At 43.7% G+C, this 47908-nt stretch carries 40 protein-coding genes and 1 riboswitch; of the genes, 35 read left to right on the top strand and 5 right to left on the bottom strand.

All coding sequences use genetic code 11. The features are described 5' to 3' along the window. Positions 1–257: 257 nt before the first annotated feature. The 4 genes from ACQRCC_RS13165 (at position 258) to ACQRCC_RS13180 (ending at position 8572) form a co-directional block, all read left to right on the top strand. On the top strand, positions 258–4124 hold the full coding sequence (locus ACQRCC_RS13165; protein ID WP_427851220.1) for a DNA-directed RNA polymerase subunit beta: 3867 nt from the start codon (positions 258–260) through the stop codon (positions 4122–4124). A 14-nt stretch (positions 4125–4138) separates the two neighbouring features. Further along, positions 4139–7807: a DNA-directed RNA polymerase subunit beta' gene (gene rpoC / locus ACQRCC_RS13170; RefSeq protein ID WP_427851221.1), complete on the top strand. Its 3669-nt coding sequence runs from the start codon at positions 4139–4141 to the stop codon at positions 7805–7807. A 293-nt stretch (positions 7808–8100) separates the two neighbouring features. Next, positions 8101–8388, top strand: a complete 288-nt coding sequence (locus tag ACQRCC_RS13175) for a helix-turn-helix domain-containing protein (RefSeq protein WP_427851222.1) — start codon at positions 8101–8103, stop codon at positions 8386–8388. A gap of 7 nt (positions 8389–8395) precedes the next feature. Further along, the gene (locus tag ACQRCC_RS13180; RefSeq protein ID WP_427851223.1) at positions 8396–8572 is read left to right on the top strand and encodes a FeoB-associated Cys-rich membrane protein; all 177 of its coding nucleotides are present in this window, start codon (positions 8396–8398) and stop codon (positions 8570–8572) included. Positions 8573–8610: 38 nt separating this feature from the next. Here the strand turns inward: ACQRCC_RS13180 and ACQRCC_RS13185 are convergent, their stop codons facing one another. Then, the gene (locus ACQRCC_RS13185; RefSeq protein WP_427851224.1) at positions 8611–9366 is read right to left on the bottom strand and encodes a TSUP family transporter; all 756 of its coding nucleotides are present in this window, start codon (positions 9364–9366) and stop codon (positions 8611–8613) included. A gap of 171 nt (positions 9367–9537) precedes the next feature. Between ACQRCC_RS13185 and ACQRCC_RS13190 the strand changes: the two genes are divergently transcribed. From ACQRCC_RS13190 to ACQRCC_RS13225, 8 genes are all read left to right on the top strand, one after another. Then, positions 9538–10101 (top strand): HD domain-containing protein, encoded by a 564-nt coding sequence (locus ACQRCC_RS13190; protein WP_427851225.1) that lies wholly within the window; start codon positions 9538–9540, stop codon positions 10099–10101. Continuing rightward, on the top strand, positions 10085–10612 hold the full coding sequence (locus ACQRCC_RS13195; protein WP_427851226.1) for a VanZ family protein: 528 nt from the start codon (positions 10085–10087) through the stop codon (positions 10610–10612). The genes ACQRCC_RS13190 and ACQRCC_RS13195 overlap by 17 nt, the downstream gene beginning before the upstream one ends. 140 nt (positions 10613–10752) lie before the next feature. Further along, entirely contained in the window at positions 10753–11175 is a 423-nt protein-coding gene (gene rpsL, locus ACQRCC_RS13200; protein ID WP_427851227.1) for a 30S ribosomal protein S12, read from the top strand. A gap of 260 nt (positions 11176–11435) precedes the next feature. After that, on the top strand, positions 11436–11906 hold the full coding sequence (gene rpsG, locus ACQRCC_RS13205) for a 30S ribosomal protein S7 (protein ID WP_427851228.1): 471 nt from the start codon (positions 11436–11438) through the stop codon (positions 11904–11906). A 15-nt stretch (positions 11907–11921) separates the two neighbouring features. Further along, complete coding sequence (gene fusA / locus ACQRCC_RS13210; RefSeq protein WP_427851229.1) at positions 11922–14036, top strand: elongation factor G; 2115 nt, start codon at positions 11922–11924, stop codon at positions 14034–14036. Between the two features lie 143 nt (positions 14037–14179). Then, positions 14180–15373, top strand: a complete 1194-nt coding sequence (gene tuf / locus ACQRCC_RS13215) for an elongation factor Tu (RefSeq protein WP_427851230.1) — start codon at positions 14180–14182, stop codon at positions 15371–15373. A gap of 380 nt (positions 15374–15753) precedes the next feature. Further along, a complete protein-coding gene (locus tag ACQRCC_RS13220; protein ID WP_427851231.1) occupies positions 15754–16512 on the top strand; it encodes a hypothetical protein in 759 nt (252 codons plus the stop codon). Positions 16513–16552: 40 nt separating this feature from the next. Beyond that, entirely contained in the window at positions 16553–17068 is a 516-nt protein-coding gene (locus tag ACQRCC_RS13225) for a transcription repressor NadR (protein WP_427851259.1), read from the top strand. 32 nt (positions 17069–17100) lie between these two features. Here ACQRCC_RS13225 and ACQRCC_RS13230 read toward each other — a convergent pair whose 3' ends face one another. After that, positions 17101–18027, bottom strand: a complete 927-nt coding sequence (locus tag ACQRCC_RS13230; RefSeq protein ID WP_427851232.1) for a cation diffusion facilitator family transporter — start codon at positions 18025–18027, stop codon at positions 17101–17103. Positions 18028–18153: 126 nt separating this feature from the next. Next, a riboswitch (NiCo riboswitch) is annotated at positions 18154–18240 on the bottom strand. A 179-nt stretch (positions 18241–18419) separates the two neighbouring features. On the opposite strand from ACQRCC_RS13230, the gene ACQRCC_RS13235 reads away from it, so the two are divergent. The 12 genes from ACQRCC_RS13235 to araA all read left to right on the top strand — a co-directional run bounded on the left by ACQRCC_RS13235 (position 18420) and on the right by araA (position 33470). Next, entirely contained in the window at positions 18420–20897 is a 2478-nt protein-coding gene (locus tag ACQRCC_RS13235) for an alpha-L-arabinofuranosidase C-terminal domain-containing protein (protein ID WP_427851233.1), read from the top strand. Between the two features lie 177 nt (positions 20898–21074). Continuing rightward, the gene (locus tag ACQRCC_RS13240; RefSeq protein ID WP_427851234.1) at positions 21075–21599 is read left to right on the top strand and encodes a hypothetical protein; all 525 of its coding nucleotides are present in this window, start codon (positions 21075–21077) and stop codon (positions 21597–21599) included. Positions 21600–21653: 54 nt separating this feature from the next. Then, a complete protein-coding gene (locus ACQRCC_RS13245; protein WP_427851235.1) occupies positions 21654–23390 on the top strand; it encodes a carbon starvation CstA family protein in 1737 nt (578 codons plus the stop codon). Positions 23391–23673: 283 nt separating this feature from the next. Further along, complete coding sequence (locus tag ACQRCC_RS13250; RefSeq protein ID WP_427851236.1) at positions 23674–25050, top strand: ABC transporter substrate-binding protein; 1377 nt, start codon at positions 23674–23676, stop codon at positions 25048–25050. A 98-nt stretch (positions 25051–25148) separates the two neighbouring features. Next, positions 25149–26051: a carbohydrate ABC transporter permease gene (locus ACQRCC_RS13255; protein ID WP_427851237.1), complete on the top strand. Its 903-nt coding sequence runs from the start codon at positions 25149–25151 to the stop codon at positions 26049–26051. A gap of 2 nt (positions 26052–26053) precedes the next feature. Then, the gene (locus ACQRCC_RS13260; protein WP_427851238.1) at positions 26054–26890 is read left to right on the top strand and encodes a carbohydrate ABC transporter permease; all 837 of its coding nucleotides are present in this window, start codon (positions 26054–26056) and stop codon (positions 26888–26890) included. Between the two features lie 3 nt (positions 26891–26893). Next, positions 26894–27862 (top strand): glycoside hydrolase family 43 protein, encoded by a 969-nt coding sequence (locus ACQRCC_RS13265; protein WP_427851239.1) that lies wholly within the window; start codon positions 26894–26896, stop codon positions 27860–27862. Positions 27863–27913: 51 nt separating this feature from the next. Beyond that, a complete protein-coding gene (locus tag ACQRCC_RS13270) occupies positions 27914–28594 on the top strand; it encodes a YesL family protein (protein ID WP_427851240.1) in 681 nt (226 codons plus the stop codon). Then, on the top strand, positions 28573–30087 hold the full coding sequence (locus ACQRCC_RS13275; protein ID WP_427851241.1) for an alpha-N-arabinofuranosidase: 1515 nt from the start codon (positions 28573–28575) through the stop codon (positions 30085–30087). The genes ACQRCC_RS13270 and ACQRCC_RS13275 overlap by 22 nt, the downstream gene beginning before the upstream one ends. A gap of 49 nt (positions 30088–30136) precedes the next feature. Next, on the top strand, positions 30137–31261 hold the full coding sequence (locus tag ACQRCC_RS13280) for a GntR family transcriptional regulator (protein WP_427851242.1): 1125 nt from the start codon (positions 30137–30139) through the stop codon (positions 31259–31261). Beyond that, complete coding sequence (gene araD / locus ACQRCC_RS13285) at positions 31255–31944, top strand: L-ribulose-5-phosphate 4-epimerase (RefSeq protein WP_427851243.1); 690 nt, start codon at positions 31255–31257, stop codon at positions 31942–31944. The genes ACQRCC_RS13280 and araD overlap by 7 nt, the downstream gene beginning before the upstream one ends. 29 nt (positions 31945–31973) lie before the next feature. Beyond that, the gene (gene araA, locus ACQRCC_RS13290) at positions 31974–33470 is read left to right on the top strand and encodes an L-arabinose isomerase (RefSeq protein WP_427851244.1); all 1497 of its coding nucleotides are present in this window, start codon (positions 31974–31976) and stop codon (positions 33468–33470) included. 31 nt (positions 33471–33501) lie between these two features. Here the strand turns inward: araA and ACQRCC_RS13295 are convergent, their stop codons facing one another. Further along, complete coding sequence (locus ACQRCC_RS13295; RefSeq protein ID WP_427851245.1) at positions 33502–34290, bottom strand: HAD family hydrolase; 789 nt, start codon at positions 34288–34290, stop codon at positions 33502–33504. 112 nt (positions 34291–34402) lie between these two features. Between ACQRCC_RS13295 and rpiB the strand changes: the two genes are divergently transcribed. Further along, entirely contained in the window at positions 34403–34852 is a 450-nt protein-coding gene (rpiB, locus tag ACQRCC_RS13300) for a ribose 5-phosphate isomerase B (protein WP_427851246.1), read from the top strand. A gap of 16 nt (positions 34853–34868) precedes the next feature. Continuing rightward, positions 34869–35912 (top strand): trigger factor, encoded by a 1044-nt coding sequence (gene tig / locus ACQRCC_RS13305; protein ID WP_427851247.1) that lies wholly within the window; start codon positions 34869–34871, stop codon positions 35910–35912. A gap of 69 nt (positions 35913–35981) precedes the next feature. On the opposite strand, the gene ACQRCC_RS13310 is transcribed toward tig, so the two are convergent. Next, the gene (locus ACQRCC_RS13310; RefSeq protein ID WP_427851248.1) at positions 35982–36422 is read right to left on the bottom strand and encodes an RpiB/LacA/LacB family sugar-phosphate isomerase; all 441 of its coding nucleotides are present in this window, start codon (positions 36420–36422) and stop codon (positions 35982–35984) included. Positions 36423–36643: 221 nt separating this feature from the next. Here ACQRCC_RS13310 and ACQRCC_RS13315 point away from each other — a divergent pair, with 221 nt between their 5' ends. Genes ACQRCC_RS13315 through ACQRCC_RS13325 form a run of 3 tightly spaced genes read left to right on the top strand, consistent with a single transcriptional unit; the run spans position 36644 to position 40166 of the window. Then, complete coding sequence (locus ACQRCC_RS13315) at positions 36644–37495, top strand: L-ribulose-5-phosphate 3-epimerase (RefSeq protein ID WP_427851249.1); 852 nt, start codon at positions 36644–36646, stop codon at positions 37493–37495. Positions 37496–37540: 45 nt separating this feature from the next. Beyond that, a complete protein-coding gene (locus tag ACQRCC_RS13320; RefSeq protein WP_427851250.1) occupies positions 37541–39049 on the top strand; it encodes an FGGY-family carbohydrate kinase in 1509 nt (502 codons plus the stop codon). Positions 39050–39080: 31 nt separating this feature from the next. Continuing rightward, on the top strand, positions 39081–40166 hold the full coding sequence (locus tag ACQRCC_RS13325) for an alcohol dehydrogenase catalytic domain-containing protein (RefSeq protein WP_427851251.1): 1086 nt from the start codon (positions 39081–39083) through the stop codon (positions 40164–40166). Between the two features lie 72 nt (positions 40167–40238). Here the strand turns inward: ACQRCC_RS13325 and ACQRCC_RS13330 are convergent, their stop codons facing one another. Then, positions 40239–40853 carry a YesL family protein gene (locus ACQRCC_RS13330; protein WP_427851252.1) on the bottom strand — a complete coding sequence of 205 codons (615 nt, stop codon included), beginning with the start codon at positions 40851–40853 and terminating at the stop codon, positions 40239–40241. Positions 40854–41158: 305 nt separating this feature from the next. On the opposite strand from ACQRCC_RS13330, the gene ACQRCC_RS13335 reads away from it, so the two are divergent. The 6 genes from ACQRCC_RS13335 to ACQRCC_RS13360 form a co-directional block, all read left to right on the top strand. After that, positions 41159–42586 (top strand): ABC transporter substrate-binding protein, encoded by a 1428-nt coding sequence (locus ACQRCC_RS13335; protein WP_427851253.1) that lies wholly within the window; start codon positions 41159–41161, stop codon positions 42584–42586. 135 nt (positions 42587–42721) lie between these two features. Further along, positions 42722–43657, top strand: a complete 936-nt coding sequence (locus tag ACQRCC_RS13340; RefSeq protein WP_427851254.1) for a carbohydrate ABC transporter permease — start codon at positions 42722–42724, stop codon at positions 43655–43657. 50 nt (positions 43658–43707) lie between these two features. Then, the gene (locus tag ACQRCC_RS13345; RefSeq protein ID WP_427851255.1) at positions 43708–44532 is read left to right on the top strand and encodes a carbohydrate ABC transporter permease; all 825 of its coding nucleotides are present in this window, start codon (positions 43708–43710) and stop codon (positions 44530–44532) included. Positions 44533–44542: 10 nt separating this feature from the next. After that, complete coding sequence (locus ACQRCC_RS13350) at positions 44543–45700, top strand: ABC transporter ATP-binding protein (protein ID WP_427851256.1); 1158 nt, start codon at positions 44543–44545, stop codon at positions 45698–45700. Positions 45701–45704: 4 nt separating this feature from the next. Next, positions 45705–46829, top strand: coding sequence for an ABC transporter ATP-binding protein (locus tag ACQRCC_RS13355; protein WP_427851257.1), 1125 nt, complete (start codon positions 45705–45707; stop codon positions 46827–46829). Positions 46830–46915: 86 nt separating this feature from the next. After that, positions 46916–47908: alcohol dehydrogenase catalytic domain-containing protein (locus tag ACQRCC_RS13360; RefSeq protein ID WP_427851258.1), on the top strand; the 993-nt coding region annotated here is incomplete at its 3' end.

Raw genomic sequence — 47908 nt, forward strand, 5'->3', positions numbered from 1 at the left:
CTTAAAGAAATTGCCGTTTTCGCGAAGCAATGATTGAAGCTTCAGAATAAGGGTATACTCTGATTGGGGACGTAGTAGGAAAATTTTGCTATGTCCCTGATTTTTAAATTTATGATTGACAAATTTCTTGACTTTGTGCTATAGTAAATAGTGCGCTATTGTGGAATTGTATGCCATAAACTGTGCAGATAATCATAAAAATAACGAGGTTTATTCGGTAAAACCTCACGAAAAAATATACAAGGAGTGAAACGTCAATGGAGAAAAACAGAATTCGTCCTATCAAAAGCGGAAAAAGTTCACGCATGAGCTATTCCAGACAAAAAGAAGTGCTTCAGATGCCTAACTTAATCGAAGTCCAGAAGGATTCCTATCAGTGGTTTTTGGATGAAGGATTAAAAGAAGTATTTGATGACATTTCTCCAATCACCGACTACAGCGGACATTTGAGTCTGGAATTTGTTGATTTTACCTTGTGTGAGAAAGATGTGAAGTACACAATTGAAGAGTGTAAAGAACGTGATGCTACTTATGCTGCACCGCTTAAGGTCAGAGTAAGACTTCACAACAAAGAAACAGACGAAATCAATGAGCATGAGATCTTTATGGGTGACCTGCCGCTGATGACAGCTACCGGAACATTTGTAATTAACGGAGCAGAGCGTGTCATCGTAAGTCAGCTGGTTCGTTCCCCTGGTATTTATTATGCGATTGCGCATGATAAAGTTGGAAAAAGACTGTTTTCATCTACTGTAATTCCAAACCGTGGTGCATGGCTGGAATATGAAACAGACTCTAATGACGTTTTCTATGTTCGTGTTGATAGAACAAGAAAGGTGCCGATTACAGTGTTGATCCGTGCTCTGGGTATCGGTACCAATCCTGAGATTATAGAATTGTTTGGTGAAGAGCCGAAGATTCTTGCAAGTTTTGAGAAGGATGCAGCAAGCAACTATCAGGAAGGTCTTCTGGAACTCTATAAGAAGATCCGTCCGGGTGAGCCTCTTGCTGTAGATAGTGCTGAAAGTCTGATTACCAGCATGTTCTTCGATCCGAGACGTTATGACCTTGCAAAAGTAGGACGTTATAAATTTAATAAGAAGCTGTCCCTTAAAAACCGAATTACTGGACATATTCTTGCTGAGGACGTTGTGAGCCCGATTACTGGTGAAGTGGTTGCCGCGAAGGGAACCAAGGTTACCAGAGAGATTGCCGATGAGATTCAGAATGCAGCGGTACCATTTGTATGGATCGCAAGAGATGATGAGGACAGAAATATCAAGGTTCTCTCCAATATGATGGTGGATCTGCAGGCGATCGTAGACATTGACCCGAAGGAAGTAGGCGTTACCGAGCAGGTTTACTATCCGGTTCTTGCAGGTCTTCTTGAAGAGACAGCAGGAGATATTGACGAATTGAAGGACGCAATTCGCAGAGATATCCATGACTTGATTCCGAAGCATATTACAAAGGAAGATATTCTGGCTTCCATTAACTACAACATCCATCTGGAGTACGGCCTTGGAAATGATGATGATATCGACCACCTGGGCAACAGACGTATCCGTGCGGTAGGTGAGCTGCTTCAGAATCAGTACAGAATCGGTCTTTCCAGATTGGAGAGAGTGGTTCGTGAGCGAATGACAACACAGGACCTGGAGGGTATTTCTCCACAGTCTCTGATTAATATTAAACCGGTTACAGCAGCAGTGAAGGAATTCTTCGGTTCCTCCCAGCTGTCTCAGTTCATGGATCAGAATAACCCGCTGGGTGAGCTGACTCACAAGAGACGTCTGTCTGCACTTGGACCGGGCGGTCTGTCCAGAGACCGTGCGGGATTCGAGGTTCGAGATGTTCACTACTCCCATTACGGAAGAATGTGTCCGATTGAGACCCCTGAAGGTCCGAACATCGGTCTGATCAACTCACTGGCTTGTTATGCGAGAATCAACCAGTACGGATTTGTGGAAGCACCATATCGTAAGATTAATCACGATGATCCGAAGAATCCGGTGGTTACCGATGAAGTTGTATATATGACTGCAGATGAAGAAGATAATTACCATGTGGCACAGGCGAATGAGCCTCTGGATGAAGAAGGACATTTTATCCATAAGAATGTATCCGGTCGTTACCGCGAAGAGACGCAGGAGTACGAGCGTACTATGTTCGATTACATGGATGTGTCTCCTAAGATGGTGTTCTCTGTGGCTACAGCACTGATTCCTTTCCTGGAAAATGACGATGCGAACCGTGCGCTGATGGGATCCAACATGCAGCGTCAGGCAGTTCCGCTTATGCTGACAGAAGCACCGGTAGTCGGAACAGGTATGGAAGAAAAAGCAGCCGTTGACTCTGGTGTATGTATTGTGGCAGAGGCAGGCGGTGTGGTAGAGCGCTCTACTTCTACTGAGATTACAATCCGTCAGGATGATAATACATTAAAGAGATACAAATTGACGAAATTCCTCCGCAGTAACCAGAGTAACTGTTACAACCAGAGACCGATTGTCTTCAAGGGAGACAGAGTGGAGGCTGGTCAGGTGATTGCAGACGGACCGTCTACTTCAAATGGAGAGATGGCTCTTGGTAAGAACCCGCTGATCGGTTTCATGACCTGGGAAGGTTACAACTACGAGGATGCGGTTCTCTTGAGTGAGCGTCTGGTTCAGGATGACGTGTATACTTCTATTCATATTGAAGAATATGAGGCGGAAGCGCGTGATACCAAGCTGGGACCGGAGGAAATCACAAGAGATATTCCGGGCGTTGGAGATGATGCCCTGAAGAATCTGGATGAGAGAGGAATTATCCGTATCGGTGCGGAAGTACGTGCCGGAGATATTCTTGTTGGTAAGGTAACTCCGAAGGGAGAGACCGAGCTGACAGCAGAGGAGAGATTGCTCCGTGCTATTTTCGGTGAGAAGGCACGTGAGGTAAGGGATACTTCTCTGAAAGTACCGCACGGTGAGTACGGTATTGTTGTGGATGCGAAAGTATTTACAAGAGAAAACGGTGATGAGCTGTCACCGGGTGTAAATCAGTCTGTTCGTATTTACATTGCGCAGAAGAGAAAGATTTCCGTTGGTGATAAGATGGCCGGACGTCATGGTAACAAGGGCGTAGTTTCCCGTGTACTTCCTGTAGAGGATATGCCGTTCCTGCCGAATGGACGTCCGCTGGATATCGTTCTGAATCCGCTGGGTGTGCCTTCACGTATGAATATCGGACAGGTATTGGAGATTCACCTTTCTCTGGCTGCAAAAGCACTTGGATTTAACATTGCGACACCGGTATTTGACGGTGCAAATGAGAATGATATTATGGACACTCTGGATCTGGCAAATGACTATGTAAATCTGGAGTGGGAAGAGTTCGAGAAGCGTCATAAAGAAGAGCTTCTTCCGGAAGTAATGCAGTATCTGTATGACAACAGAGATCACAGAGCACTCTGGAAAGGTGTTCCGCTCTCCAGAGATGGTAAGGTGCGCTTAAGAGACGGACGTACCGGAGAGTTTTTTGACAGCCCGGTAACCATCGGTCACATGCATTATCTGAAGCTGCATCATCTGGTAGATGATAAGATCCATGCCCGTTCTACAGGTCCTTACTCACTGGTAACACAGCAGCCTCTGGGTGGTAAAGCTCAGTTCGGTGGACAGCGTTTCGGAGAGATGGAGGTATGGGCACTGGAGGCTTATGGTGCATCATACACACTGCAGGAGATCCTGACAGTAAAATCTGACGACGTTGTGGGACGTGTGAAGACTTATGAAGCGATCATCAAGGGTGAGAATGTTCCGGAACCGGGAATTCCGGAATCCTTCAAGGTTCTTTTGAAAGAGCTTCAGTCACTCGGTCTGGATGTACGTGTCCTGCGTGATGATAATACAGAAGTGGAGATTATGGAGACCGTAGATATGGGTGAAACAGATTTCCATTCACTGATCGAGGGTGACAGAAAGTATGGCCGCGAAGAAGATGGATTTGAGTCTCATGGTTATACTTCACAGGAATTCCAGGGAGAGGAACTCGTAGATATAGAGGAGCCGGAAGACGAAGATGATTTTGACTTTGACGACGACTTCGAGATTGACTTTGACGAATTGTCAGACGACGAATAGGAAGGGGTGCCAGTATGCCAAATACAAATGAACAAACATATCAGCCAATGACGTTTGATGCAATCAAAATCGGGTTGGCATCACCTGAAAAAGTGTTGGAGTGGTCCAGAGGTGAGGTAACCAAACCTGAGACCATTAACTATAGAACATTAAAGCCGGAGAAGGACGGATTATTCTGCGAGAGAATTTTCGGACCAAGCAAGGACTGGGAATGTCACTGTGGAAAATATAAGAAAATCCGTTATAAAGGTGTAGTCTGCGACCGATGCGGTGTAGAAGTAACCAAGGCAAGTGTAAGACGTGAGCGTATGGGGCATATTGCCCTTGCGGCTCCGGTATCACATATTTGGTACTTTAAGGGAATCCCAAGCCGTATGGGACTGATTCTTGACCTTTCTCCGAGAACACTGGAGAAGGTGCTGTATTTTGCGTCTTACATCGTGCTGGATAAGGGTGAGACAAACCTTCAGTACAAGCAGGTACTGTCCGAGCAGGAATATCAGGAAGCAAGAGAGGCATGGGGAAGCAGTTTCCGTGTAGGTATGGGAGCTGAGGCTATTCAGGAATTACTTAAAGCAATCGACCTCGACAAGGAATACGAGGAACTCCAGGCAGGACTGGAGGGCGCAACCGGCCAGAAACGTGCGAGAATCGTAAAACGTCTGGAAGTTGTAGAAGCTTTCCGTGAGTCCGGAAATAAGCCGGAGTGGATGATCTTAAATAATATCCCGGTTATCCCGCCGGATCTTCGACCGATGGTACAGCTGGATGGTGGACGTTTTGCTACATCTGACCTGAATGATCTGTACAGAAGAATTATCAATAGAAATAACCGTCTGAAACGTCTGCTTGAGCTGGGCGCACCGGACATTATTGTAAGAAATGAAAAGAGAATGCTTCAGGAAGCTGTAGATGCCCTGATTGATAACGGTCGTCGCGGACGTCCGGTTACAGGACCCGGTAACAGAGCTCTGAAGTCACTTTCCGATATGCTGAAAGGTAAATCCGGACGTTTTCGTCAGAACCTTCTTGGTAAGCGTGTTGACTATTCCGGACGTTCCGTTATTGTTGTAGGACCGGAACTTAAGATTTACCAGTGTGGTCTTCCGAAAGAGATGGCTCTTGAGCTGTTCAAGCCTTTTGTTATGAAAGAGCTGGTACAGAACGGAACTGCACACAATATTAAGAATGCAAAGAAGATGGTAGAGAGATGGCAGCCTGAGGTATGGGATGTACTCGAAGATGTTATTAAAGAGCATCCGGTTATGCTGAACCGTGCCCCTACACTTCACAGACTTGGTATTCAGGCATTTGAGCCTATCCTGGTAGAAGGTAAGGCCATTAAGCTTCATCCGCTGGTATGTACCGCTTACAATGCCGACTTCGACGGTGACCAGATGGCGGTTCATCTTCCGCTGTCCGTAGAAGCTCAGGCAGAGTGCCGTTTCCTTCTTCTGTCACCAAACAACCTTCTGAAACCGTCTGATGGTGGACCGGTAGCCGTTCCTTCACAGGATATGGTACTTGGTATTTACTATCTTACGCAGGAGAGACCGGGTGCGCTGGGAGAAGGCAAGGCATTCAAGAGTGTAAATGAAGCAATTCTTGCATATGAAAATGAAGCCCTGACTCTGCATTCACGTATTAAAGTGCGTGTATCTAAGAAGATGGCTGATGGAACTGTGAAGACAGGAACCGTAGAGTCCACACTGGGACGTTTTATTTTCAATGAGATTATTCCTCAGGATCTGGGATTTGTTGATCGTGAGATCCCGGGAAATGAACTTCTTCCGGAGATTGATTTCCACGTTGGAAAGAAACAGCTGAAGAAGATTCTGGAGAAGGTTATTAATACACACGGTGCAACCAAGACGGCAGAAGTGCTGGATGCAATCAAATCAACCGGATATAAATATTCTACGAGAGCTGCTATGACCGTATCTATTTCTGATATGACCGTACCTCCGCAGAAACCGGAGATGATTGCAAAGGCACAGGATACTGTAGATAGAATTACAAGAAACTACAAGCGTGGTCTTATTACAGAGGAAGAACGTTACAAAGAGGTTGTAGAAACCTGGAAGGCTACTGACGATGCCTTGACAGAGGCTCTGCTGACCGGTCTGGATAAGTATAACAACATCTTTATGATGGCGGATTCCGGAGCCCGTGGTTCTGATAAGCAGATCAAACAGCTTGCAGGTATGCGTGGTTTGATGGCTGATACAACCGGTCGTACGATCGAGTTGCCTATCAAGTCCAACTTCCGTGAAGGTCTGGACGTATTGGAGTACTTCATGTCTGCGCATGGTGCTCGTAAAGGTCTGTCTGATACAGCGCTTCGTACAGCCGACTCAGGATACCTGACCAGACGTCTGGTAGACGTTTCTCAGGAACTGATCATTAATGAAGTTGACTGTAGAGATAAAGATGGCGAGATCCCGGGAATGTATGTAAAGGCATTCATGGATGGAAAAGAAGAGATCGAGAGCCTTCAGGAACGTATTACAGGACGTTATCTGTGTGAGAATATTTATGATAAAGATGGCAATGTGCTTGTAAAAGCTAATCACATGGTTACACCGAAGCGTGCTGAGCTGATCATGAAGAAGGGTGTGGATGAGAACGGAGAGACTCCGACCAAGATTAAGATCCGTACCATTCTGACCTGCCGTTCACACAGAGGTGTTTGTGCAAAATGTTATGGAGCGAACATGGCAACAGGTGAACCTGTACAGGTAGGTGAGGCAGTTGGTATTATCGCTGCTCAGTCCATCGGTGAGCCTGGTACACAGCTTACCATGAGAACCTTCCATACCGGTGGTGTTGCCGGTGACGATATCACACAGGGTCTTCCTCGTGTCGAGGAGCTTTTCGAGGCAAGAAAGCCGAAGGGTCTTGCAATCATTACTGAGTTCGGTGGTGTGGCAACCATTAATGATACAAAGAAGAAACGTGAGATTATCGTAACAAATAACGAGACGGGAGAATCCAAGGCATATCTGATTCCTTATGGTTCCAGAATCAAGATTATGGATGGAGCAGTTCTTGAAGCCGGCGATGAGCTGACAGAAGGTAGCGTAAATCCACATGATATTCTGAAAATCAAAGGACTGCGTGCCGCACAGGATTACATGCTTCAGGAAGTTCAGAGAGTTTACCGTCTGCAGGGTGTAGAAATCAACGACAAGCATATTGAGGTTATTGTTCGTCAGATGCTGAAGAAGATCAGAATCGAAGACAGAGGAGATTCCGAATTCCTGCCGGGAACAATGGTTGATATTCTTGAATTTGAAGATAAGAATGTGGAGCTTGAGAAAGAAGGTCTCAGACCGGCTACCGGAGAACAGATCATGCTTGGTATTACCAAGGCTTCTCTTGCAACGAATTCCTTCCTGTCTGCCGCATCCTTCCAGGAGACGACAAAGGTTCTGACAGAAGCAGCGATCAAGGGTAAGGTTGACCACCTGATCGGTCTGAAGGAAAATGTTCTGATCGGTAAGCCGATTCCGGCTGGTACAGGTATGAAGAAGTATCGTGATGTAAAACTCGATACGGATATGGACCTCAACGACGAGCTGATGTTTGAAGATGATGAGTTTGAGCTCGACCTTCAGGAGTTGGATGATACACCGGAAACTGAAGAAAATGGAGCGGAAGCAGAAGATACCGTAGAGGTATAAAATCAAATGTAAAAAGAAATTTTGAAAGAGGATATTTCATTAGGAAGTATCCTCTTTTTTAGCATGTCAGGTAATGTTGTGGTAACTGTTCAGAGCCAACCTCCAAAATGCTTCGCATTTTACGTCTGTTTTATGAAATTTTGCCTGGCTCTGAACAGTACATATTGTGAAAAATAATACAGGGTATACATAAAAAAAGGTTGACAACCAGTATCGCGCGCGATACTATAGGGATAACAAGGGATATTCCTGACTTCATACAGGAATGCATAGATAATAGGGAGAGGAAAGCTATGGAGAAAAAAATGGTGAATTGTGAGGTTAAAGATCTGGAAAAGGAGGAATACGTCGTTAAGGCTTATCAGCAGAAGTTGGGTGAAGCAGTGGGAAAACAGTACGCCCGTGCACGAAAGGATAAAGGACTGACGCAGCAGCAAGTGGCAGATATTTCGGGAATTAAGCGTCCGAATATTGCCAGACTGGAAGGCGGAAAGCATAGTCCTACCGTCGATATGCTTGCGAGAGTTGCCAACAGTATGGGCATGATGCTGGAGATTCGCCTGGTAGACAAGCAGGAGTAACAGGGAAATGTTGTTAACAGCAGGAAGTGGTGTTGTATCCACGATTTTAGTTGTCGCTTTGGTTTTGGGGGCTATTTTTCTGGCGGCACGCAGTATATACCGGAAGAAGAAAAATGGTGGATGCGGATGTGGCTGCAGCAGCTGCAGTCAGGACTGCCCGTCCAGAAGGCTGGACGGGAAATAAAAGGGATTTTTACGTACTTGAATAACAGAAGCAGGCGGTTAGAAGATGCCGAATACTTTCAGAAAAAGTAGAAGCAGCACAAAGAGAATAACTGGTTTTACAATGCGGGAGCCATTTTGCAGTGCAAGACCCGCTCCGATGTAACCGCCCAGCATATTACAGAGGCAGGCGGCAAGTCCCAGTGGGATCAGCACCTGTCCATTTAGCAGAAATACAATTAAAGAGGTAATGTTTGTGGTCAGGTTGATAACTTTCGCCTGACCATTTGCTGATTTAAGGCTGAGTCCGGCAAAGGCTGTGAATGCAATAATCAGAAATGTGCCGGTGCCGGGACCGTAAAATCCATCATATCCGCCGATGAAAAAAGCGGCGACAGTTGCGGTGACATAGGTCTTGCAGTCCAGAACAGCGATGTCTCTGCCGTTGTCATGAAATAGTTTTTTATTCATAACGAGTGCGGCAGATAATGGAAGGATGATGAGAAGTATATAACTCATCATTTTTTCATCGATTAACAATGACAGATGCGCGCCGATAGCAGAGCCTGCAATGGCTGCGATTACGGAAGGTATGGCAAGTTTAAAGCTTACACATTTATTTTTAACGAATCGGGCGGTGGAAAGAAACAGGCCTCCGAAAGCACCCAGCTTATTAGTGGCAATAGCAGCATGGGGCGGAAGACCGGCCATAAGAAAGGCAGGAACGGAGATGAGTCCGCCGCCTCCACCGATAGAATCAACAAAACCCGCAAGAAAAAGAAGCGGGCATACAATCAGGAAGGGTTTTAAATCCATATCAAAGTCCTCTTTCGTATTTATTATCTAATAGGTAGAAATTCCCGAATGTTTTATGGGAATCCTATACGATTATACGGAAAGAGATAGAGAAAAGCAATAGATATCAGATTTACAATGCTTTGAAAATTTGATACGATAGCATATATTGACAAATGGAGGGAATTTACTATGAACAGAGAACAGGCACATGAGATTTTGATGAAATATATGAAGGGTGAGAATTATATTACGCATTCATATGCTGTTGAGGCTATTATGAAAGGACTTGCCAAACGCCTTGCACCCGGAGAAGAGGAATACTGGGGAATCGTAGGACTTCTTCACGATCTGGACGAGGAACAGTGTGACTGGCAGAACGATATCAGTGTACATGGACCTACATCTGTGGAGATTCTGAAGAAGGAAGGGATCGACGATAAGGTGCTGTTTGATGCCATCAAAGCACATAATCCAAAGTGTGGCATGAAAGCAAAGACCAAGCTTCAGTATGCGGTTCTGGCAGCAGATCCGATGAGCGGATTTGTAAAAGCAGTAGCACAGATTTATCCGGATAAAAAGATTGCCAGTGTAAAACATAAATCTGTTATGAAGCGCTTCAACGAGATGCGTTTTGCGGCAGGGGCTAACAGAGATTATATGGAAGCGATTGAGTTTACCGGTCTCAGCCTGGATGACCTGATCGATGTAGCTCTGGAAGAAATGGGAGCAATCTCAGATGTCCTTGGGTTATAAGCGTTTTGTGCTGATTTCTCTGGTCTTTGCATGGATGGTGCTTATTTTTTCATTTTCAGCAAAGCCGGCAGATGAGTCGGCGGACATGAGCCATTCAGTGGGCAGGACAGTGGGACGGTTCTTTGTCCCATCTTTTGAAGAATGGGACGAAGAGGCGCAGGAAGCATTTGCAGACCGGATCGATTATCCGGTGAGAAAGACGGCACATGCCACAGAATATGCCATACTTGGAATTTTATTGATGGCAGCGACCGGAACATTTTCAGATAAGATAGATGGAGACATCATCCGCATAATCAATATCCCGGCAGTGGGATACCGGTCAGGACTGTCCTTTCTTATTGGAACTATGTATGCGGCGAGCGATGAATTTCACCAGCTTTTTGTTCCTGGAAGGAGTGGCCAGATCAGTGATGTTATGCTGGATTCTGCAGGCGTTTTAGCAGGGATTCTTCTGTTTCTGGTGTACAACCGGATTATATTCTACATAAGGGCGAAGTTTGCGGGATAATTTGCAGAAAAGCCTTGACTTTTGAAAATAATCATAATAAAATATCAGAGCGTGCATAAGATTGCATAGCTTTTTTATGTGCACAGAAACAACAAGATGTTGAACCAGTAACTTATTTTTATCGTAGGAGGTGAAATGAAATGCCAACATTTAACCAGTTAGTTAGAAAGGGACGTCAGACTTCTGTAAAGAAATCTACAGCTCCGGCACTTCAGAAAGGATACAATTCCTTAAGGAAGAAAGCAACAGATACATCTGCTCCGCAGAAGAGAGGTGTATGTACAGCTGTTAAGACAGCTACACCTAAGAAGCCTAACTCAGCTCTTAGAAAGATTGCCAGAGTTCGTCTGTCTAATGGAATCGAAGTAACAAGCTACATCCCGGGAGAAGGACACAACCTTCAGGAGCATAGTGTTGTTCTGATTCGTGGAGGAAGAGTAAAAGACCTTCCAGGTACAAGATACCACATCGTCAGAGGTACACTGGATACAGCAGGCGTTGCTAAGAGAAGACAGGCTCGTTCTAAATACGGCGCTAAGAGACCAAAAGACGCTAAAAAGTAAATCCAGAGCACTTAGTGAATGCGAGTCGCAGACGAAGCATGAACTTAGTACGAGGATTGTTCTTCGAAACTTAGCGAAGTTTTTGTTGAGCTTAGTGAGAAGAACTACCATATCAAGTAATTCACAAACAGAACTATGAGAAAGTAAGTTGCAGGGTTGAAGATACAATGTATGCCCTGTGCACTACACAGTATCATTAGAACGACACATGTGAGTACCGATGAATTAAATAGCAAAGAATGTTTAAGGAGGGAAGGACCGTGCCACGTAAAGGACATACTCAGAAAAGAGACGTATTAGCAGATCCGTTATACAATAATAAAGTGGTTACAAAACTTATCAATAACATTATGTTAGATGGTAAGAAGGGTGTGGCTCAGAAAATTGTATACGGAGCTTTTGAGAGAATTGCAGCAAAGAGCGACAAGCCGGCAATCGAAGTATTTGAAGAGGCAATGAACAATATCATGCCAGTACTTGAAGTTAAGGCAAGACGTATCGGTGGTGCAACATACCAGGTGCCGATCGAGGTTAGAGCTGACAGAAGACAGGCTCTGGCACTTCGTTGGCTGACCATGTTTTCTCGTAAAAGAGGAGAGAAGACAATGGAAGAGAGACTGGCAAACGAGATTATGGATGCAGCAAACAACACAGGCGCATCTGTAAAGAGAAAAGAAGACATGCACAAGATGGCAGAAGCAAACAAGGCGTTTGCTCACTATCGTTTCTAATTTTAGGAGGCAACAATGGCTGGAAGAGAATATCCATTAGAGAGAACCAGAAATATCGGTATTATGGCTCATATTGATGCTGGTAAGACTACACTGACAGAGCGTATTCTTTACTATACCGGTGTAAACTACAAGATTGGTGATACTCATGAAGGTACTGCTACCATGGACTGGATGGAGCAGGAAGCAGAAAGAGGTATCACAATTACTTCAGCCGCTACCACATGTCACTGGACATTGCAGGATCACTGCAAGGCAAAACCGGGCGCTCTGGAGCATCGTATCAATATTATTGATACTCCGGGACACGTTGACTTTACGGTAGAGGTAGAGCGTTCACTTCGTGTACTGGACGGCGCTGTTGGTGTATTCTGTGCTAAGGGTGGTGTTGAACCTCAGTCAGAAAACGTATGGCGTCAGGCAGACACATACAACGTACCGAGAATGGCTTTCATTAATAAGATGGACATTTTAGGTGCTGATTTCTACAATGCAGTAGAACAGATTAAGACAAGATTAGGTAAAAATGCAATTTGTCTTCAGCTTCCAATTGGAAAAGAAGATGATTTCAAAGGAATTATCGACCTGATGGAGATGGAGGCATACATCTATAATGATGAAAAAGGTGATGACATCTCTATTGTAGAAATTCCGGATGATATGAAGGATGAAGCTGAGATTTATCATGAAGAACTGATCGAAAAGATCTGTGAGCTGGATGATGACCTTACACTGATGTATCTGGAAGGTGAGATTCCGTCAAATGATGAACTCAAGGCAGCTCTTAGAAAAGCAACATGCGAATGTAGAGCCGTACCTGTATGCTGTGGTACAGCTTACAGAAATAAGGGTGTTCAGAAGCTCCTGGATGCAATCCTTGAGTACATGCCGGCTCCGACAGACATCCCGGCTATCGAGGGTGTAGACATGGACGGTAATGAGGTCGTAAGACATTCTTCAGATGAAGAGCCGTTCTCCGCACTTGCATTTAAGATTATGACAGACCCGTTCGTAGGTAAGCTTGCATATTTCCGTGTTTATTCCGGTACAATGAACTCAGGTTCTTATGTATTGAATGCAACAAAGGGCAAAAAGGAACGTGTTGGACGTATCCTTCAGATGCATGCTAACAAGAGAACAGAGCTGGATAAAGTATATTCAGGTGATATCGCAGCAGCAATCGGATTCAAAGTTACCACAACAGGTGATACCATCTGTGACGAGCGTAATCCGGTAATCCTGGAGTCCATGGAATTCCCGGAACCGGTTATTGAGCTTGCAATTGAGCCTAAGACAAAGGCTTCCCAGGGTAAACTTGGTGAGTCTCTTGCAAAACTGGCAGAAGAAGACCCGACATTCCGTGCTCATACAGATCAGGAAACAGGTCAGACAATCATCGCTGGTATGGGTGAGCTTCATCTTGAGATTATCGTAGACAGACTTCTGCGTGAGTTCAAGGTAGAGGCTAACGTAGGTGCTCCTCAGGTAGCATATAAAGAAGCGATTACAAAGGCTGTAGATGTTGACAGTAAGTATGCTAAGCAGTCCGGTGGTCGTGGACAGTACGGACACTGTAAAGTTAAATTCGAGCCAATGGATGTCAATGGTGAAGAGACATTCAAGTTCGAGTCTACCGTTGTTGGTGGTGCTATTCCGAAGGAATACATCCCGGCTGTAGGTGAAGGTATTGAAGAAGCAATGAAATCCGGTATCCTTGGCGGATTCCCGGTTGTTGGTGTTAAGGCTAACGTTTATGATGGTTCTTACCATGAAGTCGATTCAAGTGAAATGGCATTCCACATTGCAGGTTCTCTTGCATTCAAGGATGCTATGAAGAAAGCTTCACCGGTACTTCTTGAGCCTATCATGAAGGTTGAGGTTACAATGCCGGAAGAATACATGGGAGATATTATCGGTGATATCAACTCCCGTCGTGGACGTATCGAGGGTATGGATGATCTTGGCGGCGGAAAGATCGTTCGTGGTTATGTACCGCTTTCCGAGATGTTCGGATATTCCACAGACCTGCGTTCCAGAACACAGGGACGTGGTAACTACTCAATGTTCTTTGAGAGCTATGAGCCGGTTCCGAAGTCTGTACAGGAAAAAGTCCTGTCCGGTAAAAAATAAGGAAATAGGTGTATTTTGTACTAAAAAGTACGAAAAAGGCTTGAAAAACCTATGGATTTGAAATATAATCAGAAATAGCCGAGTAAACTGAAAATATCAGAAAAATGCCTGGAAAAGGCGATTGAATAAGGAGGACATTCAAAATGGCAAAAGCTAAATTTGAAAGAACAAAACCACATTGTAATATTGGTACAATCGGTCACGTTGACCACGGCAAAACAACTCTGACAGCTGCTATTACAAAGACTCTGGCAGAGAGAGTTGCTGGTAACGCTGCAGTAGATTTCGAGAACATCGACAAAGCTCCGGAAGAGAGAGAGCGTGGTATTACAATTTCTACAGCTCACGTTGAGTATGAGACAGAGAAACGTCACTATGCTCACGTTGACTGCCCAGGACATGCTGACTACGTTAAGAACATGATCACTGGAGCAGCTCAGATGGATGGTGCTATCCTTGTTGTTGCTGCTACTGATGGTGTTATGGCTCAGACAAGAGAGCATATCCTTCTGTCCCGTCAGGTAGGTGTTCCTTACATCGTTGTATTCATGAACAAATGTGATATGGTTGACGATGAGGAGCTTCTTGAGTTAGTAGAGATGGAAATCCGTGAACTGTTAGACGAGTATGAGTTCCCGGGAGATGACACACCGATCATCCAGGGATCTGCTCTGAAAGCTCTTGAGGATCCAACAGGAGAGTGGGGAGACAAGATCATGGAACTTATGGATGCTGTTGACAGCTACATTCCAGATCCACAGCGTGCAGTAGATCAGCCATTCCTTATGCCTGTAGAGGACGTATTCTCTATCACAGGACGTGGAACAGTTGCTACTGGTAGAGTAGAGCGTGGTGTTCTTCACGTATCTGACGAAGTAGAAATCGTTGGTATCAAAGAGGAAAACCGTAAAGTAGTTGTAACAGGTGTTGAGATGTTCCGTAAGCTTCTTGATGAGGCTCAGGCTGGAGATAACATTGGTGCTCTTCTTCGTGGTGTTCAGAGAACAGAGATCGAAAGAGGACAGTGTCTGTGTAAACCAGGTTCTGTAAAATGCCACCACAAATTTACATCTCAGGTATACGTTCTGACAAAAGATGAAGGTGGACGTCATACTCCATTCTTTAACAACTATCGTCCACAGTTCTACTTCAGAACAACAGACGTAACAGGTATCTGCGGACTGCCAGAGGGCGTTGAAATGTGTATGCCTGGTGACCACGTAGAGATGACATGTGAACTGATTCACCCAGTAGCTATGGAGCAGGGTCTTCGTTTCGCTATCCGTGAAGGTGGACGTACAGTAGGTTCAGGTGTTGTTAAAGAGATCATCGAGTAATCTTGTTGATTTATTAGGCAATATAAGTGAATTCAGATCCCGGAAACTTCGGTTTCCGGGATTTTTCACACATATATCTGCATAAAGTACTGTAAGGTACTACATATGTAAAAAACACAGGGAAATTTATTTTGCATATGTTGCTCTGTTTCGTGGCCCCTTACATGTAAAAAGGCAAATATCTCAAAATCCCACGTAGAAAAATCGAGGCTCTACGTGTCAGAACTCAAAACTCAAAAATCCCCATGTAGAAAATTCAGAATCCTACATGTCAGAGATAAAAAAATTCAAATCCCCACGTAGAAAAATAAAAATCCTACGTGTCGTTACTCAAAAATTGAAAATCTCCACGTAGACAGTCCAAAATCCTACGTGTCAAGATGAATATTCTAAGAAAATATCCCGAAGGTTCGCTTCAGATTAATCACAGCAATGGTTGTGTACAGTATTATTATAATAATCCGCGCTCTCGATATGTTCGGCCCCAATATATTAAAAAAGAGAATGGCGAACTGGTGCAGAAGCTTGCCCAAAAAGATTATGATACAAAACTTTTAAAGAGATTGGAGGAGCGCTTGAAGGTTGCGAAGAAGACATTTGCTGTATATAATAAAACTGATTTGGAAGAAATCTTTTATAAATATACAAAGGACAGACAACGTTTGCTTATACCACGGTATATATCAGATGAAGACTATGCAAAAAAATGGGAAGATATATCCTATCAGAGAAAAACATTTGCAGAAGGGACGGCAGAAATCTATACTGTAAAAGGGGAACGGGTCAGGTCTAAATCTGAGAAAATTATTGCAGATGCTTTGGAAAGAAATAATGTTCCCTATAAATATGAATGTCCGCTGGAGTTAACCGGCGGAAGGGTGATTCATCCGGATTTTACCGTTCTGAATAAAAGAACAAGAAAAGAATTTTATTGGGAGCACCTGGGCATGATGGATGATGTGGAATATGCCCGCAATGCAGTGAGGCGAATTGAGGAAATGGGACGTAACGGAATTATGCCTGGAAAAAATCTTCTTATCACGGCTGAGACCAAAGTGAATCCAATTAATGTAACAATTGTGGATATGATTATTCAGGAATACTTGCAAAATAAACTGGAGGATGTAAAATATGAATAGAAGTGTCTGTGGTCGCAGACATAGAAGAAAGGGAATAATTATGACAGGATCTGAAAGAAGAGATGCAATTATCAATGAAATAAGAAATAGTCAAACTCCGGTTTCAGGCAGTAAGCTGGCTGCGCTTTTTGATGTAAGCCGTCAGGTGGTTGTACAGGATATTGCATTAATAAGAGCTGCAGGATACGATATCATTTCCACGAATAGAGGGTATATTTTAAATACATCACATGCAGTTACAAGGATTTTTAAAGTTAGCCATACGGATGAACAGCTGGAAGATGAGTTGTGTTCTATTGTAGATCTGGGCGGTAAGATATTAAATGTTATGGTCAATCATCGGGTATATGGGCGCATGGAAGCAACACTTGATATAGGGTCACGCAGAAAAGTCCGGGAATTTATGGAAGATATCCGAAATGGGAAATCCAGTCCGCTTAAGAACATTACCTCAAATTATCATTACCATACGGTTGAGGCAGACAGCGAAGAAACACTGGATATGATTGAAGAAATGCTTAAAAAAAAGGGATATCTGGTGGAAATGGAAAAGTAGATATCCCTGTTGAATGTACACTGTAAATGTGCTTATTTGTGATTTTCGTGGTATGGATTTACATGTACCATAATATGTTTAACCTTTGGAAATTTGGTTTCAATGGCGTCATGGGTTCTCTCGGCGATAGTGTGAGCTTCGTTCAGGGAGAGAGCACCATCGGCGCCTATTTCTATATCTACGTATATTTTATTTCCGAACACTCTGGTATTCAGAAAGTCTACGCTGAGAACACCCTCCTGCTGGGCGGCACATTTTTTCAGTGCTTTGACCGTATCTTCATCACAGGAGCGGTCCACCATTTTGTTAATGGCATCCATAAAAATATCATACGCGGCCTTGGCAATGAAGAAGCAGATTACCAGACTTGCAATGTGATCCAGGACCGGAAAACCAAGCCTTGCGCCTGCGATACCAATTAAAGCACCGATGGAAGAAAGGGCATCACTTCTGTGGTGCCAGGCGTCTGCCATCAGAGCACTGGAATCGATGCGCTGGGCATAAATTTTCGTGTACCAGTACATAGCCTCCTTAGATACAATGGAGATGATAGCGGCTGCGAGGGCCAGTATTCCCGGAACAGCCAGAGAATTGTAATCTCCGTTAAATATGCTGCGGGCGGCCTTAGTGCCGATCATTAGTCCCGTCTCCAGAAGAACAGCAGACAGAATGATAGCAGCTACACATTCAAAACGTTCGTGACCGTAGGGGTGTTCCTTATCAGATTCGCGGGCTGACAGTTTCACGCCAATGATGACAATAATGCTGCTGAATACATCCGATGCAGAGTGGATGGCATCACTGACCATGGCTCCGGAATTGGCAATAATACCTGCCAGTAGCTTAAAAGCGGATAGAATCGTATTGCCGACAATGCTGACGGTAGTTACTTTTGTGGCTGTTTTCTGAAAATCATACTCAGAAGAAGCCGGAGTGGAATTTGCAGTGTTGTTTTTCATAATCATTACCTCTTTTTTAATCTGTTTTATGTTATGCCCTGCAGAATAAGATGTCAGTAAAACCGGATTCCGTTTCAGATATTTACCAAAAAAGGTATAAAAAAACACGGATCCAGTAATAGCAACTACTGTCCCGCGGAAAATGTTATCCACTGTCACCTGGGTGACCCGGCTCCATAGGCTTTTGCCTTCGGCCTGCTCAGATTGTACTGTAGATGAATATGCAGTGCAAAGAGTATTAAAAGTAATATAGCAAAATGAACTGGGAATGTCAAGAGATTATTTTGACGGTTTTTGTAAAGGCCTCTCTGGAGTGTTTAAAAAAAGTATATTGTAAGAAAAGACAGATGAGAGTACAATTAAAAATATTTCAGCAGCAGGAGGAAGGAAAAATGAGCAAGATTCAGATTCAGACAAAACAGGTAAAATTTCCTGTGGCAGAGGACCTATATGGATTATTTTTTGAAGACATTAATCGGTCGGGAGATGGAGGACTTTATCCGGAGATGCTTCGTAACCGGGCATTTGAAGACTCGATAATACCAGAGAGATGTACGCCGATTGACGGGTGCTATGGCTTTGAGACACCTACCGGATGGCGGGATCAGTTTAATAATGGAGAAGGACTTAAGCGCTGGCTTGATGGAATAAAACCAACTCCTGTTCCGGCATGGTATGGGGAAGCTGCAAATCTTATACTGATGAGAGAGGGGACGCTGAATAAAAACCGTGAGGCGGCTCTGAAGATAGAATTCTCAGAAGGTGGTTCTGTTTATAATGTGGGGTACCGTGGCATTGCAGTGGAGGCTGGACAAGAGTATCCGTTTTACATGTTTGCGAAAGCGGACCGTGATATGGAGCTTGTGCTGACTATAGAAAGGGAAAATGGTGGAGCAGCCCTGGCAGAGACGAAGATTCAGCTTCCGAAAACGGAAGAATTCCGGCGTTTTGACGCGGTGCTTCGTTCAAAAGGCGCGGTCAGCGACTGTATTTTCCGAATTCGGTCTGCGAGTGAGGGGGCAGTAATATTAGGATTTACATCACTGATGCCGGCTGATACATATAAGGGACATGGAATGAGAAAGGATCTTATGGAAATGCTGGAGGGCACACATTCAAAATTCCTGCGTTTTCCGGGAGGATGCATTGTAGAGGGATTTACAAAGGAGACTATGATGCGTTTCCCAAATACCATAGGACCGGTGTGGGAACGCCCCGGACAGCAGCTGATGTGGCATTACAGGGCTACCAACGGATTAGGATTTCATGAATATCTTCAGATTTGTGAAGATCTGCATCTGGAACCGATGTACGTAATCAATTGCGGATTGACTTGTCAGGGGCGCTATGCGGAGCTGACAGAGGGGGAGGAATTGGAGATACTGCTTCAGGAGGCTTTTGACGCAATTGAATATGCAACGGCTCCGGCTGACACGAAGTGGGGAACTATGAGAGCGGAAGCTGGCCATCCGGAGCCCTTTGGCATGAAATACATTGAGATAGGAAATGAGAATATCGGGCAGGAATACTGTGAACGGTATGAGAAATTTTATAAGGAATTAAAAAAACGTTATCCGGAACTGATTTATATTTCCAATATTCATACAGAAAAGGAAGGTCATCCGACAGAGGTAGTGGATGAACACTACTATAGTACTCCGGAGTTCTTTCAGGAGAACCAGAATATGTTTGCGGATTATGACCGGAAAGGACCGAAGATATTTGTAGGTGAATATGCGGTGACTTCCGGAAATGACATCGGCAATCTGTACTCGGCGCTGGCAGAAACGATGTATCTGCTTGGTATTGAGAATAATCAGGATGTGGTGACGCTTACATCCTATGCCCCACTTCTGCAGAATGTAGATTATACGGGCTGGTACCCGGATTTGATCGCATTCAATAACCATCAGACATTTGCAATTCCTCTTTATTATGCAATCCAGATGCTTGCGGCAAACAGAGGTGAAGAAATCTATGAGACGCAGCTGGAGGGAACGTCCATGTATACGAAGAATGTGGGCATTCCCGGATTTATTGCATACGAGGATGGCGTGACACTGAGAAATGTTATCTGCAACGGGAAAAAAGCAGGGGTGACCCATACACTGGTGGGAAATGCCAGTGAAGAGAATGGAGAAATCAGTCTGAAGATTGGACCAAGTATGGAGTTGGACAATTTCCCGGGAATCGGAGATACAAAGAAGGAAATCTGCTATGTGGCATTCGGGGATGAGTGCAGTGGAAAAAATGTGTTTGAGGCTGATGTGAAAATAGATTCACCTGAGATTCCGATAGCGGTAACGCTGTGGAATTCACACTGCCCGATGCTGTTTGCTCTGGATGAGACGGATCAGCGTAGCGATGACTGGTCACCAATCTTTACGGAACATCATTCGTGGATGATCGAAGAGGGAAAAGGAACAGCGTGCATGGTCCACTGGTTCCAGGATCAGCCCATCGGAGAAAGCGTTAAACTTCCAATGCGATATGGTGAATACATGCACCTGAAAGTGGAGACAAGAGAAGATGGATTCGATTGCTTCATCGACGGCAAAAAGGTACAGGAGGTATATCTTTCCAGTCATCCGTCAACGGCGGTGTCTGTATCCGGTGACAGAGATACGATTCAGGTGAAGATCGTAAATATGAACGGAGAAAGAGATGATGTTGAAATTATCCTGGACTGTGAGGTAGAAGATGCGTATACAGCACTTGTACTTACGGCGGACTCTCCGAAGGCGGAGAATGATTTTGGTAATCCGCGAAGGGTGGCTCCTGAGGAGAAGATATGCACAGGAGCGGGCAGCAGGTTTGTGTATGAGGCACCGGGCAGTTCGTTCAGTGTGTTGAAACTTAAAAAAAGGTAAAATTGGGGACGTAGCAAAATGCATTTTGCTACGTCCCCAATTGCATTTTGGTATGTCCCCAATTGTATGTAAAAAAATACAATCGAAATACAGAGTGCGCTCTAAAAAGTATTGAAATTTTAGAACAGAGGTGTATAATACGTAAATGTAAAAATAACTGTGAGGAGAAAGCTCGTAATGACAGGAACAGAATTATTAGCTCAGCTGCTTACTTCCTATCAGACCAGTTATGACATAGAGAAACCTTTTGATATCAATGGCGATATCTATGACGCGCATGCGGGCTTCAATGTGACCAGTGCAAAGTACGTTCTTATTAAGAAAGCGGAATTGTGGCGGGCAGATTGTTTCGAGCATGCGTTTTTTAAATGTGTGAACTGTCTGGAGAAAGCAGATATAGACAAATTTTCCCGGCATGTGGAAGAGTATATTGAGCCGGAGCTTGTAAGGGGCGGGAAATCCTGCCCGGAAAAAGATCACATGTATACTTTTATGACCGGCATATTTATCTGCGACGAAGGAGTGTCGGAAGAAGCAAAGCGTGCAGTGAAGAAATATCGCTACCTGAAAAACTACCGTTTTGGGATCAGAGGTTATAGCGAGGTGAGACTTTTGGTCTTTGATTTAAAGGAGAAAAAAATATTCGGTAATCAGGCGGCGAGAGAGATGGTAAAGGGCTACACAAAGGCTGGAGTTATCTGACCTTTATAGCATAAAGACATTAACTTAAGAAAAAGGAAAAGAGGAGGATTTACAATGAATGGTGTAGTAGTATTAGTTGTTGGATTAGCTATTCTTGTGGCTGCGTATCTTACATACGGAAGATGGCTTTCCAAACAGTGGGGCATTGATCCCTCAAAAGTGACCCCTTCCCACACAGAAGCGGATGGTGTGGATTATGTTCCGGCAAAAGCTCCGGTACTGATGGGGCATCATTTTTCATCAATTGCAGGAGCAGGTCCGATTAATGGACCAATCCAGGCGGCGGTATTCGGATGGGTTCCGGTACTTCTGTGGGTATTGATCGGAGGAATTTTCTTTGGTGCGGTTCACGATTTTGGTGCGTTGTTTGCGTCTGTTCGAAATAAGGGACAATCCATTGGTGAAATTATCGCAGTTACAATGGGGGACAAGGCTAAAAAATTATTTATTCTGTTCTCCTATCTGACATTGCTTCTGGTGGTTGCTGCCTTTGGTTCCATCGTAGCAAATACATTTATGGCTACATACGATGAAAATGGTGTGCTTGATAAGGCTGCAAGTGCTGCAAATGCAACAACGGCTATGATCTCAATTCAGTTTATTATACTTGCAATTGTGTTTGGATTTCTGGTTTACAGAAGAAATGCAAGTCTGATGGTTTCCACTATCGTTGGTGTGGCTGCGATTGTAGCCTGTATGGTGATCGGTCTTAACTGGCATCCGATTTATCTGAATAATAAAACATGGATGATTATCGTAGGCATTTATATTCTGGCAGCATCAGTGGCTCCGGTCTGGATTCTGCTTCAGCCTCGAGATTACCTGAGTTCATTTTTGCTTTACTTCATGATGATCGTTGCGGTTGTAGGTATTATTGGATGCGGACTTATGGGGGGTGCTCATATGGACATCCCGGCATTTACAGGATTAAAAGATACACTTGCACCGACAGGAACTTCTTTGGGATATATATTCCCGGCGCTGTTTGTAACGATTGCCTGCGGTGCTATTTCCGGTTTCCATTCACTGGTTGGTTCCGGAACAACAGCAAAACAGCTGGACAATGAGAAGGATGCTCAGCCAATTGCATACGGCGGTATGCTGATCGAGTGTGCTCTTGCAATTATTTCTCTTTGTGCCGTTGGCTATATCTGGGCAAATTATGCATCCGGTGAGATCGTAACACCGACCGTTGTATTTGCAACCGGTATTTCCAAAATGCTGGGTTCTATTCCGGGACTTGGCGGAGTGGAGAATATTGCATATACGCTTCTGGTATTGACAGTATCTGTATTCTGCCTGACATCGCTGGATACGGCAACACGTCTGGCACGTTATATGTTCCAGGAGTTCTGGCTTGAACCTGGACAGACTTATAAGGATGCAGTCGGATATAAAAAGATCCTGACGAATCCGTTTGTGGCAACTTTGATTACGGTTGTTCTGGGAATTGGTCTTGGACTTACCGGCTATGCAAATATCTGGCCGCTGTTCGGTGCTTCCAATCAGCTTCTTGCAGCACTTGGTCTTCTGGCAGTTGCTGTATGGCTTGGAAAGGAAGGAAAGAATAACAGGATGTTCCTGTTCCCGATGGTATTCATGCATGTGGTAACAATTGTGTCTCTTTGCTTTACACTGAAAGCAAATATTGTTGGAATTGCAGCAGGGGCAGCAGGTGTGACATGGTGCTATGTGCGCGCGGTTATTGCGGTATTTTTGATTGTTCTTTCCATGGTTCTGGTAGTCAGCGGTGCGAAAACGATGATTAAGCAGGAAAAAGAAAAGAAATAAAGTCTGATTGTGAGTTAGGGGGCAGGTTCTGCGATTCATTTTAGAGAGTCACAGGAACTGCCCCCCTATTTCTACTTTTAAATACAACTTTGCAAAAAGTGGAAATACAACTCATAAGTTGTACGTACAAGAAGTGAGGTTTTACAAAAATATGTACATACATTTGTACAATATTACGGGTTGCTTTTTGGGTGATTGTATTGTAAGATGTAGTTACAAAGCTGAAAAGCGAAGACAAGTAATTGTCGAAAATGCACAAAAACTATTGAAAAGGAGGAAAAACATGAAAAAGAAAATCGTAAGTGGTATTTTGTGTGTAGCAATGGTAGCTTCTATGTTAGTTGGCTGTGGCGGAAGCAACTCCGACAGCACTGAAAGTGGGGATGCTGAAGAAACTACCGAAGAAAGCAGCAGCGATGGTATGACAGAAGGAAAGAATACTTTCGTTGACGGCGGTACAGAGTTATCTCTGTGGACATTCCAGGAACTGCACGTAGGTTTCTATACCGAGATGGCAGATAAGTGGAATGAAGAGAATCCGGACAACCCGATTAACCTGACAGTAACTACAGGTGAATCTCACTCTCTGCAGAGCAAGCTGTTGGTAGCATGCCAGGCTGGAGAAGGAACACCGGATATGGCAGATATTGAGGTTGGATATTATGGATCTTTCCTGAAAGATGATTATCTGCTTCCACTGAATGATGTAGTTGAGCCATACGAAGATGAAGTTGTTATGTCTCGTATTACCATGTATGGTAAAGATGATAACTGGTATGGAATTGACTTCCACCTTGGCGCTTCTGTATGCTACTACAACATGGACATCATGAATGAAGCTGGTGTTGATCCGGCTACAATCGTAACATGGGATGACTATTTTGAAGCGGGTAAGACTGTTCTTGAGAAGACAGGAAAACCGATGTGCGCAGTTGAGACAGCAGACTTATTCCTTCCACAGTTAATGATGCTGGAAAAAGGCGCTCAGTATGTTGACAAAGATGGAAATCCGAACATTGACACAGATGAGCACGCTGACGTTATCGATTTCATCAGAAAGATGATTGATGCTGGTATCTGCGAGATTGCTCCTGGCGGATTCTACCATGCAGAAGAGTGGTATGGTCACCTGAATGACGGCGGAGTTGCTTCTCTTGCAATGCCTCTGTGGTATATGGGACGTTTCACAGACTACTGTCCGGATCTTGAAGGAAAGATGGCTATTTACGAAATTCCTGTATGGAATGAGGGAGATACCCGTGAAGTACTTCAGGGTGGAACAGGTACATCCGTACTGAAGTTCACAGACAAAGCGGACCTTGCAAAAGAGTTCCTTGCATTTGCTAAGCTGTCTGAGGAAGGTAACAAATATGAGTGGAATGTATTAGGATTTGACCCAATCAGAACTTCCCTGTGGGATGATCCGGAAATTACAGAGAACAAAGATAACAAGTTCCTGAAATATTTCCAGACAAATCCGTTTGATATCATTAAGAAAAACGGTACAGATTTAACAGCACCGGATATCTCTGGCGGATATTCAGCTACATACAGCACTCTGGTATCTACAACATACTCAAATGCATTTGAAAATGCAATTGATCAGGATGCTAAGGAATTGCTGGAAACAGAACAGGCTAGTATTGTATACGACAACTAAGATTGGCTGAATGAATAAAAGAGGAGAAAGGCGTATTGTAAAATACGCCTTTTGCTTTAGAAAACTGCTGGATTTTTTAGAGGAATGGAGAACCAATTATGGAAAAAAAGAGCGTTTTTAAGCGTTTTCTGTATTCACAGAAAGCAGCACCATATGTATTTGTGCTTCCTTTTGTACTGACGTTTTTGATTTTCTTCGCATATCCGATTGTGAGTACAATTATGATGAGTTTCCAGAAGGTGGCGGGCGGAGAAGCAACGTTTGTTGGACTGGCCAATTACAAGACCCTGATGAACCCTGTGTTTTATAAATGTTTGAAAAACAGTGCATTCTATACTGTAGTATCATGTGCGATCATGCTTCCGATTCCTATGCTTCTTGCAACGATGCTGAACAGTAAGGCTATGAAGGCAAAAGGATTTTTCAGAAGTATTATGTTTATCCCTGCACTGACATCAGTCGTTGTAGCCGGAGTTGTTTTCCGTATGATGTTCGGAGAACTGGAAGGTTCTTTTATGAATCAGGTTGTGGGATTATTCGGAGTAGAGCCGCTGGTATGGCTTCGCCGTCCGGTTACGGTTTGGATTACGCTGTTTGTACTCTGCCTGTGGAGATGGACAGGAGTTAATATGATGTATTATCTGTCAGGTTTGCAGCAGATTCCGGGAGATTTATATGAGTCTGCTGAGATTGATGGTGCAAATGCAATGCAGCAGTTCCGTTATATTACTCTGCCGCTTCTGAAATCTACCAATGTATACGTATTAACAATTTCAATCTTTGGTGGTATGGCAATGTTTACGGAATCCTACCTGTTGTTCAATGGTAATAAATCACCGAATAACGTAGGTACGACTATTGTTGGATACCTGTATCGTATGGGTATGGAGCAGAATAATATCGGTATCGGTTCTGCAATCGGTGTTGTATTGCTTCTGATAGTAATGGCAATTAACGTGGTTCAGCTGATACTGAACGGTACGTTTAAGAAAGGAGAATAATTATGAAAAAGAAATCTATGACATTATCCGTTCTCCTGTTTGTATTTTTTGTAATCGTGGCAGGAATTACATTGCTTCCGTTGATCCTGCTTCTGGTGTCTTCCTTCAGACCGGGCTCAGACCTGATGCGTTATGGACTGAACTTTAACATTGACTGGGCAGCAGCGAATCTTGATAACTATAAATTGCTTTTCAGCGGACAGAACAATTACTTCAACTGGTACAAGAACAGCTTGATTATTACGGTTGTTCAGCTTGTACTTGCATTGTTCTTAAGTGCATGTGTAGGTTATGGATTTGCAATGTATGAGTTCAAGATGAAAAATCTCCTGTTTGGATGTGTACTTCTGGTTATGATGATTCCTACTGAGGTTATCATTCTTCCACTGTACCGTCTGATTATTAACATGGGAATCATGGATTCTATGTGGGGTATCATTCTCCCGTATCTGGTTGTTCCCATGCTCATATTCTTCTTCCGACAATACCTTTCAGGAATACCGAAGGACTTCCTGGATGCAGCACGTGTTGATGGATGTACAGAGTATGGAATTTTTGCAAGAATTATGATTCCGTTGATGAAACCATCCTTTGCAGCAATGGGTATCTATCAGGGTATGCAGAGCTGGAACAATTTCCTGTGGCCTATGATCGTTATGCGTACACAGTCCAAGATTACACTTCCTGTTGGTTTGCAGAGTCTGATGTCTCCTTATGGAAATAACTACGATATCCTGATTGCAGGTTCCTGTTTTGCGATCCTGCCTATCCTGATACTGTTTGTATGCTTCCAGTCTTACTTCATTGAAGGTATGACTGCCGGTGGTGTAAAGGGTTAAAATATGAATGGAAATCACGAATTAAAATACAATTGTGTATGGATTCCGCAGCGTGCGGATCCATACGTTTACAGACATACAGACGGCATGTATTATTTTACGGCGTCTGTACCGGCATATGATCAGATTGTGCTCCGAAGAGCTGAGAGTCTGGAGGCACTGGCAGATGCCGGGGAACATACCGTCTGGGTAAAGCATCCGTCCGGACCGATGAGCGAACATATCTGGGCACCGGAACTTCACTATCTGGAAGGAAAGTGGTATATTTATTTCGCGGGCGGGGAGAAGGACGATGTGTGGAAGATTCGGCCTTACGTGCTGGAATGCACAGACGAAGACCCGATTACCGGAACCTGGACAGAAAAAGGTAAAATGCAAAGGGCAGACGGAGATGAATTTTCGTTCGAAGCATTTTCGCTGGATGCTACTGTTTTTGAAAATAAAGGCAAGTACTATTATGTATGGGCTGAGAAGGTAAGTGTAGGTAAGCAGATTTCTAATCTGTACATAGCAGAAATGGAATCCCCATATAAGCTTAAGACAGAACAGGTACTTCTCACAACTCCGGATTACGACTGGGAACGGGTTGGTTTCTGGGTAAACGAAGGACCATTTGTGATTAAGAACGGAGAGGGACAGCTGTTCCTTACATATTCTGCAAGTGAGACTGGCGTATGTTACTGTGTGGGGATGCTGAGTGCTGATGAAGACAGTGATCTTCTGGATCCGCTTTCCTGGAAGAAATCCAGATATCCGGTTCTTTGTACTGACGAGGAAAAAGGCATTTACGGACCGGGACATAACTGTTTTACAAAGCTTGAAGATGGTACCGATGTAATGGTATACCATGCACGAACAGAGAAAGAAATTGTAGGTAATCCACTCTATAACCCGAATCGTCATGCAATGCTGATGAAGGTGAAGTGGGAGAAAAAAGACGGAATAAAAGTACCGGTCTTTGATTATGAGTAAAACATCTGATGAAAATATCAGAATGATTTAAGAAAACTGGGAGGGAAATACATGAATCCGGATGGCAGAATTATGAACTTTTTAAGCAGACTTGGGGATATGTTTATTCTGAACATTCTGTATCTTGTCTGTTGTATCCCGATCATAACGATTGGAGCGGCCACAACCGCACTGTATTATAATACGCTGAAAATGGCGGAGAACAGAGAATCTTATGTGTGGAAGGATTTTATAAAATCTTTCAAACAGAATTTCCGTCAGGCAACGATAATATGGCTGATGATCCTGGTGGTGTTCGGAGTCCTGGCGGCAGATTTCCTGCTGCTTGGCGGTATGGGACAGGCAATCAGTTCTGTTGTGGCAATTGTGGCAATTGTTCTGGGAATATTTCTGATTATGATTGGTGTTTATGTATTTCCGGTCCTTGCAAGGTTTGATAATACTGTAAAAAATACGGTGAAAAATTCGCTGATTATGGCAGTCCGGCATTTGCCTTCTACGATTGTAATCGTGCTGATTCACGGGTTGCCGTTGCTTTTGGCATTTGTATCTTTACAGGCGTTTGTCAAAGGAATTCTGGTAGTGCTGGTATTTACAGTGTCCATACTGGCATACTTTGAATCCAAATTATTTTCCAGGGTATTCAGTCACTATTACCCGAAAAATGAAGATTATGATTTTGCGCATTATTCTAGAGGAGGATTAACAGCATGGCGAAACAGGCAAAAATGATTCTTGATAAAGATTTTAAAGTGGCAGAGGTTGATAAGAGAATTTATGGTTCTTTTATCGAACATCTGGGAAGAGCTGTATATGATGGAATCTATCAGCCGGGAAATCCGATGTCTGATGAAGATGGGTTCCGTAAGGATGTAATCGATATGGTGAAGGAACTGGATGTTCCTATTATTCGTTACCCTGGCGGAAACTTTGTTTCCAGTTTTGTGTGGGAAGACAGTGTGGGACCGGTGGAACTCAGACCAAAACGTCTGGAGCTTGCATGGCAGAGCCTTGAGACCAATGAGGTTGGTGTTGGTGAGTTTGCAAAATGGACGAAGAAAGTAAATTCAGAGATGATGATGGCGGTGAACCTCGGAACGAGAGGAATTGCAGATGCATGCAACCTTTTGGAGTACTGTAATCATCCGGGTGGCACAAAATACAGTGATATGCGTATTGCGCATGGTGCAAAAGAACCTTATAATATAAAGGTATGGTGCCTGGGTAACGAGATGGACGGCCCATGGCAGCAGGGACATAAGACGATGGAAGAGTATGGTCGTCTGGCAGAAGAAACAGCAAAGGTTATGAAGATTATCGATCCGACAATTGAGCTTGTTTCCTGCGGAAGTTCTAATCGTGAGATGCCGACTTTCCCAACCTGGGAAGCGACAACTCTGGAGCGTACCTACGATTTCGTGGATTATGTTTCTCTGCATCAGTATTATGGAAATGAAGCAAATGATACAGCAGATTTCCTTGCAAAATCAGATGACATGGATGAATTCATCCGCACAGTTATCGCGACATGTGATTATATTAAGGCAAAGAAACGCGGCAAGAAGAATATCAATCTGAGCTTCGATGAGTGGAATGTATGGTTCCATTCCAAAGAAAAAGAGATGGATATCCGCGAGAATAATCCATGGCAGATAGCACCTCCGATGCTGGAAGATATTTACACTTTTGAGGATGCCTTGCTGGTAGGATTAATGTTGATTACACTTTTAAAACATGCCGATCGTGTGAAGATGGCCTGTCTGGCACAGCTGGTTAATGTAATTGCACCGATCATGACAGAAGAAAAGGGCGGTGCGGCATGGAAACAGACAATTTTCTATCCATTTATGCATGCTTCTAAGTATGGAAGAGGAACCGTATTAAGACCGGTAATCAGTTCTCCGGTACATGATACTGCAGAGCATGAAAATGTAACAGACATTGAGAGTGTTGCAGTATACAACGAAGAAAAGGATGAGGTAACAATCTTTGCTGTAAACCGTAATGTAGATGAAGATATCCAGCTTACAACAGATGTAAGAGGATTAGAAGGATATACACTGAAAGAGCATATTGTTCTTGAAAACAGTGATATGAAAATCTGCAATGGGGCAGGCAGGGAACTGGTATATCCAAAGACTGTAAATCAGTCAGTTCTGGATGCGGGAATTCTTACAAGCACATTGCATAAGGCATCCTGGAATGTAATTCGACTTGGAAAATAAAAGGTAATCCGCGTTAGATATCATGAGATTTTCAGCATGAGGTGGGAATATGGAGGCTAAACCGAAATATATTGAAATCCATGAGTGGATTAAAAAGCAAATTATAAGCGGAGAACTGAAGCCGGGTGAGCGGATGTATTCGGAAAATGAGCTGATGGAGATGTTTTCCGTAAGTCGTCAGACGGTTCGCCATGCGATATCCAGACTGGAGTTTGAGGAATTTGTTGTACGCAAACGAGGAAGCGGAACTTATATCCGTGAAAAAAAAGAACAGGAAAAACGTGTTAACAGCATGCAGATTGCAGTGGTTACGACTTATATTGATGAATACATTTTTCCGGGAATTATTCGTGAAATAGAGCGGACCGTTTCGAAAGAAGGTTATGGGATACAGTTCGCGTCCACTCACAATTCGATTGAGAGTGAACGGGAGGTGCTCAGGAGGCTTCTTCGGGAAAATACGGTGGATGGAATTGTTGTGGAGGCGACAAAGAGTGCGCTCCCCAATCCGAATCTCCCGTTGTATCGGCAGATTTTGGAGCGGAATATTCCGTTGGTTTTTATTAATTCCTATTACCCGGAGATACAGGCACCTCATGTATCGATGAATGACCGTATGGCCGGAAAGATGGCGGCTCAGTATCTGATCCGAAAAGGACATCGGAAAATTGGTGCTATTTTTAAATGTGATGACGGACAGGGACATCTTCGATATGCGGGCTTCGTGGAAGCCATGATGGAAGCGCGCATTCCGATTCGCGAGGGACAGGTTATCTGGATCTCGACGGAAGACGGAAGGCGGATGCGGCAGGAAGAGGATCGCTATCTCGGAAGACTTGAGGATAATACTGCATACGTATGTTACAATGACAAAGTGGCAATGGAGTTCATTGAAATACTGGAAAAGCATCAGATACGTGTACCGGATAATATTTCGGTTGTGGGGATTGATAACGCGGAGATTTCTCTGCATCACGGAACTGCGTTGACGACAGTGCAGAATCCGCTGCAGAGTCTCGGAGAGCTTACTGCAACGGTCATGCTGAAAATGATTCATGGAATTCCGGTTGAGAAGGATTATGAGTTGATGCCAACTATGGTGGAGCGGATGTCGGTTAAAAACCGTCACAGATCTCCCCTTTCTATGGTAGAAAAGGAGAAGATATTATGTTAGAAGCATTAAAAAAAGAAGTGTACGAAGCAAATATGCTGCTTCCAAAGCATGGACTGGTTACATTTACATGGGGAAATGTAAGTGGGATTGACCGTGAAAAAGGATTGTTTGTTATTAAACCAAGCGGAGTTGATTATGATAAGCTGACACCGGAAGATATGGTGGTTATGGATCTGGATGGAAATAAAGTAGAGGGAAGATACAATCCTTCTTCTGATACAGCAACTCATCTGGAGCTTTATAAGGCATTTCCGGATATGGGAGGAATCGTGCATACCCATTCCCCGTGGGCTACAAGCTGGGCTCAGGCCGGAAGGGGAATCCCGTGTTATGGAACAACACATGCAGATTATATGTATGGGGAGATTCCTTGCGTGCGTAATCTGACAAAAGAAGAGATCGACGAAGCTTATGAAAAAAATACAGGACTTCTGATCGTAGAGCATTTTGCTGGAAAGGAATACATGGCAATGCCGGCAGTACTCTGCAAGAACCATGGACCATTTACCTGGGGCAAGGATGCTCATGAGGCTGTGCATAATGCAGTTGTTCTGGAAGAAGTTGCAAAGATGGCAGCGCGGTGCGAGATGATCAATCCGCAGGTACAGCCTGCGCCACAGGAGCTTCAGGATAAGCATTATTACAGAAAACATGGAGCAAATGCATATTACGGACAGAAATAGAAATGCATAAATTAAAGAGGTAAAAAATTATGATGAAAATTAGAGATTATAAATTCTGGTTCTGTACAGGTTCTCAGGATTTGTATGGAGATGAGTGTCTGGCACACGTAGCAGAGCATTCCAAAATTATGGTAGATGCTCTGAATAAATCCGGTATCCTGCCATATGAAGTGGTATGGAAACCGACACTGCTTACCAATGCAATGATCCGTCAGACTTTAAATGCAGCAAATCAGGATGAGGATTGTGCCGGTGTTATCACCTGGATGCACACCTTCTCACCTGCAAAGTCATGGATTCTTGGATTACAGGAATACCGGAAGCCGCTGCTGCATCTGCATACCCAGTTTAACCGTGAACTTCCGTATGATACCATTGATATGGATTTTATGAATGAGAATCAGGCTGCTCACGGTGACCGTGAATATGGACATATTGTGAGCCGTATGGGTATCGAACGTAAGGTTATTGTCGGATTCTGGGAAGATAAAGAAGTTCAGGAAAGAATCGCATCCTGGATGCGTACTGCAATCGGTATTGTGGAAAGCAGTCATATCCGCGTTATGCGTGTGGCTGACAATATGCGTAATGTTGCAGTTACTGAGGGTGATAAGGTAGAAGCTCAGATTAAATTCGGCTGGGAAGTAGATGCTTATCCGGTGAATGAAATTGCTGCTGAGGTAGAAGCGGTAGCCAAAGGTGATGTGGAAGCTCTGGTTGAAGAGTACTATGATAAATATGAAATCCTGTTAGAGGGAAGAGATCCGCAGGAATTCCGCAGACATGTTGCAGTACAGGCACAGATTGAGCTGGGATTTGAAAAATTCCTGGAGGATCAGAACTGCCATGCTATCGTTACACACTTTGGAGATCTCGGTTGCTTACAGCAGCTTCCGGGTCTGGCAATCCAGAGACTGATGGAAAAAGGTTATGGATTCGGTGGAGAAGGTGACTGGAAGACGGCTGCGATGGTACGCCTGATGAAGATCATGTCTCAGGGAATGAAGGGAGCAAAGGGAACATCTTTCATGGAGGATTATACATATAATATGACTCCGGGCAAGGAAGGAATCCTGGAAGCTCATATGCTGGAGGTTTGTCCGTCCATTTCCGAGGGACCGATCGGAATTAAGGTTCAGCCGCTTACCATGGGTAACAGAGAGGATCCTGCACGTCTGGTATTTACATCCAAAGAGGGACCGGGTGTTGCAACATCTCTGATCGACCTTGGCAATCGTTTCCGTCTCATCATTAATGATGTTGATTGTAAGAAGCCGGAGAAACCGATGCCGAAGCTTCCGGTAGCGACAGCTTTCTGGACACCGCAGCCAAACCTGATGACAGGTGCGGAAGCTTGGATTCTGGCAGGAGGAGCACATCATACAGCATTCTCCTATGACCTGACATCCGAGCAGATGGGAGACTGGGCAGCAGCAATGGGAATTGAGGCTGTATACATTGATAAAGATACAACCATCCGACAGTTCAAGAATGAATTAAGGTGGAACAGTATTGCTTACAGATAAGTGAGACAAGGGGACAGGTTCGCTGTCCCCTTTATAATATCAAAGTCGCCGTGATGTCTTCCAGAACTTCTTCTACAGAATCGGTGACATAGGTAGAGTAGTAGGCAATTCCCGGAGCAGCATTGGACATGGCATAGCTGGTGCCGGTGAGCTGCAGCATTTCTACATCATTATATTGGTCGCCGAAGGAAATACAGTCTTTGGGGTCGATGTGAAGATGATTCAGCAGACCCTCCAGGGCAACACCTTTGTTGGTGCCCGGGGCAATAAAATCAACCCAGATATTTCCGGAAGTTACGATCTTAATCTCAGAGCCAAATATATCCTTCAGATATTTCTCACACCGTTTGGTTCCGTCAAAATCGCAGACGGCAATTTTCAGAAACTCTTCTTTAATGTCGGTGGCAAGGTTGTCCACAATCTCCATATCGTTTCCTACCTCATCAATCATATAGTTCAGGAATCTCTGGTTTCGGGAATCGGTGTAACACACTTTTTCACCTGATACGATACAGTCGCAATGATGGAAGTTATGGATTGCCTCGATAATACGTATTCCCAGTGCTTTGTCAATGGTTCCTTTGGAAAGTATTTGATTTTTATAAACACACAGGGAACCATTTTCGGCTACATATGCAATGTCATCCTTCACCGGTGCAAAAAGTCTCTGCAGATTACAGTACTGTCTGCCGCTGGCGGCCACGAACAATACGTCCTCTTCTTTGAGAGCACGGATTAGGTCAAATACTTTCGGGTTGAGCTGTTGTGCACCATTTTGCAGAAGAGTGCCATCCAGGTCGCTTGCAATCAGTTTTATCATAAAGAATCTCCTAACATATCAAAATATTATTGACAGGGCGTTGATATTCGCTCAAATACTAATTATAATATAAATATAAAAAATTTGGAAGATACAGATGGGAGAATTGATTATGAAAATTGGAATTGGTAATGACCACTCAGCGGTAGATATGAAAAACGAAGTGGTGGATTTTCTGGTAGAACAGGGCTACGAGGTAGTCAATTACGGCACAGATTCATACGAGAGCTGCAATTATCCGGTGTATGGTGAAAAAGTGGCGAATGCGGTGGCTCAGGGTAATGTGGATCTGGGAATCCTGATCTGCGGAACGGGTGTCGGAATTTCCCTGGCTGCAAATAAAGTGAAGGGAATACGTGCTGTTGTATGCAGTGAGCCATATTCTGCAAGGCTGTCCCGTGAGCACAACAATACGAATATTCTGGCTTTCGGCGCACGCGTCGTTGGAATTGAACTTGCCAAGATGATCATTACAGAATGGTTAAATGCAGAATTCCAGGGGGGAAGACATCAGACCAGAGTGGATATGATCATGGATATTGAAGAGCGGAAATGCAAATAAAGAGAGGTAGAGTATTATGAAAAAAAAGACAGCAGTATGTGCAGTGGTAATGGGGCTTGCGATGGCAATGACAGGCTGCTCATCAGGTACGGTTTCGAATGAGTATATCACGATCACAAAGTATAAGGAAGTGGAAGTGCCAAAGGTAGAAGGACTTCCGGATATAACGGATGAGGCTGTGGAAAATAATATCCAGAAGGTGCGGGAAGGTTTTGCGCAGACAACAGAAATTACAGATCGTCCGGCTCAGGAAGGAGATATTGTAGTCGTAGACTATACAGCATCAGTGAATGGCGAGGTGCTGGAGGATGGCGAAGTGAGTGATTATCCGGTGACCATTGGTGAAGGAGCCCTGTATGAGGGCTTTGATGATGCGATTGCAGGTCACAGCGTGGGTGATGTTTTTGAGACGGAACATAAATTTGCGGAGGATGACACCACTACTTCTCTGGCGGGACAGCTGGTTACCCTGAAGATTACGGTGAAGTCTATTACGGAGAAGGAACTTCCGGATCTTACAGATGAATTTGTGCAGACAATATCTCAGAAATCGGAGACAGTAGAGGAATACAAAAAGGAGATGCGTGAGCTTCTGGAAGAGAATAATGAAGAGTATGCATTGACTGAGTTGACAGAATCTTCATGGGAAAAGGTTCTTGAGAATACGGAGGTAAAGAAATATCCGGAGGATGAACTGGAAGAGGAAAAACAGAGCTTCTATGATCACTATGAGAAGGGCGCTGAGGCATACGGCATGGAATTCGAAGAATTTCTGGAAAGCATGGATATGACGGAAGATGAGTTTGCAGAAAAAGTGGAAGAGGCTGCAAAGTCCAATGTAAAAGAGAATCTGGTCGTTGCTCTGATTGCGGAGAAAGAAAATATTGAGCTTTCTGACGAGGAATACGAGAAAGCAAAGGAAGACCTGGCGAAGGAAATGTCCTATGAGAGTGTGGAGGAAATGGAAGAGGAAGCTCCGGAAGACGCTATCCGCAAATACATTATGCGCGATAAAGTGAAAGAGTGGGTAGCGAAGAACTGTATTCAGGTAAAAGAATAAGATGGTAATAACACGAGCCAGCCGATAAACGGCTGGCTCGAATTATATTCTGTGATAATTCCGATGATCTTAGTGCTCTTTTTCGTATGCGATAAAAGCATCAATCTTAGGCTGAGAAGAGCATCCCGGTACGAATTCGTTAGTCAGGAATGCGTCGATTAATTCTTCTCTTAATTTATTTCCTGTAGTGAAAGCTCCGAGACATGCAATGTTTGCATCGTTGCTGAGACGTGCACGTTTTGCAGAATAAACATCGGAGATTAAAGCTGCGTAAGCACCTTTGACCTTGTTAGCTGCAAGAGAAACACCGATTCCGGTTCCGCAGAGAAGAATACCGCGATCGTATTCTTTTGCTGCAACGGCTTCAGCAACTGCGATTGCTGTATTTGCGTAAATCGGATCTTCGCTTCCGAAATCTGTAATCTCGCCATAGCCCTTTGATTCCATAAACTGAATTAACTGTTCTTTTGCTTCCTGTGCGTTCGGGTCGCATCCAATTGCTATTTTCATAATAACATGTCCTCCTTTTGGTGTTCGGTTTCTATATATATTATCATATAAGAGAGAGAGGGCATAGTCAACAATTTAAATGTATTTTTCCGTACAAAAGTATAAAAGGAGGAAAAATGTAATTGCCTTTTTTGTGCAATAATTGTATAATTATCCTAGTGTTAAATGAAAGAAATATAAAAGTTGCACAATGTCTTGTGCGGGTTATAAGGAGGCGTTTTATGGAATTTAAAGACACCTATCGTATTGGAATTTACGAAAAAGCAACTCCTGCTGAGCTTACCTGGGAGGAACGTCTGACTGTTGCAAAAGAGGCGGGATTTGACTACGTCGAGATGAGTATTGACGAAACGGATATGCGTATGTCACGACTTGACTGGAGTGATGAACAGATTGCCGAGCTTCTGGAGATTCAGCGGAAAGTTGGGCTTCCAATTGAAACCATTTGTTTTAGTGCTCAGAGAAAATATCCTCTTGGAAGCAAGAAATGGGAGAGTGAGGCAAAGGAACTTCTCAGGAAAGGTGTCCTGTTTGCCAGAAAGATGGGAATCCGCATCATCCAGACCCAGGGATATGATTGCTATTATGAAGAAACCAGTGATGAGACCACAAAGGAGAGATTCTATCGGAATCTGGAAGAAGGAACCATGTTCGCGGCATCCCATGGAGTTATGCTGGCGATGGAAACCATGGAGAATGATTTCATGAATACCATAGAGAAAGCAATGTACAGCGTGAATCGTGTGAATTCGCCGTATCTGCAGGTGTATCCGGATGTGGGGAATATTTCCAATGCAACGAAGGATGTGATTGGTGACATTATGACCGGAAAAGGTCACATTGCAGCGGCGCACCTGAAAGAGACGGTGCCGGGTAAATTCCGTGAGATTCCCTATGGAACCGGTCAGGTGGATTTTCCACCGGCGATTGCTAAACTGTATGAACAGGGTGTGAGAAGATATGTGGCGGAATTCTGGTATTGCGGTGAAGAGAACTGGAAGGATATCGTGAAAGGCAACCGTATTTTCCTGGATGAACAGTTTGTGAAGGCAAAAGAGCTTCTGGGATTATAAGATTAATGGATATAAGATATTGAGAAGGGAAAGGAAGTGTGTGTGATGGCAAAGTATGTAATGGGGCTTGATAACGGCGGTACTTCTACGAAGGCTGCGATTTTTGATCTGTCCGGAAAAGAAATTGCTACCGCCGGAAAACAGACGAAAGTTATTACTCCCAAATCCGGCTACACGGAAAGAGATATGGAAGAGTTGTGGCTGGCCAACTGCGACTGCGTAAAGCGTGCGCTGGAGAAAGCGGGTATTGATGGAAAGGATGTCCTGGGTATTGCGGTCTGTGGACATGGCAAGGGATTGTATCCATGGGGGAAAGATGACAAGCCGGCATATAACGGAATTATTTCTACGGACAGCCGCGCATGGAAATATCCACAGAAATGGCACGATAACGGCGTATATGATGAATTGCATGACCAGCTCTGCCAGGAATTTATGGCGTGTCAGCAGGTGGCACTTCTTGCATGGTTTAAGGATCATCACAGAGATGTATATGACAATATAAAATATGTCTTTTCGGTAAAGGATTATGTCCGTTTCCGTCTGACAGGTGAAGCTTACTGTGAAGCTACGGATATTTCCGGTTCCGGCCTGATGGATGTGAAGAATGCGAGATTTGACAGAGAGATTCTGGAGAAGCTGGGAATCGGTGAAGTTTATGATATGCTGGCTCCGATTAAGTATTCCTATGACCTTTGCGGAACGATTACAAAGGAAGCATCTGAACTGACCGGACTTCCGGAAGGGACACCGGTGGCGGGAGGTATGTTTGATATTGATGCCTGCGCGGTAGCGGTAGATGTAACTTCCCCGAAGGAACTGTGTACCATTGCGGGAACATGGAGTATTAATGAATATATTTCCGAGACTCCGGTCATGGATGGAAGTATTGCCATGAACTCTCTGTTTGCAATGCCGGGATACTATCTGGTTGAGGAATGCAGTGCAACATCATCCGGTAATCTGGAATGGTTCCTTGAGAATTGTATGGAGAATGAACAGATTCCGGAGGGAAGCAATCTCTATGAACTGATTAATGAAAAGGTTGCAAGTGTAAAACCGGATGAATGTGATGTGTATTTCCTTCCGTTTTTATATGGTTCCAATGCGCATCCGCTTGGAAAAGGAGCATTTATCGGACTTACAACCTATCATAACAAGGCACATATGCTCCGTGCGATTTATGAGGGCGTTGTATTTTCGCATCGCACACATATTGAGAAGCTGTTATCTTCCAGAAAACCGCCGGAGGCGATCCGTATGGCAGGCGGAGCAGTGAATTCCAAAGTGTGGGTTCAGATGTTTGCAGATGCTCTTGGATTCCCGATTGAGACGGTAGATGCCAAAGAGTTGGGAGCACTTGGATGTGGAATGGCGGCAGCAATCGCGGCAGGTGTATATAAGGATTATAAGGATGCGGCGGCTCATATGGTGCATGTATCCGATCGTGTATATCCGAATCCTGAGATGACAGCTATTTACCAGAAAAAGTATGAGAAATATCGTGCGGTAAGCAAAGCACTTGATACTGTCTGGGGACAGTTTGAGGTATAAAAATTAAAATCATAGAAAGGTGGAAAAAATTATGGCAAACAAAGGAAGTACTCCAAAAACAATGAAAGCACTGGTGGCATACAGTAAAGATGATTACCGTTTTGAGCCGGAATATCCGACACCGGAATGTGGACCAGACGATATTATTATTAAAACAGAGGCCTGCGGTATCTGTGCGGGAGACTTAAAGTGCAGCCATGGTGCAGCAATGTTCTGGGGAGATGATGTACAGCCTTCATGGGTAAAACCTCCGTTCATTCCGGGACATGAGTTCTTTGGACGTATTGTAGAAATGGGAGAGAATGTAGAAGGATATGAGCTTGGTGACAGAATCATTGCTGACCAGATCGTACCTTGCGGAAAATGTAAATTCTGTAAAGACGGACATTACTGGATGTGCCAGCCGCATGATATGCTGGGATTCCAGTCTTACAATAACGGCGGTATGGCTGAGTATGTAAGATATCCAAAGAACTGTGTTCTCAGCAGAGTACCGGAAGAAATGTCAGTTGAGCAGGCACTTCTGGTTGAGCCTTATGGATGTTCCAAACATGCGGTTGACCGCGGAAGCATCACTAATGAAGATGTAGTAGTTATTTCCGGTGCAGGAACACTGGGACTTGGCATGATTACATACGCAAGAATGAAGAATCCAAAATTATTGATCGTTCTTGATATGCAGGACAAACGTCTGGAGAAGGCAAAAGAGTTCGGAGCTGATCTGGTATTTAATCCTGGAAAATGTGATATTGATAAAGAAATTAAAGCTTTGACAGACGACTATGGATGCGATGTATACATTGAAGCAACCGGACATCCGTCCAGCGTTATCCAGGGACTTACCATTACACGTAAGCTTGGCCGTTTTGTAGAATTCTCTGTATTCGGTTCAGAGACAACTGTTGACTGGTCCATTATTGGTGACCGTAAAGAGTTGGATATCCTCGGTTCACACTTAAGCCCATATGCATATCCATTTGTAATTGAGAACATGGTAAAGGGCAATCTGAAGACAGAGGGTGTTGTATCCAGCTACTTCACACTGGAAGAGTGGGAGAAGGCATTTGACTATGCATCAGGAAAATACGGTGACTTCAAGGTTGCATTCAAGTTCTAGAAAAATATCCGGAGATATAAAAAAGTGGTTTCCTTTGGGAGACCACTTTTTTCTTACAGGATTTAAAATGAATTAATTTTCTTTGTTTCGGTATTTTTGGAAAACTTTCTCATATAAATTAAGTATGGCGTATACGATCATGCCCTGGCCAAACAGGAAGACAAGACCTCTGGCTATGAGGAATTTGACAAACAGAAAACCTGTCAGTGCGTAAAAGCCTGCGGCAATCAGTGTGACCGGTGCATACATAAATGCAAATACAAATGCATTAAACAGAATCTCTTTCATGGTTCCGGTAAAATTAATCATTACCGGGTAGATCCAGAGCATTCCCATTACCAGTGTGATAAATGCCAGGACAGAGATTACTATCAGGGCAGTTTTCCCGGGGATATCTGTGGTGGTAACGATCCGGTAATCCATGAAGAAAACTGCTGACAGGATTGCCAGGATGACCCATACGACAGTGGCACGTTTCCAGTGAAGGCGGAATCCTTCTTTGAAATTCTGAAATACATGCATATCACCGGCTATCAGACGGTTGGTTGCATAATATTGGGCGATGGTGGCAGCTCCAGCCGTTATCACAGGGAGGCAGCAGACCATCCATAACAGGTTCAACAGAGTAACGCGACTTAATAATGTGGCAAACTTCATAAAGCCGCTGTCATATTCAAATGCTTTCATTATAAAATCCTCCATATCTAGTGCGATAAGAATAATCATACACTAAAAATGGAGGAACTGCAAGTACGGCTAAAGATTGTTAAGAAAAAAACGGACAAAAAAACGAAACAATATTTATACATTTAGTGCAAAAATACCAGTGAAAAATAGTGAAAAGTGATAAATGTAAAAAAACTTGACAAAAGTAATGATGAGAGATATAATTAACTCAACAAAATGCATAAAGTAATTCGGGCAGGTAAACCGAATAGAGAGGGAACTTTATGTGTCGAACAAACAAACCAAAAAAGGGAGGAAAGAAAGGTATGAAGAAAAGAGTTATTAGCGTACTTCTTTGCACAGCAATGGTTGCATCAATGCTGATTGGTTGCGGCGGTAAGACGACAAGTGCTGAGCCGGAAAGTGACGCTCCAGAGAAAGGAAGCGCAGAAGATTTTGATTGGAAGAATTATGAAGGAACAGAAATCAATGTAATGTTCAATGAGCATAACTATTCCAAGGCTGTTATCGCAAAGATTCCAGAGTTTGAAGAGTTAACAGGAATTAAGGTTAAATATACATCAACACCTGAGTCCAACTACTTTGACAAACTGAACACCGCTCTTAGCAGCCGTTCAGGAAATCCGGATGTTTTCATGACAGGTGCTTATCAGGTTTGGGAGTATGCTCCGGCTGGATATCTTGAGCCGTTGGAGGACTACATCGACAATCCGGCATTAACATCTGCAGATTACAATTTTGATGATTTTATGCCAGGAGTTGTTAACGCTCTGAAATGGGATCTTGTTCCGGGACACGCTGTAGGCGAAGGTTCTCAGTGGGCACTTCCAATGGGATGGGAATTGAACAACCTTTCCTATAACAAGAGAGTATTTGAAGAGAAGGGTCTTGAGGTTCCGAAGACAACAGATGAACTGCTTGAGACAGCTAAAGCTCTTCAGGGATTCAATGGCGATGGTACATATGGTATTGCAGTTCGTGGTATTCGTGACTGGGGAACAATTCATCCTGGATATATGTCACTGTTTGCAACATGGGGCGGACAGGACTTCGCTATCGAAGATGGCAAACTTGTTTGTAAGTTAGATTCCAAAGAAGCAATTGATATGACACAGTACTGGGTAGACCTGATTAAAGCAGGCGGTTCCGATCAGTGGTCCACATATACATGGTATCAGTGTGGTGTTGACCTTGGTGCAGGAAAAGCTGCTATGATGTTCGATGCAACAAGTAATGCATACTTCAACAACTTTGAGGGTGCTTCTGCTGAGTCCGGAAATATTTCCTGGTCAGGAATTCCGCTTCCGGAAGGAAAGACAGAAGCTGATATGAAGTCCAACCTTTGGGTATGGTCCATGGGTATCAATGCGGATTCTAAGAATAAAGAGGCTGCTTGGTTCTTCTTACAGTACTTCACAAGCCCGGATTACATGCTTTGGGCAGGTACAGAGGGAGCTTCTCCGGATACTCCGCGTCAGTCCGTATTTGATAGTGAAGAGTACAAGGCTATTGTAGGTAAGGCTGATAATTATCTTGAAGCTTTCGCAACATTACAGGATAATGCATCTATTTACTTTACACCACATCCATACTTCTTCGAGTGTACAACAAAATGGTCCGAAGTTCTTCAGGATCTTGTTACAAGTGACAAGTATGCGTCCGTAGAAGAAGGTATGAAACAGCTGAAGAAAGACCTTGATACAGTTGTAGCTGACTTGGAAGTATCTGAGTAATAACATGTGTATTTTAGCGTACATAGTTCATTAAAGGGTTAGAGTCAAGGAGGGGTTACCTGACCCTCCTTGATTTTTTTTCTAAAAAACAGAACCCAGGGGGACTGACAAAAATATTTGATTGGAGGAAACAGGATGAAAGAGCAGACAAAAAACAGTACTGCTGCGAGCGAACTGAATGTGGTACCGTTTAAAACAAGGGTGCTTCCTTACTTAATTGTAGCTCCTGCATTAATCATTACGATTGGTATTATGATTCCATTCATAATGGCAATTTACTATTCATTAACCAATTATTCTTTCAGAATGCCTACATATAGTTTTATTGGACTTAAGAACTGGATTACGATTCTGAAGTCTTCTGTATTCTGGAAGGCAGTGTGGGTAACACTTAGATATGCATTCTTTACTACCGTTATTGAAATGGGATTAGGTATGGGAATTGCAATCCTTCTGAACAACTTGAACAATAAATTCTCTAAAATCATGAGAGTGGCACTTATCTTCCCTCTTATGATCGCGCCGGTAACAGCAACAATTATCTGGCAGCTGATGCTGAACAACTCAGTAGGTATCGTAGAGAAATTCCTGAACGTATTCGGAATTGTAGGCTTCCCGTGGGCAGCGAGTCCGAAGACAGCTATGATGACAGCTGTTATGATTGACGTTTGGGTTAATACAGCATTCTGTATGCTTCTGGTACTTGCAGGACTCCAGTCACTGCCGAAATCACCGTTTGAATCAGCTAAGATTGATGGTGGAAGCACAATGTTCAACTTCCGGAACTTAACTTTACCTATGTTAAAACCGAGTTTGTACATCGCTCTTCTGTTCCGTCTTATGGCGGCATTACAGGAATATGCGATTATCTTCTCGCTTACAAAGGGAGGTCCTGGAGATACTCTTATGAACCTGTCTCTGACATCTTATCAGACAGGTTTCCAGTTCCAGAAATTCGGATTCGCACTTCCGTACATTCTGGTTCTGTGGGTATTCATTAATATGGTTGCAAAACAGATTGTTAAGAGACAGCGAGCAGCTCAGAGACAGGCAGCAGGTCTGGAAGAGTAGGCGAAGGTATCTGAAACATTTGAGAATATTTAACGGAAAGGATGTTGAGCATGAATACAGCTACAAAAAGATTAGGCCGGATAGTTCAGAATGGATTATTGGCTATATATGCAATATTTGCTTTGTTTCCGCTGATTTGGATGGTGCTGTTGACATTTAAGTCAGATGCTGAGATGTACAGTACGACATTTATCTTTACACCAACTTTGGATAACTACAAAGAAGTATTGTTTAATACAGATTACTTACAGTATATGTTAGACAGTTTGATCGTGTCCGGCGGTGCGGTAATTATCTCCGTACTTGCAGGTGTGCCTGCTGCATATGCACTGGCAAGATATAACTTTAAAAAGAAAGAGGATATTGCATTCCAGATTCTTTCTTTCAAATTTGCTCCTGAGATCCTGGTAGTATTACCTCTGTTCATGATTTATCAGACACTGGGTATTTATGATACATATTTTGGACTTATCTGGGTATACCAGCTGATCTCAATGCCTCTTCTGATCTGGGTTGTAAGAGGATACTTTGAAGATATTTCTGTAGAAATTGAGTATGCTGCACAGGTTGACGGCTACACATGGTATCAGATCTTCTTCAAGAATCTTATTCCGCTGATCAAACCGGGTCTTGTATCAGCAGCTCTTCTGGCATTCATTTTTGCATGGAACTGCTTCACATTCCCATTGATGCTTGGTGGTACCAATGTTCAGCCGATTACGGTTGCTATTACAAAGTTCCTGGGAACAGATAGTGCTCACTATGGACAGCTTGCTGTAGCAGCAGCAGTTTCTGCTCTGCCGGCTATCATCTTCGCACTTTGTATCCAGAAACATCTGGTACGTGGTCTGAGTTTCGGTGCAGTAAAAGGATAGAGGTGAGAATATGTCAAGAATACAATTGGAAAACGTTACAAAAAAATTCGGAAAAGTCACTGCTCTTGACGGAGTTACACTGGATATCAAAGATAAAGAATTTTTCGTATTATTTGGACCTGCCGGTGCAGGAAAGACGACGATTCTTAACTGTATCGCCGGTATTCAGCTCCCGGAAGAGGGTGTTGTAAAATTTGACGGAGAGATTGTAAACCTTGTGGATGCTGCTCACAGAGATACGGCAATGGTATTCGAGAACTATGCTCTGTATCCGCAGATGACAGTATATGACAATATGGCATCTCCGCTGAGAAGTAAGTTATATAAGAAAGATGAAGAATATATTAAAGAGAAAATCCAGAGTGTCGCTGAGATGATGAAAATGGACTATCTGCTGGAACGTCTGCCAAGCCAGTTGTCCAATGGACAGAAACAGCGTGTTGCTATGGGACGTGCTCTGGTTCGTTCTCCGAGAGTATACCTGATGGACGAGCCTCTGGCTCATCTGGATGCAAAGCTTCGTAACTCCATGCGTACAGAGTTGAAAGAGATCCAGGCAAACTTTGGTACAACCAGTATCTATGTAACACATGACTTTATGGAAGCAATGTCACTGGGTGACAGAATTGCTATTATTAATGAAGGTAAAGTGGTACAGATCGGTACAGGCGATGAGATTTACTATATGCCGTGTAATGAATTCGTTGCACAGCTGATGGGTGATCCGGAGATTAACCTTTTCACAGGTGCTCTTACAAAATCCGGCGACAAATATATGCTTGCAGTAGAAGGTCTTGACAAGACATACGAGCTTCCGGCAGAAAAAGATCTGTATGCTAAGCTGGATGAGCTGGGATTAGACAAGATTGATATGGGTATGAGACCACAGCATCTGAAATATTCCTTCGAGCCTAAGGAAGGATACCTGAAATGTATCGTATACAGTTATGAGAGTATCGGTAATAAGTCAGTTATCGTTGCAGAGGCAACAGACGGAAAGCAGCTTCGTATGATCGCTCCGAATGGTCTGAGCGTTAAGATTGACCAGGATGTTTATGTTGATATGAAGATTGATAATGCTATGTTCTTTGACGCAGATACCAAAGTATACTTGACCAGATACAATGAAGCAGTGATTAAGCAGTTTGCTGCAGAACAGGAGGGATAAGAATATGGCAGGATTGACAATAAAACATCTTTATAAACGTTATGAAAATGACGGTAAGAAGAAAAAAGGTGCAAAACAGAACGATTATGCTGTTAAGGATCTGAATCTTGTTGCAGAGCAGGGCGAATTTATCGCACTTCTCGGCCCTTCCGGATGTGGTAAGACTACAACTCTTCGTATGACTGCTGGTCTGGAGGATATTACAAAAGGAGAGATTTATATCGGAGACACTCTGGTAAATAATCTGCATCCGAAGGACAGACATATCGGTCTTGCATTCGAGGATTACGCTATGTATCCGCCGCTTACCGTATATGACAATATTGCTTTCAACCTGAAGGCAAAAGGTGTTGATAAAGCAGAGATTGACAAACGTGTCCGTGAGATTGCACCTTTGATGCAGTGTGATGATCTTCTGGACAAGATGCCTGTTAAATTATCCGGTGGACAGAAACAGCGTGTTAATATCGCACGTGCAATTATCCGTCGTCCGGAACTGCTTCTGATGGACGAGCCTCTGTCTCATCTTGATGGTAAAGCACGTCAGGCAATGCGTACTGAGATCAAACGTCTGATTAATGACATTAAATGTACAACTGTATATGTAACACATGACCAGTTAGAGGCAATGTCTCTGGCAGATAAGATTGCTATTATTAACTTTGGTGTTCTTCAGCAGTATGGTACACCGGCAGAAGTATACGATGATCCGGTTAATGAGTTCGTTGCATCCTTTATCGGTGAGCCTCCGATGAATATTCTGGAGACAACGATTGTGGGAGATGGAGATCATTTCTTCTTTACATTCGAGAACAGTAATCTTAAGATTGCTGTTCCGGAGCGTTACAACAGCGTTGTAAGCAATGGATTCAAGTGTAAGATGGGTGTTCGTCCTATGGACGTGCTGATTGGTGATGAGAATTCCAAGGGTACACCGGAGGAGGTTGCTACATTCGAGAACCTTGGTGACGAGCGTCGTATCGGTATCCATGTAGGAAAGACATTGTTAATGCTGATTACTGATGATGAGACCAGATATAAAGCTGGCGATATTATCAAACTGGAAGTTCGCGGAGAGAAGACTCATCTGTTTGATATTGAGACAGGTGAACGTATTCGTTCAAAATAACACATGTGAGTATCCTGACTTCTTCCTCGGACTTCCGGGGAAGAAGTTTGTCATTTTACAATATTTAAAATTGGGAGGTAATGATTATGAGCAATTTACCAGCAAAAATGAAAGCAATTGTAGCTTACGCACCTGGAGATTACAGATTTGAAATGGTGGACACACCAAGAGCCGGCGAGGGCGAGATGATTCTTAAGGTGGAGGCCTGCGGTATCTGTGCAGGTGATACCAAAGCTTTTGCAGGAGCTGCAAGTTTCTGGGGATTTGACGGACAGCCGAAATATATTAAGGAGCCTATGATTCCGGGACATGAGTTCGTGGGTAAAGTTGTAGAGATCGGACCGAACGTAAAAGGTAACTGGAAGATTGGCGACAGAATCTGTCCTGAGCAGATCGTACCATGTGGAGAGTGTATGTTCTGTAAGACGGGACGTCACTGGATGTGTGAGAAACATGATCTGTTTGGATTCCAGAATAATGTAAACGGTGGTATGGCTGAGTATGTAAAACTGACAAAAGAGGCTCTTCCGTATCTGGTACCGGCAGATATGCCGATCGAAAAAGCAGCTCTTATCGAGCCATATGCATGTTCTTTCCACTGTGTAGACCGTGCACAGGTTAAGACAACAGATGTAGTAGTTCAGTCTGGTGTGGGAACACTTGGACTTGGTATGGTAGGTGCCCTGAAGCAGGCAAATCCGAAGTGCCTTATCGTACTGGATATCAATGATGACCGTCTTGCAAAGGCAAAAGAGTTCGGAGCAGACGTTGTTATGAACCCGGCAAAAGAAGATGTTGTAGCTAAGATCAAAGAGATGACAGGCGGCTACGGATGTGATATTTATATCGAAGCAAGCGGACATCCGTCCAGCGTACAGCAGGGACTGGACTGCATCCGTAAGATGGGACGTTTCGTAGAGTTCTCCGTATTCGGACAGCCGGTAACTGTTGACTGGAGTATTATCTCCGACCGTAAAGAGTTAGACCTTCTTGGTGTACACTTAAGCCCGTTCTGCTATGATACGGTTATTGAGTGGATCGGAAACGGCAAGCTGCCGACAGAAGGTGTTGTAACTCAC

This window comes from Sporofaciens sp. SGI.106, assembly GCF_050314255.1.
GTDB lineage: Bacteria > Bacillota > Clostridia > Lachnospirales > Lachnospiraceae > Claveliimonas.

What these genes read in the sequence shown, in the direction of transcription:
- ACQRCC_RS13165 (WP_427851220.1), top strand. Translation starts at nt 258, where the DNA reads ATGGAGAAAAACAGAATTCGTCCTATCAAAAGCGGAAAAAGTTCACGC.
- rpoC (WP_427851221.1), top strand. Translation starts at nt 4,139, where the DNA reads ATGCCAAATACAAATGAACAAACATATCAGCCAATGACGTTTGATGCA.
- ACQRCC_RS13175 (WP_427851222.1), top strand. Translation starts at nt 8,101, where the DNA reads ATGGAGAAAAAAATGGTGAATTGTGAGGTTAAAGATCTGGAAAAGGAG.
- ACQRCC_RS13180 (WP_427851223.1), top strand. Translation starts at nt 8,396, where the DNA reads ATGTTGTTAACAGCAGGAAGTGGTGTTGTATCCACGATTTTAGTTGTC.
- ACQRCC_RS13185 (WP_427851224.1), bottom strand. Translation starts at nt 9,366, where the DNA reads ATGGATTTAAAACCCTTCCTGATTGTATGCCCGCTTCTTTTTCTTGCG.
- ACQRCC_RS13190 (WP_427851225.1), top strand. Translation starts at nt 9,538, where the DNA reads ATGAACAGAGAACAGGCACATGAGATTTTGATGAAATATATGAAGGGT.
- ACQRCC_RS13195 (WP_427851226.1), top strand. Translation starts at nt 10,085, where the DNA reads ATGTCCTTGGGTTATAAGCGTTTTGTGCTGATTTCTCTGGTCTTTGCA.
- rpsL (WP_427851227.1), top strand. Translation starts at nt 10,753, where the DNA reads ATGCCAACATTTAACCAGTTAGTTAGAAAGGGACGTCAGACTTCTGTA.
- fusA (WP_427851229.1), top strand. Translation starts at nt 11,922, where the DNA reads ATGGCTGGAAGAGAATATCCATTAGAGAGAACCAGAAATATCGGTATT.
- tuf (WP_427851230.1), top strand. Translation starts at nt 14,180, where the DNA reads ATGGCAAAAGCTAAATTTGAAAGAACAAAACCACATTGTAATATTGGT.
- ACQRCC_RS13220 (WP_427851231.1), top strand. Translation starts at nt 15,754, where the DNA reads ATGAATATTCTAAGAAAATATCCCGAAGGTTCGCTTCAGATTAATCAC.
- ACQRCC_RS13225 (WP_427851259.1), top strand. Translation starts at nt 16,553, where the DNA reads ATGACAGGATCTGAAAGAAGAGATGCAATTATCAATGAAATAAGAAAT.
- ACQRCC_RS13230 (WP_427851232.1), bottom strand. Translation starts at nt 18,027, where the DNA reads ATGAAAAACAACACTGCAAATTCCACTCCGGCTTCTTCTGAGTATGAT.
- ACQRCC_RS13235 (WP_427851233.1), top strand. Translation starts at nt 18,420, where the DNA reads ATGAGCAAGATTCAGATTCAGACAAAACAGGTAAAATTTCCTGTGGCA.
- ACQRCC_RS13240 (WP_427851234.1), top strand. Translation starts at nt 21,075, where the DNA reads ATGACAGGAACAGAATTATTAGCTCAGCTGCTTACTTCCTATCAGACC.
- ACQRCC_RS13245 (WP_427851235.1), top strand. Translation starts at nt 21,654, where the DNA reads ATGAATGGTGTAGTAGTATTAGTTGTTGGATTAGCTATTCTTGTGGCT.
- ACQRCC_RS13250 (WP_427851236.1), top strand. Translation starts at nt 23,674, where the DNA reads ATGAAAAAGAAAATCGTAAGTGGTATTTTGTGTGTAGCAATGGTAGCT.
- ACQRCC_RS13255 (WP_427851237.1), top strand. Translation starts at nt 25,149, where the DNA reads ATGGAAAAAAAGAGCGTTTTTAAGCGTTTTCTGTATTCACAGAAAGCA.
- ACQRCC_RS13260 (WP_427851238.1), top strand. Translation starts at nt 26,054, where the DNA reads ATGAAAAAGAAATCTATGACATTATCCGTTCTCCTGTTTGTATTTTTT.
- ACQRCC_RS13265 (WP_427851239.1), top strand. Translation starts at nt 26,894, where the DNA reads ATGAATGGAAATCACGAATTAAAATACAATTGTGTATGGATTCCGCAG.
- ACQRCC_RS13270 (WP_427851240.1), top strand. Translation starts at nt 27,914, where the DNA reads ATGAATCCGGATGGCAGAATTATGAACTTTTTAAGCAGACTTGGGGAT.
- ACQRCC_RS13275 (WP_427851241.1), top strand. Translation starts at nt 28,573, where the DNA reads ATGGCGAAACAGGCAAAAATGATTCTTGATAAAGATTTTAAAGTGGCA.
- ACQRCC_RS13280 (WP_427851242.1), top strand. Translation starts at nt 30,137, where the DNA reads ATGGAGGCTAAACCGAAATATATTGAAATCCATGAGTGGATTAAAAAG.
- araD (WP_427851243.1), top strand. Translation starts at nt 31,255, where the DNA reads ATGTTAGAAGCATTAAAAAAAGAAGTGTACGAAGCAAATATGCTGCTT.
- araA (WP_427851244.1), top strand. Translation starts at nt 31,974, where the DNA reads ATGATGAAAATTAGAGATTATAAATTCTGGTTCTGTACAGGTTCTCAG.
- ACQRCC_RS13295 (WP_427851245.1), bottom strand. Translation starts at nt 34,290, where the DNA reads ATGATAAAACTGATTGCAAGCGACCTGGATGGCACTCTTCTGCAAAAT.
- rpiB (WP_427851246.1), top strand. Translation starts at nt 34,403, where the DNA reads ATGAAAATTGGAATTGGTAATGACCACTCAGCGGTAGATATGAAAAAC.
- tig (WP_427851247.1), top strand. Translation starts at nt 34,869, where the DNA reads ATGAAAAAAAAGACAGCAGTATGTGCAGTGGTAATGGGGCTTGCGATG.
- ACQRCC_RS13310 (WP_427851248.1), bottom strand. Translation starts at nt 36,422, where the DNA reads ATGAAAATAGCAATTGGATGCGACCCGAACGCACAGGAAGCAAAAGAA.
- ACQRCC_RS13315 (WP_427851249.1), top strand. Translation starts at nt 36,644, where the DNA reads ATGGAATTTAAAGACACCTATCGTATTGGAATTTACGAAAAAGCAACT.
- ACQRCC_RS13320 (WP_427851250.1), top strand. Translation starts at nt 37,541, where the DNA reads ATGGCAAAGTATGTAATGGGGCTTGATAACGGCGGTACTTCTACGAAG.
- ACQRCC_RS13325 (WP_427851251.1), top strand. Translation starts at nt 39,081, where the DNA reads ATGGCAAACAAAGGAAGTACTCCAAAAACAATGAAAGCACTGGTGGCA.
- ACQRCC_RS13330 (WP_427851252.1), bottom strand. Translation starts at nt 40,853, where the DNA reads ATGAAAGCATTTGAATATGACAGCGGCTTTATGAAGTTTGCCACATTA.
- ACQRCC_RS13335 (WP_427851253.1), top strand. Translation starts at nt 41,159, where the DNA reads ATGAAGAAAAGAGTTATTAGCGTACTTCTTTGCACAGCAATGGTTGCA.
- ACQRCC_RS13340 (WP_427851254.1), top strand. Translation starts at nt 42,722, where the DNA reads ATGAAAGAGCAGACAAAAAACAGTACTGCTGCGAGCGAACTGAATGTG.
- ACQRCC_RS13345 (WP_427851255.1), top strand. Translation starts at nt 43,708, where the DNA reads ATGAATACAGCTACAAAAAGATTAGGCCGGATAGTTCAGAATGGATTA.
- ACQRCC_RS13350 (WP_427851256.1), top strand. Translation starts at nt 44,543, where the DNA reads ATGTCAAGAATACAATTGGAAAACGTTACAAAAAAATTCGGAAAAGTC.
- ACQRCC_RS13355 (WP_427851257.1), top strand. Translation starts at nt 45,705, where the DNA reads ATGGCAGGATTGACAATAAAACATCTTTATAAACGTTATGAAAATGAC.